This is a genomic window from Streptomyces massasporeus, assembly GCF_014648995.1.
GTDB lineage: Bacteria > Actinomycetota > Actinomycetes > Streptomycetales > Streptomycetaceae > Streptomyces > Streptomyces massasporeus.
In genome coordinates, this window is the sequence record NZ_BMSE01000002.1 from 402,214 (window position 1) to 459,884 (window position 57,671).

The following is a 57,671-nucleotide window of genomic DNA, read 5'->3' on the forward strand; positions in this document are numbered from 1 at the left end:
CCGATGTGTGCTGGTGCTGTTCCTCCACTCGCGTGGAAAGCCCGAGGGCGGACAGCCGGGCGGCGATGGCCGCCGCTCTAACTCCCGAAGCGGGCACAGGGCAGCCTCCGTCATCCAGTGATCACTTTGAGTGAAGCTAGTTAACTAGGTTAGAGCTAGTGGACTAGATTTTCCATATGCCTGAGCAGCCGCCCTATCTCCGCGTCGCCGAGGAACTCCGGCGGCGGATCGCGGAGCACCTGTGGGAGCCGGGAGACCGTCTGCCCTCTCGCGCGCAGATCGGCCAGGAGTGCGGCGTCGGCGAGAACGTGGTCCGTCGGGCGCAAGAGCTGCTGATTTCCCAAGGCGTGCTGGAAGGCCGCGCTGGGTCGGGTACCTACGTCGCCGAGCCCAGACAGCGGGTGCGGGTGGTGCGTTCGTCGGCGCGCGAGCAGCCGAGCGGGTCACCCTTCCGGGCCGACATGAAGGCTGTGGGCAGGCAAGGGGACTGGGAGAGTCGGACGGATGCCAAGGTGCCGGCCCCCGCAGACATCGCGGTGCGGCTCGGGATCGACGAGGGGGAACTGTGCGTGCGGACCGCGTACGAGTTCCTGGCGGACGGCAGGCCGGTCCAGCTGTCGACGAGTTGGGAGCCGTACGAACTCACCGCCGGCACTCTCGTCGTTCTCCCCGAGGGCGGGCCGCATGCTGGAGCGGGCGTCGTGAACCGTATGGCCGCGATCGGCATCACGGTCAGCCATGCCGTGGAGCAGCCAGAGCCGAGGCAGGCGACCGCCGAGGAGGCATCGCTACTCGGCATCCAGAAAGCTGCCCTTGTCACGCATATTCGGCGGACGTACTACAGCGACGACGGTAGGCCCGTGGAGACAGCGGACATCGTGGTTCCTTCGGCTCACTGCGAGATCGTCTATGAGATCCCGATCAACCGATAGCCGTGCCTAGGGTTCGCCATGTGGCCGACGATGCTCCGTCCTGTCCCGAGTGCAGGCAGCCCCTGAAGTCGGGCGGTCTTGTGCTGGTCAAGAGAGACGACGACGGCCGGAGGACTTGCCGATCTCTATGGCGGTGCGCTGATCGGCACACCTGGTGGCGGTGGGCGGACCGGCCGGAGGGGCCACTGGAAGCCTGCCCACTTCCGCATGTGTTCCGTTGACATCCTGCCCTCGCGTCAGCGGGGCCGGACCTCGGAGCCCTGAGGTGTGCTCAACTCGGCGTGACGGCATCGAGCCATCCGGCGAGCGCGTAGAAGTCGGTGCCACTGAGGCCCTTGGCTGGCTCGACCTGGTGCAGCAGTGAAGGCCCAGGGTGGCTGGCGTCAACCCAGAGGCGGTCTGTGGCGCTGATCTCGTCATCGACCCAGATGAACGGTCGGCCGGCAGCCCACTCGACCATGGGACGAGTCTTCCAGTGGAGACCCCGCGGGGCCCCTTCTGCGTCGGCGTCCGGCCACTCCAGGACCGCCAGCCTCGGCAGGCCGATGCGCGGGGTGATTACTTCGTTCGCCTCTTCCATCCAGGTCGTCGCCCAGACGAGCTGGCAGCCCAGAGCAATGAGGCGCTCCCCGATCCCGGGGTCGAGTCGGGCCAGCAACGGGTTCCCCTGATCGACGGTCGTCGAGGAGGTGGCAGCGACCTCTTTCTGACCGGCCGACGACCCGAACGGGATCAGTGGGCCGTCCACGTCGAGGAAGAGGAGAGGGCGCTCCGATGAGCTGGTCACGGCAGTACCGTAGCCCCGCGCAGCGGGGGAGCGGCACCTTCGGGCTGGGCCGTCCCTGGGCCGTGCGAGGGTGTCCGAGGCCGACCGACGGCGACCGACAGTGACAGGTGGGGTTCGGGGGCCTTCCAGGAAAGGCCAGGTCAGGAGCCCCGCCCGGAACGCGTTTCCACCCAGGCCTAGCGGTACGGCAAGATGGGGTGTATCTGCCCACTGCCAGTTTCAAGCTGCCGGACGGTTTCTCTTGGCTGAGTTCATTTACACCATGCGCAAGGCGCGCAAAGCGCACGGCGACAAGGTGATCCTCGACGACGTGACGACCAGCTTCCTGCCGGGGGCGAAGATCGGCGTCGTCGGCCCGAACGGCGCCGGCAAGTCGACGATCCTGAAAATCATGGCCGGCATCGAGCAGCCGTCCAACGGTGACGCCTTCCTCACGCCCGGTTACACGGTCGGCATCCTGCAGCAGGAGCCCCCGCTGACCGAGGACAAGACCGTCCTGGAGAACGTCCAGGAGGGTGTCTCCGGGATCAAGGGCAAGCTCGACCGGTTCAACGAGATCGCCGAGCAGATGGCGACCGACTACACCGACGAGCTCATGGAGGAGATGGGCAAGCTCCAGGAGGACCTCGACCACGCCAACGCATGGGACCTGGACGCCCAGCTGGAGCAGGCCATGGACGCCCTGGGCTGCCCGCCCGGCGACTGGCCCGTCACCAACCTGTCCGGTGGTGAGCGCCGCCGCGTCGCGCTGTGCAAGCTGCTGCTGGAGCAGCCCGACCTGCTGCTGCTCGACGAGCCCACCAACCACCTCGACGCCGAGTCGGTGAACTGGCTGGAGCAGCACCTCGCCAAGTACCCCGGCACCGTCGTCGCGGTCACCCACGACCGGTACTTCCTCGACAACGTCGCCCAGTGGATCTGCGAGGTCGACCGCGGTCGCCTCTACCCCTACGAGGGCAACTACTCCAAGTACCTGGAGACCAAGGCCGCCCGCCTCAAGGTCGAGGGCCAGAAGGACGCCAAGCGGCAGAAGCGGCTCAAGGAAGAGCTGGAGTGGGTGCGGTCCAACGCCAAGGGGCGGCAGGCCAAGTCCAAGGCGCGTCTGGCCCGCTACGAGGAGATGGCAGCCGAGGCCGACAAGATGCGGAAGCTGGACTTCGAGGAGATCCAGATCCCGCCGGGCCCGCGCCTGGGCAACGTCGTCGTCGAGGTCAACAACCTCAGCAAGGGCTTCGGCGACAAGCTGCTCATCGACGACCTCAGCTTCACGCTGCCGCGCAACGGCATCGTCGGCATCATCGGCCCGAACGGCGCCGGCAAGACCACCCTGTTCAAGATGATCCAGGGCATCGAGGAGCCGGACTCCGGCGCCATCAAGGTCGGCGACACCGTCAAGATCTCCTACGTCGACCAGAGCCGCGAGAACATCGACCCCAAGAAGACCCTGTGGGCCGTTGTCAGCGATGAGCTCGACTACATCAACGTCGGACAGGTCGAGATGCCGTCCCGGGCCTACGTGTCGGCCTTCGGGTTCAAGGGTCCGGACCAGCAGAAGCCGGCGGGCGTGCTCTCCGGTGGTGAGCGCAACCGCCTGAACCTCGCGCTCACCCTCAAGCAGGGCGGCAACCTGCTGCTCCTCGACGAGCCGACCAACGACCTCGACGTCGAGACCCTCTCCAGCCTGGAGAACGCGCTGCTGGAGTTCCCGGGTGCGGCCGTGGTCGTCTCCCACGACCGGTGGTTCCTGGACCGAGTGGCCACGCACATCCTCGCCTACGAGGGCGAGTCCAAGTGGTTCTGGTTCGAGGGCAACTTCGAGTCGTACGAGAAGAACAAGATCGAGCGGCTCGGTCCGGACGCCGCCCGTCCGCACCGCGCCACCTACAAGAAGCTGACCCGGGGCTGATCGATCTTGCGGCACATCTACCGCTGCCCGCTGCGTTGGTCGGACATGGACGCGTACGGCCATGTGAACAACGCGGTCTTCGTGCGCTACCTGGAGGAAGCCCGTATCGACTTCCTCTTCCGGCCGGAGAAGGATTTCCAGCAGGGGTCCGTGGTGGCACGCCATGAGATCGACTACAAGCGGCAGCTCGTCCACCGGCACCGCCCGGTGGACATCGAGCTGTGGATCACCGAGATCAGGGCCGCGTCCTTCACCATCACCTACGAGGTGAAGGACGACGACGTGGTCTATGTACGGGCCTCGACGGTGGTCGTGCCGTTCGACTTCGAGGCACAGCGCCCGCGCCGGATCACCTCGGAGGAACGGGAGTTCCTCCAGGAGTACACGGATGACGACGAGGAGGGGGCCGTCGCCGCATGACGGGCCTGCACCTCGCCGACGAGGGGGAGGCGGCGGATCTCGCGGCCTTCCTCTCCCGGCTGCTCCACTACGACCGTGGGGCTGCCGTGCGTCTTCAGGCCGCCGGCACCGCACTCGCCGTCTTCGGGCGGCCGCCCTCCTTCGAGGTGCTCGCCGTGCGGGCGGTGCGGCTGGCGAAGCCGTACGAGAAGGGGCTGGAGGTCACGCTGGACGTGACCGTGTCCGCCGGTGAGTTCCTGGAGGCGGTGGACGAGAAGGCCGGCACGGCGCTCGTGCCGAGCGCGGTGACCGGGCCGCCGTGGGCGGGGGTGCTGCCGCCCCGCGGGGACTGGCGGTCCGAGCCGGGGCTTCCCGCGCCGGACGCCCTGCGGTCCCTGGTCGCGGCCGTCGTCGCCGAGTTCCGGTCCCGTACACAGGAGTTGCCCGCCGAGCTGCGGACCCGCGCCGAGCTGGACCGGATCGGCGCGGACATCTGGTCCCGCACGGTCGGGGACACCCGGCTGCCCGTCCGGGCCGTGCACGCGGCGCAGTCCCTGGGTTTCCTGCGGCCCGGGGTGCCGCTGGGGCTGCTCTCGTCGGGCGCGTGGCTGAGGCTGCGCACGCCGTACGGGTCCATCGCCGTACGACGTGCCGGGCTCGGGGCGCTGGACGTCAGCGTCCGCTGACCTGGCCCTCGACGGCCGTCAGCCCTCGGTGTTGACCATCGAGGCCGCCGCGTACGTCAGGTACTTCCACAGCGTGTGCTCGTGCTCCTCGGACAGGCCGAGTTCGTCGACGGCGACCCGCATGTGCTTCAGCCACGCGTCGTGCGCCGCACGGTCGACCGCGAAGGGCGCGTGCCGCATCCGCAGCCGCGGGTGGCCGCGGTTGTCGCTGTACGTCGTGGGGCCGCCCCAGTACTGGATGAGGAACAGCACGAGGCGCTCCTCGGCCGGGCCCAGGTCCTCCTCGGGGTACATGGGCCGCAGCAGCGGGTCCTCGGCGACTCCCTCGTAGAAACGGTGGACGAGCCGACGGAAGGTCTCCTCCCCGCCGACCTGCTCGTAGAAGGTCTGCTCCTGAAGCGTGCCGCGCCGAATCTCATTCACGCGATCCATGGTCTCAGACGCCCCGGCATAGGACTCAAGGCCTAGGACCCCGCCCCTCCTGTGAGGACCCTGCCCCTACTGTGGAGACATGGGCGGTTACGCACCCGGCAGGGAGCTCGACGGTCTCGCCGCCGCCGCGCGGGCGGCGCTGGTGCGGCGGATCGAGGCGAGCGGAGCCCTGGACGCCGATCCAGGCTGGCGGGAGGCCTTCGCTACGGTCCCGCGGCACCTCTTCGTTCCGTACTACTACGTCGGTGTCGCCGGCGGCTACGAACGCCGCTGGGGCGAGAGCGCCGCCCCCGAGGCGCGGGAGCGGTGGATGCGGGGCGCCTACGAGGACACCCCGCTGGCCACCCGGCTGCGCGACGGCGAGCTGCTGTCCTCCAGCAGCCAGCCGTCCCTGATGGCGGACATGCTGACCGCGCTGGGCGTCGCGGACGGCCACACGGTCCTGGAGATCGGCGCCGGCACCGGCTACAACGCGGCGCTGCTGGCCCACCGGCTGGGCGACGACAGGGTCACCACCGTCGATCTCGACCCGGAGATCACCGAGGCGGCCCGGCGGCACCTGGCCGCGGCCGGGTACCACCCGGTGGTCGTGACGGGCGACGGTGCCCGGGGCGTGCCGGGGCGCGCGCCGTTCGACCGGATCATCGCCACCTGCGCGCTGGGCGGCGTCCCGCGCGCCTGGGTCGCCCAGACCCGCCCGGGCGGCCGGATCCTCATGCCGCTCGCCACCGGCCTGATCGTGCTCACGGTGACCGGCGCCGGACAGGCCGAGGGGCGGTTCCTGCACACGCCCGCCTACTTCGTGCCGCTGCGCGGCGCGGGCCGGCCCGGCGGCGAGCCGGTCCAGCTGGGCGGGGTGCCGCACCGGGCCCGTGAGGACGACCTGTTCCGGTTCCTGCTGGCCCTGACCCGCGGCAGCATCGACCCGCAGGAGGCGCACGCGCTCTGGGAGCAGGAGGGCAGGCCGCAGCGCGAGCGCTACGGCATCACCGTCAGCGAGGAAAGGGAATGGGCCTGGCTGGACGACCCGGAGGGGCCGTACGCCTGGCCCCTCCCGTCGTGAACGGCCTTCCGTCGCGGCGGCTCAGCCGCGGCGGATCGTGATCGTCGTCCAGGCGCCGACGTGCACCCGGTCGCCGTCCTGCAGCGGTACGGGGACGAATGGCTGGATCGGTTCCTCCGAGCCGTTGACCGTCGTGCCGTTGGTCGAGTTCTGGTCGACGACCGCCCAGCTGCCGTCCGGCTGCTGGACCAGCACCGCGTGCTGGTGCGAGACGCCCGGGTCCTCCGGCGGCGTCGACAGATCGATGTCGGGGGTGTCGCCGGTGGAGTGCCGGCGGCGGCCGATGGTGAGCTGGTTGCCGGTGAGCGTGCGCTGCTGCTCGGGCGAGTACGCGGGCAGGTTCAGACCCGCGGCCTCGGGGCCGGAGCGGTGCATCATCGCCATGAAGTAGTCGCGGTCCGGGCCGATGGTCGCGGTCCACGTGGCGGGTCCCTGCGGCGCCTGCGGCTGCTGGGGGAAGCCACCGGGGCCGGGAGGGGCCTGGGTCGCGCCGGGCTGCGGGTAGCCGTAGCCGCCCTGACCGGGACCGGGACCGGGACCGGGGCCGCCGGGGCCACCGTGGCCGCCCGGGCCCGACGTCGGCGGGGAGATCACCCAGTCGTCGTCACCGCCGCCGAAGGACGGACCGCCCTGCTGCGGAGGCCGCTGGGTCTCCTGCGGGAACCCGGGCGGGGCCGGCGGGCCGGACTGGTGGAAGGCCTGCGGAGCACCGGGACCACCGGGCCCGCCGGGACCACCGGGTCCGGGCGGGGGCGGGACCGGCCGGGAAGGGTCGGCACCGAAGTTGCCAGGGCCGCCGGGACCACCGGGGCCGGGAGGGCCGCCGAAGCCACCAGGGCCACCAGGACCGCCGGGGCCGGGCGAGGTCGGGGCAGGGCCGGGCTGCGGGTAGCCGTAGCCGCCGCCCTGCGGGCCACCGGGGCCGGGGCCACCGGGACCACCCGGGCCGGGGCGGCCCGACGGGTCGCCGCCGAACGGCGGGATCGGCTCGGCCGGGCGGTTCATCTGTGACGGACGGGACCCCTGGTACTCGTAGGAGTCACCGCCGCCGTACGACGGGCCGGGGGGCGGACCGCCCTGCTGGCCCGGTGGCTGGAAACGCACGCCGGGGCCGGGCGGCGGGGCCGCGGGGGTGTACGACGTCGCCGTGTTCGTCAGGAAGTTCCACCGGCACTCCTCGCAGAACGGGGCGCCGCCCTCACGCGGCGTACGGCACTGCGGGCAGAGCTCCGGCTCGGCGTTCGGCACGGCGGACAGGTGCGGCGGGCGTCCGCCGGGCTGGCCCCCGGGGCCCTGGGGGCCGCCTTGGCCGGCGGGGGGCGGGAAGCCGTAGCCGCCGGGCGGCGGCGGGGGAGGAGGCGGAGGCACGGCACCCGCCATGCGGTGACCGCAGACCTCGCACCAGTCGTCGGAACCCGACTGGTGTCCGTTCGGGCAGGTCGGCATGTCGGCGCGTCCCTCCTTCGATCTCTTCCAGGTCACTTCTTGACGCGAACGGTCTTGGTGGAGCGGGTTTCGAGCGTCATCTCGTCAGCCTCCGCGACCTTCGCCTTCAGTCGCACAGTACCGGTCGCGGCGTCGACCACGTCCACCACCTTCGCAAGCAGTTTCGCAGTATCGGCGTTCCCGGAGGCACTCGCGAGCTGAACAGCCCGGCCCAGTTTGGCCGTTGCTCCATCCATATCGCCCGACTTACGAAGATCCAGCCCCTGTTGGATGACTTGTGCCAGTTCGGCCTGCCCGGTGTAGTGGGCGACCTGTGGGTTGATCGACGTCGAGGCGACCATGTCGTCCGTCCACACGGCCCGCACCAGGCCCTGTGCGCCGAGGTTCTGGGCGCTGCCGTCGGGCTGCGGAATGACCAGGGAGATCCGGGCCGCCAGCATCTCCTGCCCGATGTGCGCCACCGGGACCTCGACGCAGACGTGGTAGTCACGGGACTCGTCTCCCCAGGAACCAAGGGGATAGTCGCCGGCGCGCGGGCCCGCCTCGGTGCGCCGGCCGGTCAGCTCCTCGACCGTCGGCGCGACCTGCTTGACGAACTTCACGGTCGTGTCCACCGGGGTCCACAGGCGCAGGGAGACGTCCGCGACCTCCTTGCCCATCGCCGTCTCCATCATCTGCGTGAAGTCGGCGGCGAGCGCGGCCGGATCGGCGACGATGTCGGCGGTGCCGAGCAGGGCCGAGGCGATCCCTGTGACTTCTTTCACTTCCCAGTCAGTGCCCACGCCGCGTGCGTCACACGTGAAACGCCCGGCGCACGCGTCGAGCGCGGCCTTCAGGTCCTGGGGCGACTCGTGCTCGTTGCGGCCGTCGGTGAGCAGGATGCCGTGCCGGATCGCGACATCCGCGGAGGAGAGCAGGCGGTCGGCGAGTTTCAGCCAGGTGCCGATGGCCGTGCCGCCGCCGGCGCTCAGGGAGCGCAGCGCCTGCTTGGCCTGCTCGCGGGTGGTGGCGTCGGCGACCGCGACGCGCCCGCCGCCCGGGTAGACCTCCTTCGCTACGTGCGTCCCGCCGATCACCGCGAAGTGCACGCCGTCGCGCAGGGTGTCGATCGCCGCGGCCGTCGCGTCGCGGGCGTTGCGCATCTTGGTCGGCGGGTAGTCCATCGACCCCGAGCAGTCGACCATGATCGCCACGGCCGCGGACGGGCCCTGGCCGGGCGAGTAGAGGTGGGGCGCGGCGACCGCGCTGCCGACCGTGCCGCCGCCGGTCGCCGTCACCGTGACGATGGCGTTGACCTCGCCGGCGCCCTCCGGCAGGTACTCGTTCTGGTAGACGTCCACCGAGAACTGGGGCACGTTCGACTTCGAGAAATTGGCCATGCCTGCTTCGATCCCCCTCCAAAGCCCCCGCCGCGGCGGGGTGATGACGGTAGGCGGACCGGTCCCCTCCGGTCCGCCGAGGCGTCCCCGTACGTGGCCTCAGGCCGATCCTGCCCCCTGGGGCACGGCCGGGAACGGCACGAGCGCCACTGTTACGTTGTCGTGGCCCCCGCCGTCCAGCGCGTGGCCGAGGAGCACCCGGGCGCTGTGCAGGGGGTGCACGGCGGCGTCGAGGGGGACGACCCGGGCCATTTCCTCGGCCGCCTCCGCGTAGTTCCACAGGCCGTCGGTGCAGACGACCACCACGCCGGGCCGGTCCGGCTTGAACGCGGCGGTGTGCGGTTCCAGTTCGTAGGCGTCCGCGCCGAGCCAGCCGGTGATCGCGTGGGCGCGCTCGTCGGCGTAGGCCTCGGCCTCGTTCATCAGGCCCGCGGCGACCATCTGCGCGGCCCACGAGTCATCCTCGGTGAGCCGGGCGGGGGGAGCGCTGCGGTCGACCGGGACCCAGTAGGCGCGGCTGTCGCCGACCCAGCCGACGATCAGCAGGCCCGACGTCACCACGGCGCCGACGATGGTGCACGCGGGGGCGTTCTGGTGGGGGGCCTGCTCGCGGGCCGTGGCGGGTTCCGCGGCGAGCGAGTTGACGGCGCGCGAGGCGGCGAGGATCGCGTCGTGCATCGCCTGCTGCGGGTGCGTGCCGCGCGGCAGGGCCGCCAGCAGCGTCTCGCCGGCCGCCCTGGACGCCGCGGCGGAGGCGTCGTCGGGGCGGGTCGCGGAGGAGACGCCGTCGCAGACGATCGCGACGGAGGCGGGGGAGCCGTCGGGCAGCGCGGTGGTGCCGATGGCGAACGCGTCCTCGTTGCGGTGGTGGCGCAGGCCGCGGTCGCTGACCGCGGCCACCGGGCCGGACTCCTGCTCCATGTGGTCCCGTTCGCGCGGCTGGGCGTGGCCGCAGTTCTCGCAGTAGCCGTCGTCGTCCACGCGGCCGGCCCGGCAGGCGACGCAGACCTTGCCGCCGGCGCCCGCGGCCTGCGCCGCCGACTCGGCGGACACCCGTGGGTCCGGCGCCTGGAGGAGGTACTCGTCGGGCTGTGTCTGGTAGATCTCCGGCGACGCGGCGGGCCCGTCGGGCTGCGGTGGCCGGTCGAACCGCACGCCCGCGGCCGGCGGGGCGCTCGGCGGCGGGGGTGTCTCCGGCGGCAGCGCTGAGCCGCCCGAGTCGGTGCCCGGCAGGTCCGTCGGCAGGTGCGCCGCCTCCGGGGCGCCCGAGCCGTCGGGCCCGGGGGCGGGCCAGGCCGCGCCGGCGGGTGGCGCCGGCGGGGGCTCGGGGTACGCACCGGCCGGAGCGCCCTGGGCGGGCACCGAGCCGTTCATGGTGATGGTCGGGTTGTCCTCCGGCCGTGCCGGCACGGCGGACAGGTCGTATCCGCACGCGCCGCAGAAACGGTCACCCGACTCGAGGGGTTCCTCGCAGCTCGGACAGGCGGACAACTGGGGCATCTGCGACATCAACTACACCCACGTCCGGGGGCGGTAACGATTGGCACGTTCCACCAGGTCGATCCTCTCCTCGCCGCCCCGCGCCAGCCGGGCCAGCATGCGGTACGAGCGTTCCAGACCGAAACGCAGGCCCCGCTCGTCCAGGCCACTGCCGAGCAGTGTCCGTCCCCCGGCGGCGGGAGGGGCGGAACCCTGGCCCCCGGAGAGTACCCAGTCGAGCGCGCAACCGAGGACTTCGGCCGACAACTGCTCCCGCCGCGCCGGATCCAGACCGTACGCCTCCAGCGCCTCGACCTGCGCCGCGGCGGCTGTCAGATCCTCCAGGAACGGCGCGTCGGAGGCGCTCGCCGTGCGCTGCCGCAGCCGCGCCCGGACCGCCGCCACCCGCGCGGCCGTGTAGTGGATCGAGGACTCCGGGACCGACTCCAGCGTCCGTACGGCACCGCGCCGGTCCCCGGTCGCCAGCTGGACGCGGGCCAGGCCGAACGCGGCGCTCACATAGCTCGGGTCGGTCGACCACACCAGCCGGTAGTACTCGGCGGCGTTGTCCAGCTGCCCCAGCACCTCCGCGCACAGGCCGAGCGCCAGCTTGGGCGCGATCTCGCCCGGGAAGGCGTCGTAGATCGCGTCGAAGGCGAGCGCGGCGCCCTCGTCGTCGCCGGTCACCAGCGCGGCCACGCCCCGGTACCAGACCACCCGCCAGTCGTCGGGCCGCTCACCCTCCAGCGCGACCAGCGCCTGCAGCGCGGCGGCCGGTTCACCGGTCTCCAGCCAGGCCCGGATCTGCCGCAGCCGCGTCTCGATCGACGGGGCGGGGGCGGCTGCCAGGGCCCCGAGCAGTTCCGCGGGGGCGGAGGTCATCAGGCCCGCCAGGAAACCGGCGTTGGGGTCGGTCGGGTCGACGCGCGGGACGGGCAGGGCGAAGGCGGCGGCGAGGGTGTCGACGGGCTTGACGAGGCTCTGCGGGGTCTCGGGCCGCTGCTGCGGCAGGGCGGCAGGAGCACCCGCGCCGGCCCGGGCACGCACCGGCCGCGCTCCCAGGCGGGACACCTCGCCGTCCAGTCGGGGGAACAACTTGGTGTCCGTGACGCGCAGTTCCGGTCCGAACAGTGTGGACAGGGCGGGGCGGGCGCGGCCCGTCTGGAGGGAGACGACCTCCCGCAGGACGCCCGTCAGCTGCTCCGTCATCTCCTGTGCGGAGGCGAACCGGCGCGCCGGGTCGGGATCCGTGGCCCGGACCAGGAGCCGGTAGAACGACTCGTACTGCCGGAACACCTCGATGTGGTCCGGGTCGGGCAGGGAGTCCACGTAGACGTTCGTGTAGCCCTGGAAGTCGAAGGTCATGACGGCGAGGGTGCGGGCGACGGTGTAGAGGTCGCTCGCCACCGACGGGCCCACCTCGGCCACCTCGGGGGCCTGGTAGCCGACCGTGCCGTAGATGGCCGACTCCTCGTCGTCCATCCTGCGCACCGCGCCCATGTCGATCAGCTTGAGCTGGTCCTCGGTCTGGATCGCGTTGTCGACCTTGAAGTCGCAGTACAGCAGGTTCCGGCTGTGCAGGTGCCCGAGCGCCTCCAGCGCCTCGATGCCGTACGCGCAGGCCTGCTCCACCGGCAGCGGGTCGCGCCTGCCCTGGGCGGTGCGGCGGGCGTTGGCGATCTCCTTGAGGGACTTGCCGCCGACGTACTCCATGACGATGTAGCCGTCGAGCGAACCCGTGCGCTGGTCCAGGTGCTCCACGAAGTTGTAGATCCGCACGATGTTGGCGTGCTCGATCTCCGCGAGGAAGCGCCGCTCGGAGATCGCCGCCGCCATCGCGTCCTGGTCGCCCGTGTCCAGCAGGCCCTTGAGGACCACCCAGCGGTCCGAGACCGCCCGGTCGACGGCGAGGTAGATCCAGCCCAGCCCGCCGTGCGCCAGACAGCCGACCACCTCGTACTGGCCGTGCACCACGTCCCCGGCCTTCAGCTTCGGCACGAAGGAGTACGGATGGCCGCACTTGGTGCAGAATCCCTCCGTACGGCCCGGCCGGTCACCGCGCGCCCGGCCCACCTGGGCGCCGCAGTCGGAGCGCGAGCAGAACCGCTTCCGCTCGGGCACCTCGGGGTTGTCCAGGACCATCTCGCGCGGGTCGGGCCGCGGGATCGGCGGCACCTGCACCAGACCGGCGCCCAGCCGGCCCCGGGACCCGGAACCGGCGGTCGAGCCGGAGCTGCGCACCGACACCGAGCGGCCCGTCGACTTGCCCGACAGCGACCGCGACAGGCGCCCCGACACCGACCGCCGGGACTTCGACGACTGGGACGACGTCCGTGAACTGCGGCCGCTGGAGCGGGAACTGCCGCTGCCGGCGGACCCGCGGGAGCCGCCCCTGCCCCCGGCGGTGATGCCGGTGGGAGGCGAACCGACTTCGCCGTCCGCGGCGACGACCGGGGCCAGACCGCAGGTGTCGCAGTACAGTTCGCCGCCGCCCACGTCCTCGTACGTGCCCTCGCACGTCGGGCGCTGGCAGCTGCGCGCAGGCCCGCCCGCCGGCTCGTGCGGTGCCTGACTCATGGACTCCCCCTCGTCGCTCACGCGCCCGGCCCCCTCCGGTCGTCCTCGGGCACACCCTGCCCCGGCACCCGGGGGCCGCCGAACAGCTCCGCCGCCGCGTGCTGGTAGCGCAGCACCGCCTGCTCCGCGGCGCGCAGGTCGCAGGGCGCGCTCCACAGCATGCGGCGCGCCTTCTCGTACCGCTCCACCAGCAGCGCGTCCTCGGCGAAGCCGTGCCGGGCGACCTTCGCCTTGTACGCGTCGAGACGGCCGCGCAGCTCGGCGCGGACCGCCAGCGGGGCGGTGACCGCCGTCAACGACTCACGGGCGCGCAGCAGTTCGTCCTCGGCCTTCTGCTCCAGCGACTCCAGCAGCGGGGACAGCCGGTGCCACTGCGCCTGCCTGCGGTACTCGGCCGCCGCCGCCAGCTGCTCCTGGAGCACGGTCGGCGGCCCGCCGACGACCGGCACCTCCGTCGCCGCGATCTTCGCGAGGACCTCGCCGCGTGCCGTGCGCGCCTCGGCGAGGGTGCGGTCCGCGCGGCTGAGGATGTCCCGCAGCTTCACGATCCGCTTCTCGGCGTCCTGCCGCACGGTCAGGACGGCGTCGATCTCCCGGCGGACCTCCTCCAGGGCGCGCGCCTCGCGGTCGTACACCGTCGTGTCCGGCCGGCCGCCGCCCGGCGCCGAACTGCCCTCCGCTGCCCGCCAGAACGCCAGAGGGTCCGAGACCACCTGCTCGCGCAGCTTCGTCAGTATCCGCGTGATGCGCTCCAGGTCGTCGCCCGCCGGGTGCTCGCCCGGGCGCACGCCCACCGAGTGCGCGAGCCGCCGGGTGCGCTGGAGTTCCGCCGCGAGCAGGTCGATCCGGGCCGGCAGGGCCGACCAGACCGCGTCCGCGGCGACCACCATGTCCAGGCTCTTCGCGTACAGCTCGTTCATACGGTCGACGAGCGTATCGAGCGAGTAGCGCTCGCTGAGCTTCGTCGGACTGCCGTGCAGGGTGGGGGCGTTGGCCGTCGCCGAGGCGCTGCCCGCGACGGTCACCGAGTCGCCGTTCAGCAGCTCCGTCAGCTCCACCAGGTCCTCGCGGCTGGACCAGCGGCGGCGCGAGCGGATGTTGCGGGCGGAGCGCAGCGCGTCGGTGTACGCGTCGAAGTACGTCCACAGCAGCGTGATGGACGCCTCCGTGGACGTCCAGCGCTCCCGGGTGACGCCGGTGAGCTCGGCGCCCTCCAGGAGTCTGCGGCCCGCGTGGTCCTGCAGGGCGAGGAGCGAGGTCTCGATCGCCTCGTGCTCCGCGCCGAGCCGCGCCAGCGCACGGTCCACCTCGTCCCGGTCCATCACCGGCCCGGTGGATCCCGTGACGCCCATCGATCACCTCTCGCTGCGGTCGTGTGTCGCGTGTCGTCTGTCGTCTTCTGATGCGGGTGTTCGCGGGTTCGGCAGGGTGTCAGGTGGTGCGGAGGTACTGCGGTGCCGGTGGTTCCGACTTCTTCGCATCCTTGCCCAGGGTTGCCGACAGCCATTTCTCGTACGACGCCTGCCAGCCGTTCGCGGTGTCCTTGCGGTAGTCCACCAGGATCTGGTTGACCCGGCGTACCAGATCGTCCGCGTCCTTCTTCATCGCCACGCCGTAGTACTCGGCAGTGAAGGCGTCGCCCTTGAGCTGGACCGTCGGGTCCTGTGCCGCCTGGCTCGCCGCGAGGGCGCCGTCGGTGACCACGGCGTCGACCTCGCCGAGCTGGAGCCTCACCAGGCAGTCGAGTTGGTTCGGGACGGTGGTGGAGATGTCCGTGCTCGCGGGGAGCGTGCCGTCGTTCTGGTCCGCCTCCAGCGCGGCGAACGCCGTGGAACCGGCCGCCGTGCAGATCCTGCGGTCCGCGAGCGTGTCGTCGTAGCCCGTGACGGGGGAGGACTTCGGGGCCAGGACCTGCTGGCCCGTCTTGAAGTAGGGCGCGGAGAAGGCGACGTCGGCGATGCGGGCGCAGTTGATCGTCATCGTGCGGACGACCATGTCCACGCGGCCGTCCTGGATCGCCGGGATGCGCTGGTCGGTGGGGATCGCCTTGAACTGGACCGCGTCGGGGTCGCCGAGTATGTCCTTCGCGATGTGGTGCACCAGGTCGATGTCGAAGCCCTCGAGCTCCGCGGTCTTGCCGCTGTTGGGGTTGCGGTAGCCCCAGCGGTAGCTGTTCTGGTCGACGCCGACGACCAGCTTGCGCTTCTCGCCCGTACGGTTCTTGATCGCGCGGATGGTGTCGCCGTCGGCCGAGGAGGGCGACAGCGTCTGCTTCTCGGGGGCCTCGCAGTCCTCTTCCGCTTTGGTCCCGGTGGTGTGGGTGGTCGCGGTGGTGTTCTGGGCGGTCGTGGTGAGCGGCGGCAGGCAGAGGGCCACCAGCGCCACCAGGGCGCAGACGACTGCCATCGCGGTCACTCCGCCCCAGCCCCTGAGTGCGTCTCGCACGGTCGTTCCTCCCTTCGCCCCTGCCCCGTTCATCGGTACTCCGACAGCCTGCGGCCGATGCCCACGACCGCGCCCGCGGCGCCCAGCACCGCGAGTACGGCGACGCCCGCCGGCATGCCCGTCAGCGCGTCGCGGCCGTCGCCCGCCGCGCGCTTGAACTCCGTCTCCTCGTGCGCGAGCGCCGTGCGCAGGTTCTCGTCGACGCTGTCGAAGCACTCGCCGGTCGCGCCCTTCGCGCCGATGACCCTGTCGAGCGCCTGCTGGTAGTTGCCGTTCTCGTCCTGCTCGCGGGCCGCGGTGTGGCGCTTCTTCCACTCCGTCATATTGCCCACGGCGGCGGTGACGGGGCGTTCGCCGGAGGTGTCGTCGGCGAGCTTCTCCGCCGCCGCCAGCTTCACGGCGAGGGCCTTGATGTCCCTGCCGAAGTCGTAGTCGTAGGCGTCGTAGGTCTCTTCGCCGACCTTCTTCGTCTCGGCGCCGCGCGCCACCAGGGTGAGGTTCTCGTTGCCCCTGGCCTTGAGGGAGGCGATGCGTGCGTCGTGCAGGACGTTCAGGGAGCGGACGCCGTGGTCGTAGGAGTCGTTCAGGCCCGCGCGGGCGAGGGTGTGGCCGACGACCAGCCAGAGGAGGACGACCGTCGCCGTGGCGGTGGCGGCCACCAGGCCGTGGTTCAGGACTCTGTTCGTCCGCCGGTAGTTGCGGTGCTGGGCCCAGGCGAGGGCCGCCAGGGCGGCGACGCCGAGGGCGATGGCCGCCCAGGGGTAGGGCGTGGCGTCCGCGTAGTCCGCGCTGAGGCGCTGGTTCTCCTTCGTGTAGAGGTCCTCCGCCGCCGGGAGCATCTGGTGCTGCATCTTCTCGTTGGCGTAGCGGAGGTACGCCCCGCCGACGGGGAAACCCTGGCGGTTGTACGTACGGGCGCGCTCCACCAGGCCCTTGTACTCCGGCAGGAGCTTGTTGAGCTTGGCGATCGTCGCCGTGGACGGGGAGTCCGGTTCGGCGTTGGCGGCGGCGTTGACGAGTTTGTCGGCGGCCGTGCGGATGTCCCGCTCGTAGCGGTCGCGGGTGGTGGCCGACTCCTGGCCGCCGGCCAGGAAGCCGCTGGAGGCGGCGGTGTTGGCGTCCGCGAGGGAGCGGTAGATGTCGGCGGCGTCCGAGCTGAGGGGCTGGCTGCGGGTGAGGACGTCGTCGGCGGCGGCCGCGCGGTCGGTCATCTGCCAGGCGGTGACGGCGCCGAAGGCGACGACGAGGAGGGCCAGCAGGGCGCCGATGATGCGGAGGCGGCCGGGTTCCGTCGTGGCCGCGGAACGGAGCTGGTCGAGGCCCTCGGCGAACGCGGTGCGGCGGGGCGTCGTCGCGGGGGGTGCGGAGGGGGTCGGGGGGCTGCCGGGGGGAGCGGCCGGGGGTGCCGGCTGTGCCGGTACGGCCGGCAGGATGGGCAGCGCGGAGCCCGGTGGTGGTGGGCTGCTCTTCGGCGTGTACGTCACTGTGACCTCCCCCGTGGTCATCCGTCGCCGCAAGTATCGCTGCCGGGACCGACATCCGCACCGGCCTTGCCCCGATCTTGATCGGATCGCAGCGTGGGACACCCCCTGGTCCTTGTTCAGGAACACGTCCGGGGAGGGGGTTCGGTTCCCGTGGGGCCTCGCCTCGGTCCGGCCCGGTCAGTCCTGGCCGGGAGCGCCGACGGCGGCGGGAGGGCAGTCGGTGAGGCGCTCGCGGACCAGGCGGTGCTGGGCGAGACACGTCAGGGCGACGGCGGTCCCGAGAGCCGTCCAGCCGAGGGGCCCGGTGGCGATGGCGGCGGTGACCGCGAGGGGTCCGACGCTGCGCTGGGCGGACTGCGCCATGCCGTGGACCCCCAAGTAGGTGCCCTGTGCCGCGTCGGGGGCGAGGGCCACGGAGAGTTCCCAGGAGATGGTGGCGTGGAGCATCTCCGCGAGGGTGAACAGGACGGCCGCCGCGATCAGGAGGAGCACGGCGCCGAGGGGGCCACCGGTCGCTGAGAGGGCCATGGCCGCTCCCCCGAGTACGAAGGCGGCGGAGAGCGGAAGCAGAAGGGAGCGGGCGGCCGCCGTTGTGGCGCCGAACCGGGCGAGCGGGACCTGCAGGGCCACCACCATCACGTTGTTGAGGACCATCAGCAGGGGTGCGAGGCCGTGTGGAGCATCGCTCGTGTGGGCGATCCACAGGGGCAGGCCGACCTTGAAGACGGCGTCGTCGATGAAGAGGACGGTCTCGGTGACGACATAGGCGAGGTAGGTGCGGTCGCGCCAGGGGCCGGCCGGTCGGGCCGCCGGTACGGCGTCGCCGGAGGTGGCGACCGTCCTGGACGGGGACGGCGGTTCGCCGCAGCGCAGGATGATGAGGGCGCAGGCCAGGAAGGAGAGCGCGTCGCCCACCAGGAGCCACCGGTAGGCGCCGGCGGAGCCTACGGCGAGGGCGCCGGCGGCGGCGAGACCGCCCAGGGCCCACCCGGCGTTGGCGACGGTGCGGTGCAGGGCCTGGTAGCGGACGCGTTCCGTTCCGGCGACGCGGATGGCGTAGATCTTGGTGAGGGTGCTGGAAGCCCGGTCTCCCAGGCTGCCGAGGGCGGAGTAGGCGAGGAGCGGGGCGAAGTGGTCGGTGGTGAGCAGGGCGAGGGACGCCGCGCACCGCATGAGCTGCGTGGCGATCAGGACGCGGGTCAGGGGCATCCGGTCGGCCATACGGCCGGCCAGCGGAGCTCCGGCGATTCCGACGACTCCGGCTGCGGCGGCCAGGGTGCCGATCTCGCCGACGGTGAGGGCGGAGACGTAGGTGAAGTAGAGGACGGAGACGGATGCCCACAGGCCGCTGCCGATGCGGTCGACGAGGGCGGCGGCGATGATTCGGCGTCCGTCCGGGCCGCCGGGTATGCGCTTCGCCCAGGCAGTCGCGCGACGCGTCGAAAGCACTGCTCCCCCTTGCGGTGACGTTATGTACTGATACATAATGTGCAATGTGGCAACACAGTATGGGATCAGTGGGACGACAGCCAAGGGAATTGCCGCGTCCGTCGAACAGGGCGTCGTCGAGGGCGCGTTGGGGCCGGGGGCCGCTCTGCCTCCGGTGCGGCGGCTGGCGGACGAGCTCGGAGTGAGTCCGGGGACGGTCGGCGCGGCCTACAAGGAGCTGCGGCAGCGCGGGATCGTGGTGACGCGCGGCCGGGGCGGCACGGTCGTCGCCTCCGCGCCCGCCGTCGCGTCCCGCAGGCCGCCGAAAGTCCCCGCCGGTCTGCGGGACCTGGCGGGCGGCCACCCGGATCACCGGCTGCTTCCCGGTCACCTGCCGTCGGCGCGGGTCACCCCGGCGGCCCGGTCGCACCGCGCGACGCCCCGGTTGGCGCGGCTGGAGGAGACCGTGCGCGAGTGGCTTCGTCCGGACGGCGTGCCGGTGGACCATGTGACCTTCGCCCACGGGGCGCTGGACCTGATCGCGCGGCTGCTGTCCGTGGAGCTGCGGCCCGGTGACGCCGTCGCCATGGAGGATCCCGGCTACCACCATCTCCTCGACCTGGTCACGGCACTCGGGCTGCGGGCGGTGCCCGTGGCCGTGGACGACGAGGGTGTGCGCCCTGATGCCCTGCGTGCGGCGCTGCGGGTCGGCGTGCGGGCCCTGGTGTGCAGTCCCAGGGCGCAGAATCCGTACGGCGGCTGCTTCTCCGCCGAGCGCAGAACGGCGCTCGTCGACCTGCTCCGGAAGGAGCCGGACGTGCTGGTCGTGGAGAACGACCACGCCTCCGCGGTCGCCGACGCACCCCTGCACACCCTGACGGGCGGGGGGCTGACGCGCTGGGTGCACGTGCGGACGGTGAGCAAGTTCCTGGGGCCCGACCTGCGATGGGCCGCGGCGGCCTGCGACCCGGTCACCCTGGCGCGCCACGACGGGCGGCTGCTGCTGACGTCGGGCTGGGTCAGTCACCTCCTCCAGGAAGCCGTGCACAAGCTCCTGACCGACGACGGCACGAGCGCGCTGGTGAACCGCGCACGGCAGGCGTACACACAACGCCGCGAAGCGCTGATCGAGGAGTTGCGCACACGCGGTATCGCGGGACACGGGGACAGCGGCATGAACGTGTGGGTGCCGGTTCGCGACGAGTCGGCGGTGGTCAACGGACTGCGCACACAGGGCTGGTGGGTCGCGGCGGGGGCCAGGTTCAGGCTGTCGTCCCCTCCGGGGCTGCGGATCTCCACCGCCGGCCTGGAACCGGGCGAGGCCGCGCGGCTGGCCTCGGACTTCACCACGGTGCTCGGTGAGTCCGAGGCCACGTACGGGGGCTGACCGCCCTGCCCGGAGGGGGCGGGCACGGCGCGTGAGCAGCGGACGAAGTCCCGAAAGCCCGCCCGGCTCACACCCCGTAGTGCGCCCGCACTCTCTCCTGCGCGGCCTCCCTCGCCCCGACGTGGTCCAGTCCCAGCAGCGCCGCGCCCAGCACCGGGCGGGACGTCACCACCTGCGGTACCGCCTTCGGCGCGCGATCGGTGAGCAACCGGGCGATGTGGTCGTTCAGTTGGGGGTGCTGTGCGGCCAGGACGCCGCCGCCCAGGAGGACGGGGGTCTCCTCGGAGAGGAGGTCCAGGCGGGTCAGGGCGACGACCGCCATGGCGACCACCTCCTCGGCCTGACGCTGCACGATCGCGAGGGCGGTGGCGTCCCCGCCGGCGGCCGTGGCGAAGAGGACCGGGGTCAGTTCGTGGCGCCGGAGCGGCGGGATGTGCTCCAGGTGCAGTGCCTCGACGAGGGCGTAGACGGAGGGCAGGCCGAAGTGGGCGGGGAGGGCGCGGGACAGGGCGGTGGAGGCGCCTCGGCCGTCCTCCGCCCGGGACGCGTGCCACAGGGCCTCCTCGGACAGGCCCCAGCCGCCTCCCCAGTCGCCCGAGACCCGGCCGAGGGCAGGGAAGCGGGCCGTGCGGCCGTCGGGGCGCATGCCCACGCAGTTGATGCCCGCGCCGCACACGACCGCCACACCCCGGGGCTCGGTGACACCGGCCCGCAGGATCGCGAAGGTGTCGTTGCGGACCGTCACCGTCGCGCCCCGGGCGCGTGCCCGCAGCGCCGCCGCCAACTGTTCCTCCTCGACGGGGAAGTCGGCGTTCGCCAGGCACGCCGAGACGTGGGTGACCGAGGTGAGCCCGGCGGCGGTGAGGGCCCGCGCCAGCGTTGCCGCCAGGTCGTCCATCGCGGTGTCCAGGCCCACGGCCGGGGGACGGAAGCCGCCCCCGCGTGCCGTGGCGAGGACGTCCCCGTCCGCCGTCACGACCGCGACGTCCGTCTTGCTGTTGCCCGCGTCGATGGCGAGGACATGTGCGGTCACGCCCACGTGAGGTGCTCCCGGTTGTGTGCGATCAGCCGGTCGGTGAGCGTCTCGGCGTACGCGTACTGGCCGACGAGGGGATGGGAGAGGAGGGCGCGGAAGACGCGGTCCCTGCCGCCGTGCAGGGCGGCCTGGAGGGCCAGGTCCTCGTAGGCCGTGACGCCGGCCATCAGGCCCGCGTGGAGCGGGTCCACGGGCGGGACGGGGAGCGGGGACGCGCCCTTGGCCCCCACGGCCGCCTGGACCTCGATCACCGCGTCGTCGGGGAGGAACGGCAGCGTGCCCCGGTTGTACGTGTTCACCACCTGGTACGGCGAACCGCCGCCGCCCAGCAGGGCCGCCGCCAGGTCCACCGCCGCCTCCGAATAGAAGGCACCGCCCCGCTTGGCGAGCAGCTCCGGCTTCTCGTCCAGGGCCGGGTCGGCGTACATCGCGAGCAACCGGCGTTCCATCTCCGCGACTTCGGCCGCCCGGGACGGCTTCGTCCCCAGTTCCCGTACGACCTCGTCGTGCGCGTAGTAGTAGCGCAGGTAGTAGGAGGGGATCACGCCCAGCGTGTCGAGCAGGGGGCGGGGCAGGCGGAGGTCGGCCGCGATCGTGTCGCCGTGTTCGCCCAGCAGTTGCGGCAGGACGTCCTCGCCCTCCGGGCCGCCGAGGCGTACGGCCGTCTCCCAGGTGAGGTGGTTGAGGCCGACGTGGTCCAGGTGGATCGCGGAGGCCTCCACGGCCAGCAGGGCGGCGAACTTGCGTTGCAGGCCGATCGCCACGTTGCACAGGCCCACCGCCTTGTGGCCCGCCTGGAGCAGGGCGCGGGTCACGATGCCGACCGGGTTGGTGAAGTCGATGATCCAGGCCCGGGGGTTGGTGCGGCGGACGCGGTCCGCGATGTCCAGGACGACCGGGACCGTGCGCAGGGCCTTCGCCAGGCCGCCGGCGCCGGTGGTCTCCTGGCCCACGCAGCCGCATTCCAGGGGCCAGGTCTCGTCCTGCTGACGGGCCGCCTGTCCGCCGACGCGGAGTTGGAGGAGGACCGCGTCCGCGCCGTCCACCGCCTCGTCGAGGTCGGTCGTCGTGGTGATGCGGCCCGCGTGGTCCTGGCGGGTGAAGATGCGGCGGGCCAGGCCGCCGACGAGGTCGAGACGGTCCTGGTCGGGGTCCATGAGGACCAGTTCCTCGATGGGCAGGGTGTCCCTCAGGCGGGCGAAGCCGTCCACGAGTTCGGGGGTGTAGGTCGAGCCTCCGCCGACCACGGTGAGTTTCATATCGGTCTAACCCTTTACTCCGGTGAGCGTGACACCCTCCACGAACGCCTTCTGCGCGAAGAAGAACACGAGGATCACGGGGGCCATGACCAGCACGGTGGCGGCCATGGTGAGGTTCCAGTCGGTGTGGTGGGCGCCCTTGAACGACTCCAGGCCGTAGGAGAGCGTCCAGGCGCCCGGGTTCTCCGAGGCGTAGATCTGGGGGCCGAAGTAGTCGTTCCACGCGTAGAAGAACTGGAAGAGGGCCACTGCGGCTATGCCCGGCTTGGCCATCGGCAGAACGACCTTCAGCAGTGTGCGCAGGTCGCCGCAGCCGTCCACCTTGGCCGCGTCCACGTACTCGTCGGGGATCGTCGTCAGGAACTGGCGCAGCAGGAAGATCGAGAACGCGTCGCCGAACGCCATGGGGATGATCAGCGGCCAGAGCGAGCCGGACAGGTCGAGCTGCTTCGCCCAGAACAGGTACATCGGGATGATGATCACCTGCGGCGGCAGCATCATCATCGAGATGACCAGCATGAGGGCCAGATTGCGGCCGCGGAAGCGGAACTTGGCCAGGGCGTAGGCCACGGGGATCGAGGAGACGACCGTGAGGACCGTGCCCAGGCCCGCGTAGATCAGGGTGTTCTTCCACCAGGTGAGGAAGCCGGGGGTGTCGAACACCTTGGCGTAGTTGCCCCACTCCCAGGTGTGCGGGATCAGGTCGCGGCTGAGCGCCTGGCTGTCGCTCATGAGGGAGGTGAGGAAGACGAAGACGAACGGGAGTGTGAAGAAGAGGGCCGCCGCGATGCCGAGGGAGTGGATCGCGATCCATTCCAGCAGGGCCCTGCGGTGGGCCGTGCGTTCCGCCGGCGACGGGGGCGTCTTCAGCTCCAGGGGCTGGTCGAGCACCTGCGTCATCGTTCACCTGCCTGGATCAGGCCGCCCCGGCGGCGCATCAGGAGGGCCGTGAAGGCCATGGAGAGGGCGAAGAGGACCAGGGCGACCACACAGGCCGAGCCGTAGTCGAAGCGCTGGAAGCCCAGGTTGTAGACGAGTTGGGGGAGGGTGAGGGTCGACTTGTCGGGGTAGCCGGGCTCGAACTGCGTTCCCGCGCCCTGGATCACGCCCGACGCGACCTTCCCGGCGATCAGCGGCTGTGTGTAGTACTGCATCGTCTGGATCACGCCGGTGACGACCGCGAACATGACGATCGGCGAGATGTTCGGCAGCGTCACGTAGCGGAAGCGCTGCCACGGGGTCGCACCGTCCAGTTCGGCTGCCTCGTACTGCTCCTTCGGCACGTCGAGCAGGGCGGCCATGAAGATGACCATCAGGTCGCCGATGCCCCACAGGGCCAGCAGGGTGAGGGCCGGCTTGGACCAGGCGGGGTCGTTGAACCAGCCGGGGGCGGGGAGCCCGATCGTCTCCAGCAGGGAGTTGACCGGGCCGGTGCCGGGGTTGAGGAGGAACGCGAAGGCCATCGTGGCCGCCACGGGCGGGGCCAGGTAGGGCAGGTAGAAGAGGGTGCGGAAGACACCCGTGGCCGTCTTGACCTTGGTGATCAGCAGGCCCACGCCCAGGCCGAAGGCGACCCGGAGCGTGACCATGATGACGACGAGCCACAGGGTGTTGCGCAGGGCGGGCCAGAAGAGGGGGTAGTGCTCGAAGACGTACACCCAGTTCTTGGTGCCGCTCCACGTGGGCGGCTTGAAGCCGTCGTAGCGCATGAAGGAGAAGTAGACGGTGGAGATCAGGGGGTAGGCGAAGAAGACCGTGAAGCCGATCAGCCAGGGGGAGAGGAAGGCGAGGGTGCGCAGGGTCGAGCGGCGGTGTTTCGCCCGCAGCGTGTAGGTGCTCATGGGCTACTTCGCCTGCGCGATGTCCGTGTCGATCTGCGCGGCCGTCTTCTTCAGGCCGGCCTCGAGGTCGGTCGCCTTGCCGCTTTCGTAGGCGTAGCCGAACTCCTGGACGGTGGTGAGGTAGACGCCGCCGTTGATCGAGGCGGGGGCGGTGGTGGAGTCCGGGTTCGCGGCGATCTCCAGGAACGTCTTGAAGCGCGGGTCGTACGTCAGCTTCGGGGACTTCAGGGCCGCGAGCGTCGAGGGCACGTTGTGGATGGCGTTGGAGAAGTTCACCACCGCGTCCGTGTCCGTGGTCATGTACTTCACCAGCTCCCAGGCCGCGTTCTGCTTCCTGCTCGTCGCGGCGATGCCGGCGATGGTGCCGGTGATGTAGCCCTTGCCGTACTGGTCGGCCTGGTCGTCGGGGACGGGCAGCGGGGCGACGCCGATGTCGAACTTCGGCTTGGTGTCCAGGGCCATGCCCAGGCGCCACTCGCCGTCGAGCTGCATGGCGACCTGGCCGGTGTGGAAGGGGTGCTTGGGGCCCCATTCGTCGCCGAGCTTGGAGCGGTAGGTCTCCAGCTTGCGGTAGCCGCCGAGCGAGTCGACGAGCTTCTTCTGCACCGTGAAGGCCTGGACGAACGCCGGGTCCTTGCCGACGTTCGACTTGCCGTCCTTGTCGAAGTACGTGGGGGAGAACTGGCCGAGGTAGTGCTCGGTGGTGGTCTCCCAGCCGTGGTAGTTCGGCATGAAGCCGAGCTGCTTGTACGAGTCGCCCTGGGGGATCGTCAGCTTCTTCGCGACGCGCTCGAACTCCGACCAGGTCTTCGGCGGGGCGGTGATGCCGGCCTTCTTGAACGCCGTCTTGTTGTAGTAGAGGCCGTACGCGTCACCCAGCAGCGGGACCGCGCAACGGTTTCCGTCGAACCGGGTGTACTCGTTCATCGCCTTCGGGAAGGTCTTCTCCGGGTCGACGCCGGACTTCTCGAAGAACGGGTTGAGGTCCACCAGGGCGCCCGAGGAACAGAACTTGCCGACGCTGTTCGTGGTGAAGGACGAGATCACGTCCGGGGCCTTGGCGCCGCCGGTGCGCAGGGCCTGGTTCATCTTGTCGTCCGTCATGTTGCCGACGACGTTGACGTGGATGTTGGGGTGCGCCTTCTCGAATCCGGCGACCAGATTCTTGACGGCCTTCACCTCCGACGGCGCGCTCCAGGCGTGCCAGAAGTTGAGGGTCGTCTCCTTGGACGCGTCGTCGCTCGCGCCCGCGTCCGACTGGCCGGTGCAGGCCGTGGCGAGGAGGGCGAGGGTGGCGGAGGCGGCGAGCGCGAACGTCGCTTTTCTGGATGTTCCGGGCATGGCAGAGCTCCCTGAGGCACGGGGGAAGAAGGGAATTACCGGGGAGGGGGGTGGGGTCGGCGTGAGTGGTCCGGCCTGAGTCGGTTCAGGCCGAGTCGGTTCAGCGGGAGGTGTCGAAGACCTCGTCGCGTGTGGTCGCCAGCGCGCTCTCCAGCGCGCCGCGCAGCACGGGGTGTTCACGGACGTCGCCCACGACCAGGCGCGGGCGGGACGCGGCCAGCTCTTCCAGTTCGGCCTGGACGAGGGCGCGCAGCGGCTCGCCGCCCGAGGTGAGGGCCGCGCCGCTCAGCACGACGAGCTCGGGGTCGAGGACCGACACCAGGGAAGCCAGACCGGTGGCCAGCCGGGTCGCGTAGGTCCGCAGGAGCTGCCGGTGGGCGTCGTCGTCCGCCTGCGCCGCCCTGGCCACCAGCTCGGCGGCGGACTCGGCGTACGGGCCCGGCGGGACGTCCTCGATGCCGAGCTCGCGGGCCAGGCGCGGGACGGCCTGGGAGCCGGCCAGCTCCTGGTAGCCGCCGCTGTTGGCCTTGGTGACCTGGCGGACCAGGGGCGTGCCCGGCACCGGCAGGAAGCCGACCTCGCCGGCGCCGCCGGTCCAGCCGCGGTGCAGCCGGCCGCCGAGCACCAGGGCGGCGCCCAGGCCCTCCTGGTTCCACAGCAGCACGAAGTCCGCGTGGCCCCGGGCCGCGCCGAGACGCTGCTCGGCGAGCGCGACCAGGTTGACGTCGTTCTCGTACTCGAACGGCATCGGCAGGGCGGCGGCGAGCTCGTCCAGCAGGGTGGGGGAGTGCCAGCCCGGGAGGTGGGAGGCGTAGCGCAACCGGCCCGTGGTGGGGTCGAAGGCGCCCGGGGTGCCGATGACGAGGCGGTGGATGTCGTCCCGGGCGAGACCGGCCGCCTTCACCGCGCCGTCCAGGGCGTCGGTGACCTGCTGGACGACCGGGGTGCCGGTGCGCCTGCCGGGGGTGGGCAGCTCGTGGCGGCCGACCGTGCGGCCGGTGATGTCGGCGACCGCGGCGAGGATCCGCTGGGGGGTGACGTCGAGTCCGGCGGCGTGACCGGCCGCCGGGTTGACCTCGTAGAGCTGGGCGCTGGGGCCGGGGCGGCCTTCGGTGGTGCCGGTGGCCAGGACGAGTCCCGCCGCCTCCAGACGGGCCAGGAGCTGCGAGGCGGTCGGCTTGGACAGGCCGGTGAGCTTGCCGATCCGGGTGCGGGACAGCGGTCCGTGCTCCAGCAGCAGGTCCAGGGCGGCCCGGTCGTTCATGGCGCGCAGGACGCGCGGGGTGCCCGGCGTGCCGGCGGTTCCTGCCATGCGTGTCCACACCTGCCCTTCGGCTGCTCAGCTTCTCAGTGATCAGGCGGGGAAGTCCATCGGACGACCGTTCACGGGGTGCTTCCGATCACTGTTAGGAAAGTTTCCTATCGGTGGGAGGAAGGTAGGCCGGGCGTGGGGTGGGCGTCAATAGGGGACGGCTTGCCGTTATCCGGACATGCGGCCGGGCGGGCAGCGGACCAGGGGGCGGCGGGTGCGCGGCTGGGTTGGGGCCGGGCGGCCAGTCGGACATGCGGTCGGCGTGCAGGTGAGCTTGCGGCCGGGCGGGCAGCGGACCGTGCGGCCGGGCGCGCGGCCGGAGGCGCGGCCGACGTGCGGGTGGGCGTGCGGCCGGGCGGGCAGTTGGGCATGCGGTCGGTGTGCGGATGGGCTTGCGGCTGGCTGGGGAGCGGCAATGCGGCCGGGCGCGCGTCCGGAGGTGCGGTCGGTGTGCGGGTGGGCTTGCGGCTGGGCCGCCAGTCGGACACGTGGCCGGCGCGCAGTCGGGCGGGTAGTCGCACCGCGCAGCCGGACACGCGTTTGGCGCGCAGCCGGACCGCGCAGCCGGACACGCGGCCCGGCGGCAGCCGAACCGCGTAGCCGAACCGCGTAGCTGGGCCCGCGGCCGGGCCGCCAGTCAGGCACGCAGCCGGGCGGCAGCCGAACCGCGTAGCCGGACACGCGAAGAGGGCGGCGCCCGGCAGGACCGGACGCCGCCCTCTCCCCGAGGTGCTGGGCTACTTCGTGGTGCTCGTCGGCGCGTGCGGCGCGAGCGGGGACGCCGCCGCCGACTGCGGGGACGCGGAGTTCGCGTACACCGACGGTGCCGCCATCCCCGCCGTCGGGTCCGCGGGCTGCTCCTCCAGCGGGGCCGTGGCGCCGCCGACGATCCGGATGTCCGCCGCGTCGAAGGCCCGCTTCACGCGCCAGCGCAGTTCGCGCTCCACGGTGAGGGACTTGCCCGGCATCGTCTTGGCGGTGACGCGCACGACCATGGAGTCCAGCAGCACGCTGTCCAGGCCGAGGACCTCGATCGGGCCCCACAGCAGCTCGTTCCAGGGTTCCTCGGCGCTCATCTTCTCGGCGACCTCGTCCAGGGTGGCCTTCACCTTGTCCAGGTCCTCGCCGGCGTGGACGGTGACGTCGACGTTGGCGGTGGCCCAGCCCTGCGAGAGGTTGCCGATGCGCTTGACCTCGCCGTTGCGGACGTACCAGATCTCGCCGCCGTCGCCGCGCAGCTTGGTCACGCGCAGGCCCACCTCGATCACCTCGCCGGAGGCGACACCCGCGTCGATCGTGTCGCCGACGCCGTACTGGTCCTCGAGGATCATGAAGACGCCGGACAGGAAGTCCGTGACGAGGTTGCGGGCGCCGAAGCCGATCGCCACACCGGCGACACCGGCCGAGGCCAGCAGCGGGGCCAGGTTGATCTGGAAGGTGCCCAGGATCATCAGCGCGGCGGTGCCGATGATCAGGAACGACGCCACCGAGCGCAGCACCGAGCCGATGGCCTGGGAGCGCTGCCGACGGCGTTCGACGTTGACGAGGAGTCCGCCGAGCGCGCTGCCGTCCACGGACTGGACGGTCCGGTTCATGCGGTCTATCAGCTTGGTGATCGCCCGTCGGACGAAGACTCGCAGCACGGCCGCTATCACCACGATGAGCAGCACCCTGAGCCCGATCGCGAGCCACGTCGACCAGTTCTGCTCGACCCAGCCGGCGGCGTTCGTCGCGCTCTCCTGAGCGTCCTGGAGCGAAGGCACTCTCGGGGACTGGGTCTCCGAGGGGGTCGGCGACGGTGACGGGTCGGCGGCCAACAGGACGGAGTCCGCGAGGGACAGGAACACGGCAGGTACCTCCAGGTGCAGCGGTCTGCCCCGGCGCGGTGGTTCTGGGGGGTCAAGGTCACGGCTGGGTCACCGAAGGGGCAGAACCACCACACTAACGGGGCATTGTGTGTGCGCTTGCCGGATGTGTGAAGGAGAGACCGTGCTCACCTGGGCTTGAACAGGCCATGACCCGGGGGATGTATGGGATGTGGTCGAAAACACTCCCAGCCCGTTACGGGGACATGGTGGCGCTTCCACCAGGCATGAGGGGAGACTGGCTACGAATCGTCCCGGCGCGAGCCACGCGCCGCCGGCGTCCAAGGAGGCATCCGTGCCGCATGTCCTGGTCCTCAACGCGTCGTACGAGCCGCTAGGTGTCGTACCGCTCCGCCGCGCGCTCGTCCTCGTCCTCGAGAACAAGGCAGTCTGCCTCGAGGAGTCCGGCGCCTATCTGCACAGCGCGACCGTCACAGTCCCCGCACCCAGCGTGGTCCGGCTCAAGCGATTCGTCCGGGTTCCCTATCGGGGGCCCGTTCCACTGACCCGCCGGGCGCTGTTCGCCCGTGACGGGGGCCGGTGCATGTACTGCGGTGGCGTCGCAACCAGCGTCGACCACGTCATCCCGCGCAGCCGCGGGGGCAAGCACGTCTGGGACAACGTGGTGGCGTCCTGCCGCCGCTGCAACCACGTGAAGGCGGATCGGCACCTGTTCGAGATCGGCTGGCGGCTGCGACACAAACCCGCCCCGCCGTCCGGCCTGGCCTGGCGCATCATCGGGACCGGCCATAGGGATCCGCGCTGGCTGCCGTACTTGCAGCCGTTCGGCGCGGAGGACGCCATGGCCCGGATCGACGGCATTTCCGCCTGACGACGATCCGGGCCTTCGTATTGCCGCGATACCGCCGCCCGGCGGCGGTATCGCCCTGCGCCCGCGCCGGTTACCGGCCCGGGAAACCCCTGCGCCTGCCCGCACGGGCCACCGACTCCCCTGCGCCCGCCCCTGACCGGCCGGCCCCGGGAAACCCCCGTTCCCCCGGGGCCGGCCGGTGATGGGCGGCCCCCACCGGGCCCGCGTCACGCGTAGCGCAGCTCTCCGGGGCGCACCGAGCGGCCCAGCAGCGGCAGTGACGTCGCCACGGCGAGCAGGCAGGCGGCGTAGATCGCGAGGGGCACCAGGGCCGTCACCCAGGGGACCGGGCGATGGGCGAGCAGCGCGTACCAGGTGCCGATGGCCGTCCCGCCCAGGCCCGCGAGCAGCACCGCCGGTGCCAGTGGCAGCGCGGTCTCCAGCAGCAGGGACCGGCCGAGCACCGCGCGCGGCACCCCGGCGGCGGCCTGCGCGGCCAGGCCCCGGCGGCGGGTGGCCAGGGACTCTGCGGTGCCGACGGCGAGGCCGGACAGCGTGATCGCGAGGGCGATCGCGACGGCGGCGCCGGTGAGGTCGACGCCCAGGGTGTAGTAGCCCAGTCTCTCGGTGAGGTTCTCCCTGGAGCGCACCACATCCAGGAAGACCTCCCGGATACCCATGAACCCGGTCCCGACGACCGTCACCAGCAGCACCGCCGCGTGCGTACGGGCCGCCGCCCACGGGTCGTCCCGCAGCCGCTCCGCCGCGATCAGGACCGCCGCCGACCGGGCCCGGCCCGCCAGGAGCCGCCCCATGCCCCTGGCCGCGGCCCCGGAGAGCCATACCGAGCCCGCGCCGACCGCGAGGACCACACCCACCATCGTCAGCGGCAGCCCGATGCTCGGCCGGTTGGAAGCGGCCGAGGACGTGCCGAGCAGGGCGAACAGCGCCGCCGCCCCGACCAGCAGCAGCCCCGCCAGGAACAGCAGCCCCGGCCCCCGTCCGGTGCGCGGCGCGACCCTGCGCACCCAGCCGAGGGGCGAGGCCACCACCCGGCGCAGCGCCAGCGCGCCCGCCGCCGCGCCCAGCAGCGGTACGGCGACGGCGACCAGGGCGATCCCCGCCCAGGTGAGGGCCGTGGGCCGGTCCCACAGGCGCAGCAGGAGCAGCGCGGAGAAGACGGTGGCGACCGCCGAGCCCAGCAGACAGGCGAGCCCGGTCTCCAGCGCGGCGATCCGCCGCACCTGCCAGGGGGTCGCCCCGGCCAGCCGCAGCCCGGCCAGCCGCCGGTCGCGGTGCACCGCCCCGATCCGGGCGCACTGGCCGAGGAATCCGAGCACCGGCACGAGCAGGAGCAGCAGGCCGGCGATCACACCGGACCGCGTGCCGGGCTCGTTCAACAGGCCCGAGGCGACGGGCACGTGGTACCAGCCGCGCAGGGACGCCAGGGCGACGGCCGCCAGGGCGAAGCCGGTCGCGAGCGCGGCGCCCACCGCCGTGAGGGTCACCCGCCACCACTCGCCGCGGTCGGACCCCCGGGTGAGTTCCCAGGCGAGGCGCAGATCGGCCCGGAGTGACGTCACGCCTTCACCCCCAGGGCCGCCACGGCCCCGTCCCGCAGCCGGACTTCGCGGTCCGCGTACGCCGCCACTTGGGCGTCGTGCGTGATCAGCAGGACGGCGGTGCCCGACTCGCGGGCCGTGTGGATCAGGGCCGTCATGACCTGCTCACCCGCCAGCGAGTCCAGGGCGCCCGTCGGCTCGTCGGCGAAGACCACCCTCGGTCCGGTGACCAGCGCCCGGGCCAGTGCGGCCCGTTGTGCCTGGCCGCCGCTCAGCTCGCCCGGCCGCAGGTCCTCCTGGCCTCGCACCCCGAACCGCTCCAGCCACTGACCGGCCCGGGCCCGGGCACCCGCCCGGTCGGTGCCGGCCAGCAGCAGGGGCAGGGCGACGTTGTCCAGGACGGTCAGCTCGGGGATCAGCTGCCCGAACTGGAACACCACGCCGAACTCGGTGCGCCGCAGCTCGCTCAGCCGCTTCTCGGGCAGGCCCTCCAGCCGCCGGCCGTCGTACGTCACCGAGCCCGCGTCCGGGCGGACGATGCCGGCCAGGCAGTGCAGCAGCGTCGACTTCCCGCTGCCGCTCGCGCCGGTCACGGCGAGGATCTCGCCGGTGTGCAGCTCGACCGACGCGCCGCGCAGGGCCGTGGTCCGGCCGTGCGCCTTGGTGAGGCCGCCGGCCGTGAGAAGGGGCACGGGTCTGCTCATGTCGCGTCGACCTCCGCGGTCAGGGTGGTGAGCCGGGCCGCCGTGGTGTTCATCCAGCGGAGATCGGCGTCGAGGTGGTTGAGGGCGTAGTCCGCCGAGAGCACGGTCGCGAGGTCGGCTCCCTTGGCGGCCTTGACCGCCGTGAGCTCCCGCATCCGCCCCATGTGCGCCGCGCGCTGGGCGCTCAGGTAGCCGTCGGGGTCGCCGCCCGAGAGGATCGCGACCACGACCTTGGCGAAGATCTCGTTCGCGACGAACGGCGCGGGCGGGGCGATCTCCCCGGCCCAGCGGGCCAGTTCGCGCGTCCCCTCGTCCGTCGCCCGGTACGTCGTGCGCTCCGGGCCGCCGTCCGAGTCGGTGCCGTCGACCTCGGCGAGGCCGTCCCGCACGAGACGCTGGAGGGTCGTGTAGACCTGCCCGTAGGCCAGCGGGCGGGCCTGCGGGAAGCGTTCGTCATGGCGTCGCTTGAGGTCGTAGCCATGGCTCGGACCCGTCGCGAGCAGGCCCAGCAGGATGTGGCGGGTGCTCATGCGGATCATTATGTACTGAGTACATGTACTGAGTGAATAGTCGACGGTGAAGAAGTTTTCCACCGTGCCTGGGAGTGGTTCAGTCCGAGACGGCGTACGCCTGCGTCGACCACAGCGAATACCCGTACGGGGTGGCCCGCTTGTCGCCCTGGACGCGCACGAACCGCACGTCCTGTTCGTCCATGGGGACGTTCTCCCGTCCGCCCCGGCTGTCCCGGACCACGGCGGCGGTGCGCCAGCGGCGGCCGTCCGGGGAGACCTGGACGCGGTAGGAGGAGGGGTGGGCGTCCTGCCAGTGCAGCGCGACCCGGCCGAGCCGCGCCGGGCGGGCCAGCTCCACCTGCCACCAGGCGCCGTCGTCGACCGGGGACGACCAGCGGGTCTCCGGGTCCCCGTCGTTCGCCGCCGACGCGGGGAAGTCGGGTGTCTCGTCACCCGAGGAACGGGCGGTGCCGGTGCGGGCCAGGTCGGGGCCGCCGGTGGGCGGGACGGCCCGGACGGTGAGCGTGCGGTCCGCTCCCGCGAACCCCAGCCGGACGTCGTACGACCGCATCGGGGCGCCGCGCTCCACGGTCACCTCGACCGGGACCTCCACCGTCGTGCCGCGCCGCACGGTCAGCTCGCCCCTCGGCACCCGGACGCGGACGCCCTCGGGCGCCTCGACGGTCAGCCTGCCGCGGGCGTCGGAGGGGCGCAGCGATCCGAGCCGGGCGGTCAGCCGCTCGGTGCGGCCGGTCTCGACGTCCGCCCGGTCGCGGGGCAGGCCGAGGGAGACGGCGGGCGAGTCGGTGAACCAGGGGATGAGGTGGTGCACGCGGGAGGGCTCGGGACCGGTGACCCGCAGGGCGTCGGCGCGGGTCCCGAGCCGCACCTCGGTCGCCCCGGACCGGTCCAGCCGGCCCGCCTCACGCCAGCCCTGCCCCGGCACGTGCACCTCGACGCCGCCCTCGGTGCCCGGCTCGGTCAGGGCCGTCACGGCGGTGAGCGCCCGGGGCTGCGGGAGGCGCAGGGTGCGGCCGTCGCCGGGGCTGCGGAGCGGCTCGTGGTGGATGCCCGACCACGCGGCGTACGACTTCTGCGCCCGCTGCAGGAAGGGGTCCAGCACGTCCGTGCCGACCTCCACGGGGGCCGACTCCAGCCGGGCCCGCAGCGCGCCGAGCCTGCGGTACGCCGTCCAGGCCGCCGCCGTGTCCCCGGCGCGCTGCGCGTCCAGCATGCCGAGCGCGGCCGTGCCCGCCTCGCCGTAGGCCGCCAGCTGTTCCGACCAGGGGGCGACCTCGGAGCCGAGGCCCGTTCCGGACAGGCGCCGGGGCAGCTCGCGCAGCACGGTGAAGGCCTCGCGCAGCCGCCGCTCGGCGTCCCCGTCGGTGCCCGCGCCGCCCGCCGTGCGGGATGCCCAGTACGCCTCGGTCAGCGGGCGCAGATACGCCGACTCCTCGTCGTCCAGGACCGACGAGGCGTCGTTGCCGGCCAGCGCGGCCAGGGCCTGCTCACGGCGCCGGTCCCCGCCCGCGAGGTCGGCGATCGCGGCCCGCCAGGACTCCCCGGGCCGGTAGGCGCGCGGGTTCCAGGCGTAGTCGGCGGCGGTGAACAGGGGGATGCGGGACGCCTCCGGCTGCTGCATCGCGTTGGCCAGCAGGGCGGCCGAGCCGGTCGCGACGGCCGGATCACGGCCCTGGTAGGGGCCGAGGAAGATGCGGCCGGGGTCGTAGTCGTTGACCGGGTAGTTGTCCATCGTGACCAGCGGATGCCCGAACGCCTCGCGCGCGTCGGCCAGTTCGCCGCCCGTGATGGTGCGCGGCACCACCCCGACGCCCGTCCAGGCCACCTCGACACCCTTGGCCAGCTCGCTCGCCAGCGCCCGGCGGTAGTCGGTCGTGCCGTCCTCGTAGTACTCGGTCGGCATCAGGGACAGACCGGCCGCGCCGGGGTACCGCGCCGCCAGGTGCCGGGCCACACCGTTCGCGACCCGGGCCTGGGCCCGCGCCGCCGCCTCGGGGCCGGAGCCGAACCGGTCGGCGTCCGCCCCGCAGTGCCACTCGCTGTAGCTGACGTCCTGGAACTGGAGCTGGAACGCCCGGAAGCCCAGCGCCCACATCGCGTCCAGCTTGCGCGTCAGCGCCCGCACGTCGTCGTCCGACGCGAAGCACATCGCCTGGCCCGGGGCCACCGCCCAGCCGAGCGAGACGTGGTTGCTCCGCGCCCGCTCGGCCAGCTCCCGGAACCGGGCCCGGGCCTGCGCCGGGTAGGGCTCACGCCAGCGGGCCTGCCGGTAGAGGTCGTCGCCGGGGGCGTACAGGTAGCGGTTCTGCTTGGTGCGCCCCATGAAGTCCAGCTGCGCCAGCCGCTGCCGGTGCGTCCAGGCGGTGCCGTAGAAGCCCTCGGTGATGCCGCGTACGGCGGTGCCGGGCCAGTCGCGGACGACGGCCGACGCGATCGTGCGGTCGGGGCGCAGGAGCTGCCGCAGCGTCTGCACGGCGTGGAAGAGGCCGTCCTCGCCGGTGCCGGTGAGAAAGACGCCGCCCGCGCCCACCGACAGCTCGTATCCCCCGGCGGGCAGGGCGCGGCGGTCGTCCCGGCGGACGGGCTCCGTCCGCGCGTGCACCACCAGGGCGCCCGGCCCGGCCGCGTCCGTGATCCGGCGGGCCCCGGCCTGCCGCAGCAGCTCACGCAGGGCGTCGACCGCGGCGGGGTCCGCCTGCGGGTCGGTGACCAGGGCGACCTCGTCCGGCACGGCGACGGGGGCGCCGTTCGCGCGCAGCGACTGGGGGCGCGGCCAGACGGAGAGGTCCGCTCCGGCGCTGTCGGGGGTCGGTGTCGTCGCGGTCGTGTCGGGTGGAGACGGAGCCGCCATCGCGGCGGGCGGGGCCGCGAGGCTTCCGGCGACGACGGCGACCGCGAGGGCCGCGGCCCGCTTCCCACGCCGCAGTCCCACAGGCCCCCTCCAGATGCGTCCGACCGGCACGACGAGCCCACCACCCGCCCGGTGAGCGTGTCAACGAGAGTGGCCGTTGTGGGTGAAATGCCGGAATCTGGAGTATGTGGAGGGGAGTGGAATGTGAGCAGAAGCACGATGTTGGGCCCGGGGTGTCTGCCTTCGCGTCGACTGGGTAGGGCTGCGATGACCCGTTGAAAGCCGTACCCGACAAGGAGGCCCCCGTGGCTGCGATGACTTTCCTTCCGCTCCCGGCCCAGTCCAAACCCGTGGCGGACCAGTCCGCCGACCTCGACGACCCGCACCATGCCGACCCCCGCTACTGCGTCTTCAGCTCCGAGAGCACCCACACCGAACTGCCGCTGACCAGCGAGCCCCCGCTGCCCGACGCCGAGCCCCTCACCAGTGAGCCGCCGCTCGCCGAAGCCGCCCCCCTGACCAGCGAGCCCCCGGCCTTCGTCCCGGACTACTCGAGGATGTAGATGACCGCACCCCGGCCGGCCGACCCGCCCTCCGAGGACCTGTCACGCCTCGCCGTCCTGCACGGCGTCGCCACTTCCTACAGCCCGTCCCCGGACCGCTCGGTCGCGGCCTCGGCCACCGCGGTCACCCTGACCCTGGCCGCCCTCGGCGTGGACGCGAGCACGCCCGGCGCGATCCGCGCCGCGCTCGCGGCCCGCGAGCGGGAACTGGGCGAACGGCTGCTGCCCCCGACCGTCGTCGGCTGGAGCGGCAGCCCCCCGGCCGCCCTGGCCGCGCTCCCCGAGGGCACCCGGCTGCGGATCGACACCGAGCAGGGCGAGAGTCGCGCCGAGGCCGACGGCCTCCCGCTCGGCGTGCACCGGCTGACCGCCACCACCCCCGACGGCCGCACCGCCACCGCCCACCTGATCGTCGCCCCGCCCCGCCTGCCCACCCCCGCGGGACGCTCCCACGGACTCCTCGTCCAGCTCTACTCCCTGCTGTCCCGCCGCTCCTGGGGCATGGGCGACCTCGGTGACCTCGCCGAGCTGGCCGGCTGGGCAGGGCGGTCGCTCGGCGCCGGATTCGTCCAGGTCAACCCGCTGCACGCCGCCGTGCCCGGAGCCCCCACCGACCCCTCCCCGTACCGTCCCTCCTCGCGCCGCTTCCCCGACCCCGTGCACCTGCGCGTCGAGGACATCCCCGAGGCCGCGTACGTCGACGACCCCGAACGCCTGCGCGCCCTGCTGGAGAGAGCGGGCCGACTGCGCGAAGCGGTGCTGCACAAGGGCGCGTTGATCGACCGGGACGCCGTGTGGGAGCTCAAGCGGGAGGCGCTGGAGCTGCTCGGCGAGGTCCCCCTCGGCCCCGGCCGGCGCGCCGCCTACTGCGACTTCCTCGCCGAGCAGGGCCAGGCCCTGGAGGACCACGCCACCTGGTGCGCCCTCGCCGAGGTGCACGGCTCGGACTGGCACCGCTGGCCGACCGGCCTGCGCGATCCCCGGTCGGCCGAGACGACCCAGGCCCGCAACGGCCTCATGGACCGGGTCGACTTCTGGTCCCGGCTCGCCTGGCTCACCGACACCCAGCTGACCGCCGCGCAGCGCGCCGGGCTCGAGGCCGGGATGCCCGTCGGGATCGTGCACGACCTCGCGGTCGGCGTGCACCCCGGCGGCGCCGACGCCTGGGCGCAGCAGGAGCACTTCGCCTCCGGCATGTCGGTGGGCGCCCCGCCGGACGCCTTCAACGCCCGCGGCCAGGACTGGGGCTTGCCGCCCTGGCGCCCCGACCGCCTCGCCGAGTCCGGTTACGCCCCGTTCCGCGACCTGCTGCGCGCCCTGTTCCGCTCCGCGGGAGCCCTGCGCATCGACCACGTCATGGGCCTGTTCCGCCTCTGGTGGGTCCCGCAGGGCCACCCGCCCACCGAGGGCACCTACGTCCGCTACGACGCCGAGGCCATGCTCGCCGTCCTCGTCCTGGAGGCCTCCCGGGCCGGGGCGCTGGTCATCGGCGAGGACCTCGGCACCGTGGAGCCCGGCGTGCGCGAGGCGCTGCGCGAGCGCGGGGTGCTCGGCACGTCCGTGCTGTGGTTCGAACGCGACTGGGACGGCGACGGCCGCCCCCTGCCCCCCGACGGCTGGCGCGCCGACTGCCTGGCCACCGCCACCACCCACGACCTGCCCTCCACCGCCGCCCGCCTCACCGGCGAGCACGTCGAGCTCCGCGACAGCCTGGGCCTGCTGACCCGGCCCCTGGAGGAGGAGCGCGCCGAGGCCGCTGCCGACGCGGGGGAGTGGCTGTCCCTGCTCTCCCGGCTGGGCCTGCTGCACGGCACGGGCGGCGGCGGTGACACGGCGTCGGAGGAGGCCCAGATCCAGGCCGTCCACCGCTTCCTGCTGCGCACCCCGGCCCGCATGGTCGGTGTCTGGCTGCCGGACGGCGTCGGCGACCGCCGCCCGCAGAACCTCCCGGGGACGTGGGACCAGTACCCGAACTGGCGCCTGCCGATCGCGGACGCGCAGGGACGGCCGGTGACCCTGGAGGACCTGGCGGCCTCACCGCGACTGCACGCCCTGATGGAGGTGCTCAGGGAGGACGGCGCGTGAGGCGGGCGTCCCTTACGGCACCCCGGGCGCGCGTACCCGGTCGGCGTTGGATATTTTGACACCGTGGACAAGAAGAACGCCCTGCGCGCCGGCGCCCTGGCAGCCGGTACGACGCTGATGATGCTGCTCATGTCGTCCCCCGCGAGCGCGCTCAGCCGCGACGACGGTGACGACCCCGGTCAGGGCCTGAGCGTCATCGAGACGCTGGGCCTCTTCGTCGCGGCCCCCATCGTGCTCTACCTGGTCATCCACGGTCTGGTGACGATCGCGGACAAGACGCACAAGAAGAAGGACCCGACCAGCTCCAACATCACCACCAAGGCCGAGGCGAAGAGCGACGTCAAGGCCTGATCAGCGTTCCTCGTCGAGGGCGCCGTCGCGATGACCGCGGCGGCGCCCTCGACGTGTCAGGGCCTGTCCGTCCCCGCCAGCAGGTCCCGTAGCAGCTCGGCGAGCTGCCCGGCCCGCTGCGCGCCCAGGGCGGAGAGCGCCTCCGTCTGCACCGCCAGCCCCGCGCCGACGGCCTCGTCGACCAGGGCGCGGCCCTCGTCGGTGAGCGTGACGTGCAGCCCGCGCCGATCGTGCGGATCGGGGGAGCGGCGCAGCAGGCCCGCCCGCTCCAGCTTGTCCAGGCGCCCCGTCATGCCGCCGGTGGTGAGCATCAGCGTCGCGGAGAGCTGCCGGGGCGAGAGCGTGTAGGGCTCGCCGGAGCGGCGCAGGGTCGCCAGGACGTCGAACTCGCCGCGGGAGATCCCGAACGTCGCGTACGCCTGCCCCACCCGCTCCCCGATCGCGTGGGAGAGCCGGTTGATCCGGCCGAAGACCTCCATGGCGGCGGTGTCGAGGTCGGGCCGGACCGTCGCCCACTGGTCGATGATCGCGTCGACGGGGTCCTTGCGCTGCTGCGGGCGTTCGCTCATGGCACGAGTATCGGCCGAGGCTCGGTCACCCGCAAGAAAGTAGCTTGACTGAAAGTTGCTTAGCGGTAAGCTACTTTCTGCTGACCTACTCCGAAGGGTGTCTCCCATGGCCCTCTCCCGCCCGGCCCTCATCACCCTCACCGCCCTCGCGCCCGTCTCCTGGGGCACGACCTACGCGGTCACCACCGAGTTCCTCCCGCCCGACCGCCCCCTGTTCACCGCCCTCGTGCGCGCCCTGCCCGCCGGTCTGCTGCTGCTCGCCCTCGCCCGGGTGCTGCCGCGCGGTGCCTGGTGGTGGAAGGCGGCGGTGCTCGGCGCGCTGAACATCGGCGCCTTCTTCCCGCTGCTGTTCCTCTCCGCTTACCGGCTGCCCGGCGGTCTGGCGGCGGTCGTCGGCTCCGCCGGTCCGCTGTTCGTGGCCGGCCTCTCGGCGCTGCTGCTCGGGCAGCGGCCGTCGGCGCGCACGCTGGTGACCGGGGCCGTGGCCGCGTTCGGCGTCAGCCTCGTCGTCCTGCGGGCGGCCGGGGCGCTGGACACGCTCGGCCTGCTGGCGGCCGTGGCCTCCACGGCCTCCATGTCGACCGGCACCGTGCTCACCCAGCGCTGGGGCCGCCCCGAGGGGGTCGGGCCGCTGGCGCTGACCGGCTGGCAGCTCACCGCGGGCGGCCTGCTCATCGCGCCGCTCGCCTTCCTGATCGAGGGCGCCCCGCCTGCGCTGGACGGCCGGGCGGTCGGCGGTTACCTCTACCTCGCCGTCGCGAACACGGCGGTCGCGTACTGGCTGTGGTTCCGCGGCATCGGCCGTATGACCGCCACCCAGGTCACCTTCCTCGGACCGCTCTCCCCGCTGACCGCCGCCGTCGTCGGCTGGGCGGCGCTCGGGCAGGCGCTGACGCCGGTGCAACTGGTCGGCATGGGGCTGGCGTTCGGGGCGACGGTGGCGGGGCAGTTCGTCACCCGGCCGTCGCGAACCGTCGGCGTCACCGGGAGGAACGTCCACACCGGGGCGACGGACGTGCGGGAGGCGGCGCTACGGCGATAGGTGCGGTCACGCCCGCGGCGGGCGGGGGATAGACAAAGGGGCGTCCGGCACAGACCGGACGCCCCTTCGGGGTGTTGCAGAGCGTCGGGATTACTCCCCGGCGGCCGCCGCGTCCGCCCGCTGGGCCCGCAGGGCGCGCTCCACACCCGCGCGGGACTCCGAGACCAGGCGCCGCAGGGCCGCGGTCGGCTCGGCGGAGGTCAGCCAGGCGTCCGTCCGGTCCAGGGTCTCCTGGGAGACCTGCACGGTCGGGTAGAGACCGACGGCGATCTGCTGGGCCATCTCGTGGGAGCGGGACTCCCAGATGTCCTTGACCACCTCGAAGTACCGCTCCGCGTACGGGGCGAGCACCTCGCGCTGGTCGGTCTGGACGAAGCCGGCGATGACCGCCTCCTGCACGGCGTTCGGCAGCTTGTCGGAGTCGACGACCGACTCCCACGCCTCCGCCTTGGCCTCCGCCGTCGGACGGGCCGCGCGGGCCGTGGTCGCGTGACGCTCGCCCGCGGCCGTACGGTCACGCTCGTACTCGCCCGCGATCTCCGCCTCGTCGAACCGGCCGACCGCGGCGAGCCGCTGCACGAACGCCCACCGCAGCTCCGTGTCGACGGCCAGGCCCTCGATCGTCTGCGAGCCGTCCAGCAGCGCCTCCAGCAGATCGAGCTGCTCCGGCGTGCGGGCCGTCGCCGCGAAGGCGCGCGCCCACGCCAGCTGGTGGTCGCTGCCCGGGGCCGCCGCCCGCAGGTGCGCCAGGGTCGCGTCGGTCCAGCGGGCCAGCAGCGCCTCGCGGGCGGCCGGGTCGGCGTACAGGTCGATCGCCAGCTTCACCTGCCGCTGGAGCGACTGCACCACACCGATGTCCGACTCCTTGCCGATGCCGGACAGCACCAGCGACAGGTAGTCGCGGGCCGCCAGCTCGGCGTCGCGCGTCATGTCCCAGGCCGACGCCCAGCACAGGGCGCGCGGCAGGGAGGACTCGAAGTCGCCGAGGTGCTCCGTGACGAAGGCCAGCGACTGCTCGTCCAGGCGGACCTTCGCGTACGACAGGTCGTCGTCGTTGAGCAGGATCACGGCCGGGCGGTGCTGCCCCACGAGCTGCGGCACGGCGGTCAGCCCGCCGTCCACGTCCAGCTCGACGCGCTCCCGGCGGACCAGCTTGCCGCTCGCCTCGTCGAGGTCGTACAGGCCGACGGCGATCCGGTGCGGGCGCAGCGTCGGCTCGCCCTTGGCGCCGGCGGGCAGAGCCGGGGCCTCCTGGCGGATGGCGAAGGACGTGACGACGCCGTCGGAGTCCGTCTCGATCTCCGGGCGCAGCACGTTGATGCCGGCCGTCTCCAGCCAGGCCTTCGACCACGACTTCAGATCACGCCCCGAGGTCTCCTCCAGGGCGCCCAGCAGGTCCGACAGGCGCGTGTTGCCGAACGCGTGCGCCTTGAAGTACGCCTGCACGCCCCGGAAGAACTCGTCCTCGCCGACGTACGCGACGAGCTGCTTGAGCACGCTCGCGCCCTTGGCGTACGTGATGCCGTCGAAGTTGACGAGCACGTCGTCGAGGTCGTTGATCTCGGCCATGATCGGGTGCGTCGACGGCAGCTGGTCCTGGCGGTATGCCCACGTCTTCATGGAGTTGGCGAACGTGGTCCAGGAGTGCGGCCAGCGCGACTCGGGGTGGGCCGCCTGGCAGGCGATGGACGTGTACGTGGCGAACGACTCGTTCAGCCACAGGTCGTTCCACCACTCCATGGTCACGAGGTCGCCGAACCACATGTGGGCCAGCTCGTGCAGGATGGTCTCCGCGCGCACCTCGTACGCCGCGTCCGTCACCTTCGAGCGGAACACGTACTGGTCACGGATGGTCACCGCGCCCGCGTTCTCCATCGCGCCCGCGTTGAACTCCGGCACGAACAGCTGGTCGTACTTCTCGAACGGGTACGCGTAGTCGAACTTCTCCTGGAACCAGTCGAAGCCCTGCCGGGTCACCTCGAAGATGGCGTCCGAGTCGAGGTACTCGGCGAGGGAGGGCCGGCAGTAGATGCCGAGCGGGACGGACTGGCCGTCCTTCTCGTACACGCTGTGCACCGAGTGGTACGGGCCGACGATCAGCGCCGTGATGTACGTCGAGATGCGCGGCGTCGGCTCGAAGACCCAGACGTTGTCCTGGGGTTCGGGCGTCGGGGAGTTGGAGATGACCGTCCAGCCCTCGGGCGCCGTCACGGTGAACTGGAAGGTCGCCTTGAGGTCCGGCTGCTCGAAGCTCGCGAACACCCGGCGGGCGTCCGGGACCTCGAACTGGGTGTAGAGGTAGGCCTGGTCGTCGACCGGGTCGACGAAGCGGTGCAGGCCCTCGCCGGTGTTGGTGTACGCGCAGTCGGCGACGACCCGGAGGATGTTGCGGCCCCGGAGCAGGCCGGGCAGGGCGATCCGGGAGTCCGCGAAGACCTCGGCCGGGTCGAGGGAGTCCCCGTTCAGGGTCACCTCGTGCACGGCCGGCGCCACCAGGTCGATGAACGACTCCGCGCCGTTCTCGGCCGTCACGTCGAAGCGCACCGTGGTCACGGACCGGTAGGTGCCGCCCTCCTGCGCGCCCGAGAGATCGAGTTCGATCTCGTACGACTCGACGGCGAGCAGCTGCGCCCGCCGCTGCGCCTCTTCGCGGGTCAGGTTTGTGCCAGGCACGCGGTCATCTCCTCGTTATGGGTGGGTTGCGCCATCTTTCCACGGCGGCTCGGCGTCATGCGACGACCCGGGCGACTCCTAGGGATACCCCTCGGCAGGTGAGGGCCCGGGCGAACGCGCGCACCGCCGCCGACTCCCCCTCCCGGTGCCGGACCAGGCCGAGCGCCGAGTCGGGCACGCCCTCCACCGGCACGAACGCCACGTCCTCGCGCCGGTGGTACGCGGCCGTGGGACGGCACAGCAGCACCCCCGCGCGCCCGGCGGCGACCTGGGGCAGCCCCTCCTGGAGGGTGCTCACCGCCGGGCCGGGCACGGCGGACGGGGCGTGGGCCGCCCGCCAGTACGCGGGAGCCGGGGGCGCGGCCGTCACGAGTGGGGCCCCGGCCACCTCCGCGGCCGTCACGGCCGTACGGGAGGCGAAGGGATGGTCCAAGGCGACCGCGACCGTCTGGGGGCGCCGTGAGAACACCGGGCCGAGCACCAGGTCTCGCGCTGGGCGTTCACGGGCGGCCGCACGGCGGACGGGCTGGGCCCCGCGGCGGTACTGGGCATGGGCGGCGCGCTGGCCCTGCCGGCGGTGCCGGCCGCGCTGAGCGGGAACGCGACGTCCGGATCCCGCCGGTGAGCGGGTCTCGCACGAGCGAGGCTGATGAGTATGACGACGACCACGTACACCGCACGCCCCATCGCCCCGCGGGCCCTGAAGGAACTGCGCGCGACGGACGACGCGGGCCGCCGGACCGACGGCTTCACCGACACCGAGGGCGGCAGCCCACTGCGCTGCTGCCTGCGCCACAGCGAGCCGGGCGAACGCCTCGCCCTGGTCTCGTACGCTCCGCTCCGCCGCTGGGCCGCCGAAACGGGCGCCACTCCCGGCCCCTACGACGAACAGGGCCCGGTCTTCATCCACGCCGACGCGTGCGCGGGCCCGGCCGGCGACACCCTCCCCTTCACCGGCTCCCACCGCACGGTCCGCCGCTACTCGGCCGAGGGACGGATCCTGGGCGGCCGGCTGGTCGGGGAACCGGGTGGGTTCCGGCAGGCCCTCCGGGAAGCGTTCGACGACCCGGCCGTGGCACTGGTCCACGTCCGGGCCGTCGAGTACGGCTGCTTCCTCTACGAGGTGCGCAGGGGCTGAGGGGGGACTAGCCCTTCAGCTCCGCCGCCACCAGCTCCGCGATCTGGATCGCGTTCAGGGCCGCGCCCTTGCGGAGGTTGTCGTTGGAGACGAAGAGGGCCAGGCCGTTGTCCACCGTCTCGTCGCGGCGGATGCGGCCGACGTAGGACGGGTCCTTGCCGGCGGCCTGGAGGGGGGTGGGGATGTCGGTGACGACGACGCCCGGGGCGTCCGCCAGCAGCTCCGTCGCGCGCGCGGGGCTGATCGGCCGGGCGAAGCGGGCGTTGACCTGGAGGGAGTGGCCGGAGAAGACCGGGACGCGCACGCAGGTGCCGGAGACCTTCAGCTCGGGGATCTCCAGGATCTTGCGGGACTCGTTGCGGAGCTTCTGCTCCTCGTCGGTCTCGTTCAGGCCGTCGTCGACGATGTTGCCCGCGAGCGGCAGCACGTTGAAGGCGATGGGGCGCTTGTAGACGCCCGGCTCGGGGAAGTCGACCGCCTCACCGTCGTGGGTGAGCTTCTCGGCGTCGGCGACGACCTTCTGCGTCTGGCCGTGCAGCTCGGCGACGCCCGCGAGACCGGAGCCGGAGACCGCCTGGTACGTGGCGACGACCAGGGCTTCCAGGCCCGCCTCGTCGTGCAGCGGACGCAGGACCGGCATCGCGGCCATGGTCGTGCAGTTCGGGTTCGCGATGATGCCCTTGGGGCGGTCCTTGATCGCGTGCGGGTTGACCTCGGAGACGACCAGGGGCACCTCGGGGTGCTTGCGCCACGCGGAGGAGTTGTCGATCACGACGGCGCCCTGGGAGGCGACCTTCTCGGCCAGCGCCTTGGACGTGGCACCGCCCGCGGAGAACAGGACGATGTCCAGGCCGGTGTAGTCGGCGGTCGCCGCGTCCTCCACCGTCACGCCGTCCAGCTGCGACCCGGCGGAGCGGGCCGAGGCGAACAGGCGCAGCTCGGTGACCGGGAAGTTCCGCTCCTTGAGGATCCTGCGCATGACCGTGCCCACCTGTCCGGTGGCTCCGACGATTCCGACCCTCACGGTGACTCCCTCTCCTGCGTCTCTTCACGTACTCGTTGCTTGGCCGAGGCTTTTCCATCATGCGGCCGACCACGGCCCGCCTGTCCACTTCTTTCCCCGGTCTGCCCGGAGAGTGGGACGGACTGTCCCGCTCCATGGTTGCGGACCTGCGGTGTCGACCCCGCTGAGCTGGAGGAATTCGTCCGGCAGGGGTCGTGCGCCGCAAGCTCGCCTGCCCATACCGATCCCGGCCACACGGAAGTGTGATGTACGCCTCTGCCGTCCCGGCGGAACTCGCCGCGCGGTGAGCGAACGTTCCGGGACGTGCCGGCGTCGTAGGAGAAACGACGTGAGGGGGGTGGCTTGTGCTGTTGCGCGGAAGGCCACGGCGCGGCCGGGAGGCGCACGCGGCGACCGGCGACGACCCGGGGGGCGGGGCCGATCCGCTGGACGCGGCACAGGAGCGCCGGGTGCGGGCGGTGCTCGCGCTCGGCGGGGTGCCGCAGGCGGACCTGCCGGACGGGGTGCAGCAGGTCCGCCTGCGGCTGCTGGAGCGGGCCGCCAGCGGCCGGGAGGCGCCGCGGGACGTCTCGGCGTGGGCGGCGGTCGTCGCCTCCAACCTCGCCATGGACTGGCACCGGGCCAAGCGCCGCCAGGAGCGGCTCGGGGAGCGGCTGGCCGCCCTGCGCCAGCCGGCGGAGCATCCCTCCGGCGAGGACAGCAGCGTGCTGTCCGTCGCCGTCGCCCAGGGCCTGGACGAGCTGCCCGACGCCCAGCGGCAGGTCGTCGTCCTGCGCTTCTACGCCGATCTGCCGGTCCGGTCCATCGCCGAGCAGCTCGGCGTCCCGGAGGGCACGGTCAAGAGCCGGCTGCACACGGCCGTACGGGCCCTGCGTGCCCGCCTGCACGAGGACGAGGTGGTGTGACGTGACCGCCGGGCACGACAAGGACGGGCACGACGAGGCGGCGCTGATGGCGGTGATCACCGGCGAGGCGCCCGGGGACGACGCCCTCGCGGACGACGCCTTCATGACGGCGTACCGGTCGGCGACCGACGACGTGGCACTGCTGCGCGAGCACCTGGGCCTCATCGGCCGGGCGCTCACCGATCCCGGGCGAGCCGCCGGTCCGGAGCGGGCCGCCGATCCCGAGCGGGCCGCCGCCCCCGAGCCGGGGGGAGGAGGCGCCGGCGCCTCCGTGACCCCGCTGACCACGCACCGCACCCGCACCCGCACCCGCTCCCGCCGGCCCCTGGCCGTGGCCATGAAGGGGCTCGTCGCGGCCGTCGGGGCCAGTCTCGTGATCGGCATGGGCTGGCTCGTCGTCCAGAGCGACGGCATGAGCGCCGGAGACGATCAGGGCGGGTCGGCCGCCGCCGACAGTTCCGCCGGCCGGCCGCAGGCCGGTGAGGACGCCAAGCTCGGTCCCGCCGGGTACCTCGCCTGCGCCCGGATCGTCGTCGAGGGCACGGTCGCCGGGATCGAGCCCCTCCCCGGCACCGGTCAGGACCGGATCACCCTCGACGTCGCGCGCTACTACAAGCCCGACAAGGGCGGCAAGCGGATCACCTTCCCCATGGAGACCGGCGTCGAGCCCCGGCTCCGGGCCGGTGACCACGTCCTCGTCGGGATCCCGGGCGGGCAGGCCGAGCCGGACATGTGGACCACGGGGGAGAAGGAGATCGCCCGCGACCGGGCGTGGATCATCGAGGAACTGCCCGCCTCGCGCACCATCCCGTGCCCGTAGCGGAGCGCACCTTCCCGTGCCCGGGCAGCGGAAAGGGCGGGCGCCCTCACGGACGCCCGCCCCACCGTTGCCGCGGTACCGCTACCGACGTCATTCGCAGTGCTCCGGCCTTCAGGGCGGAGGTGAAGCGAATCTCGTGGCCGCGACGCGCAGCATCGCGGTGTCTTTCCGGCGGAGCCGAACCCTGCTTGTGACGGTGACGGATCGTTCGCATGTTCCCGGTGACGGCGTGGGTTCGACTTGCCTAGTGTGATCGTCATGCAGCTCCGGTACGCCTTCAGGCTGTACCCCGACGCCGCTCAGCAGGCCGCGCTGGCCAGGGCGTTCGGGTGCGCCCGCGTCGTGTTCAACGACGCCGTGCATGCCCGCGAGGACGCCCGTAAGGCCGGACAGCCGTTCCCGACAGCCGGTCAGCTGTCCCGGAAGCTGATCACTGAGGCGAAACGGACAGCCGAGCGGTCCTGGCTCGGCGAGGTTTGCGCGGTGGTGCTTCAGCAGTCTCTGCGGGACGCCGACAAGGCGTACCGCAACTTCTTCGCTTCGCTCAAGGGCACGCGTAAGGGACCGAAGGTGGGAGCACCACGGTTGAAGTCCCGTAAGGACACGCGGCAGTCGATCCGGTTCACCGCCAACGCCCGCTGGAGCATCTCCGACAGTGGCCGCCTGAGCCTGCCGAAGATCGGCGCGGTGAAGGCGAAGTGGTCCCGCACGCTGCCCGCCACCCCCACCTCCGTTACCGTCATCAAGGACGCGGCCGGCAGATTCTTCGCCTCCTTCGTCATCGAGACCGACCCCGCCGCCGACCAGGCCCGGATGCCCGAGACCGACCGCATCATCGGCATCGATCTTGGCCTTACCCACTTCGCGGTCCTGTCCGATGGCACGAAGATCGACTCCCCGCGCTTCCTGCGGCGCGCGGAGAAGAAGCTGAAGAAGACCCAGCGCGAGCTGTCCCGCAAGCAGAAGGGATCAAGGAACCGGGCCAAGGCCCGTCTGAAGGTCGCCCGCGCCCACGCCGAAGTCGGCGACGCACGCCGTGAGTTCCACCACCAGCTCTCCACAAAGCTGATCACCGAGAACCAAGGGATCGCCGTGGAGGATTTGTCGGTGGCGGGACTGGCCCGCACGAGGCTGGCCAAGTCCGTTCATGACGCGGGCTGGTCGTCGTTCGTGAATATGCTGGAGTACAAGGCCGCCCGGTACGGCCGCACCCTGGTGAAGATCGGCCGGTTCACACCGACCTCCCAGACTTGCTCCACCTGCGGCGCCGTGGACGGACCCAAACCCCTGGGAGTGCGGGAGTGGACCTGTACCGCCTGCGGCACCGTCCACGACCGGGACACCAACGCCGCGATCAACATCAAGACGGCCGCCGGACTGGCGGTATCGGCCTGCGGAGCGCCGGTAAGACCGGGAGCGATCCCGGCACAGCGCGAAGAAACAGGAAGCCATGGACTCCCCGCCGGCAACCGTGCCGCTTAGCGACACAGCAACCGGCGGAGAGGGCCAGAATCCTCAGGCTTCAGCCCGAGGTGCAAGTCAAGGCAGAACCTTCTCGATCTTCACGCTGCCCACGCCCGCGACCGTGCCGCGCGCGTTGACCAGCTGGACCTGGCCGAAGAACTCACGCCCCTCGGGAGCGGCCGCCGCGGCGGTGACGCTGCCCGAGACCGTGGCGGAGTCGCCCGTGCCGAGCTTCACCGGAGCCGACCCGTCGACGCTGACGCTGCCGAGGGAGGGGGAGAAGAACACGTCCTGGTAGTCGTACTCCGTGGTGCCGGCAGGCACCGAGTAGCCGACGACCTCGATCGAGTACTTCCCGGCGGCCGGGGCGGGAATGGAGACCGACTCCTCCGAGTCGCCGTCGGCGGAGCTGCCGACCTGTGTGCCCGACGCGTCGTACACGGCGAGGTCCAGGTCCGCGGCGTTGTCCGAGACACCGCCGATGGCGACGTCCAGCGACTTGGCGCCCGCGGGCACCTCGACCGTCGTGGTCTGCGTCTCGCCCTGCTTGATCGAGGGGCGGGCCACCTTGGCCGAGCCGAGCGGGCCGCCGACCAGCTTGCCGTCGAGCGCGGCGAAGCCGTTCTTCACCTTCCAGGAGGCGGCGGCGGGGGTGCCGACCTTCGCCTCGGGCACGGTCACGGTCTCCGGGTCGAAGGCCGCGCCGAGCACGGCGACGTCCAGCTTGTACGGGTTGTCCAGCAGCGGCGACGTGCGGCGCGACTCGACCTCGATCTCCCAGACGCCGGCCTGCGGGTCGGCGTAGGAACGCAGGTCCGGACGGCAGGTGTTGGCCGGGTTGCTGTAGTTCGGGTAGCAGTTGATCGTCGACGTCGGGTCCGACGGCACACCGTACGGGTGGATCGAGATGAACCGGGTCTGGCTCTTGTCCTTCAGCCCGCTCATCGCGACCTCGAGGGTCTTCGCGCCCTCGGGGACGGTGACGAAGTAGTGCTGGGTGCTGTTGCGCTGCACCGAGCTCTTCGCGGAGAACGTGTACTTCAGCGGCGCGGCGACCACGACCGTGCTGAGGACCTGGCGGTCGATGCCCTCGGTCTTCGGGTCGTCGACCTCCAGGATCGCGCTCTTGAGGCCCGCGGACTTCGGCGCGGCCTGGACCTTGACGGTCACCGGCTGGTTCAGCGGCAGCTTCACCTCGTCGGAGCCGACGATGCGGAACGTGCCGCCCGCGTTGTTCTCGAAGTGCAGCTCGTGCCGGATCGCCTTGTCGGCGCCGGACGTACGGGTCAGGGTGATCTCGTACGTCTTCTTCTGGCCGGCCTTCAGGCCGCCCTCACGGTCGTAGAGGCCCGTGCCGAAGCCCGGGGTCTTCAGGAACTGGTCGATCGCGGTGTCGACCGGCGCCTTGACCGTGTAGGTGTGGGCGGTGGCGTCGTCGCGGATGGCGTCCCAGGCGTCGGGGATGTTCATCAGGCCCGCGCCCTCCTCGTACGCCTGCACACCCTTGATGTGGTCGGCGGTGGAGGTGAGAGCCGTGCGCAGGGTCGCCGGCGTGAGGTCGATCTTCTTCTGCTTGGCGGCCGAGATGAGCAGCGCCGAGGCGCCGGTGGCCTGCGGGGAGGCCATCGAGGTGCCCTGGAGCATCGAGTAGCCGGCCGGCAGGGTGTAGCCCGCCTCCGCGACCGGGCCGCCCGGCAGCCAGGTCTGCGTGGTGTTGATCGCCGCGCCCGGGGCGACCAGGGTCGGCGTGAAGCCGCCGTCCTCACGCGGGCCGCGCGAGGAGAACGGCATCATCGCGTACTTCTTCTCCACGACCGAGCCGTAGTTGGCGGCCCAGGTCTCCTTGGAGACCGACGCGCCGACCGAGATGACCTTGTCGGCCAGGGCCGGGTCGCCGATGGTGTTGGCGCCGGGGCCGGAGTTGCCCGCGGAGATCACCAGCTGGACGCCGTAGGTGTCGATGAGGCGCGTGTACAGCTCGCTGCGGGCGTTGTTGCCGTCGTTCAGCGCCGGCAGGCCGCCGATGGACATGTTGACGATGTCGACGCCGCGCTTGGTGACGAGGTCGATCATGCCCTCGGTCAGCGCGACGTTGGTGCAGCCGCCGGACCAGGTGCAGGCGCGCGAGGAGACCAGCTTGGCACCGGGGGCGGCGCCGTTCATCTTGCCGCCGAACAGGCCGTTGGCGGCGGTGATGCCGGCGACGTGCGTGCCGTGCTCGGACTCGATGACGCCGATGTTCACGAAGTCCGACTTCTTGCCGACCCAGGTGCCGCCCAGCGGGTCCATCGGGACGTCCTTGCGGATCTCCACGACGAACGGCTGCCGCTCGGCGATGTCGGTGGCCGGGTCGTCGGTGCCGAAGTACCCGACCTGGTGGCCGTCCTTGTACGGCTTCATCGGGGCGTCGTCGCCGAAGTCGTTGTTGTTGTTCAGGTCGACCCGGACCGTGCCGGTCTTGGCGTCGTACAGCACGCCCCAGACGTCGGTGGTGTCGCCGTCGCGGTTGGCGTCGCCCTTGGCGTCGCCGGCGGCGGTGTACGACTCCTTGAAGAGGCTGACGGCGTACGAGCCCGCCGGCGCCTTGAACGACTGGCCCTGGTAGGTGAAGGCCGGGCCGGACACGGCCGTGACCATCGGGCGCCAGGTGTTGTCGTTGTCGATGATCGGGTCGGTCGCCGTCACCCAGTCGACGATCTTCCGCTCACCGGTCGTCGTCTTCTGCAGCGCCGGGTGACCGAGGTCCACGCCGGAGTCGAGGATGCCGATGGTGACGCCGCGGCCGTCCGCCTTCGGGTGGTCCTCGACGAAGTCGACCGCGCCCGTCTCGAAGGACGGGTTGTACGGGTTCTCCGCCGGGGTCTTCTTCCCCGGCGCGGGGTACGCCCCCTTCGCGGCCTTGGCGCCCTTGGCGGTGTCCGCGCTCGGCGTCGGGTCGTCGAGGGGGATCTCCTCGCGCAGGTCGATGCCGTGCACGGAGGACAGCTTGGCGGCGGCGGCGATCGCCGAGTCCGCCTTGGCCGTCGGGACGGTGGCGCGGACGTAGCCCAGCTTGTCGTCGGCCCGGCCCACCGAGCCGCCCTTGACCGCGTCCAGCTGCCCGGCGACCTGCTCGGTCTTCCCGGGCGCGGTGGCGATCATCATCGTGACGGTCTTGTCGCCGTCGGCCTTGGCCTCCGCGAGCAGGTCCGCGTCGTCCGAACCGAGCTTGGCGTGCGCGGACTTGACGCTCGGGTCGGCCGGGGCGTCCGTGCCAGGCCCGTCGGCGGAGAAGGCCATCGGGATCGGCCCGGCCGCGGAGAGCGCGGCCACGAGACCGGCGGCCACGGCGATGCGGGCCACACGTCTCGGGCCCGATATCTGATCGCGCGGGGTGGGAGGGGTCATCGGCATCCCTTGTAGGTAAAGGAACGAGCGGGACGCGACCGGGGCCCGATCGGCCCTGGTCGCACACGGTCCGAACGGCAAGCCCGGACGATCGCACAGCCTTACGCAAGGGGAACTTCTTTGGGGAGGGTTGACCGAAACGAGATGGATGTATGGGGAAAACCCGCGATGCGATTTGTGAGCATCAGTCCCGAAGGTGGCGAAGAAATCGGTTAACGTCCCGGAGTGAGACAGAAGTTGAGGGTGGCGGCCTACGCCATATGCGTCCGGGACGGACAGATCCTCCTCGCCCGCTCACCCGCCCAGGACGGCACGCCCGAGTGGGTCCTGCCGGGCGGCGGCATGGAGCACGGCGAGGATCCCTACGACACGGTCCGGCGGGAGGTGGAGGAGGAGACCGGGTACCGCATCGAGGTGACCGGGCTGCTCGGCGTGAACTCCGCCCACCGCGTCTTCCGCAACGGCTTCGGGCCTCCCGTCGACCATCACGGCGTCCGGTTCGTCTACGAGGCCCGGATCATCGGCGGCGAACTGCGCAACGAGGTCAACGGCTCCACGGACCTCGCCGCCTGGCAGGACCTGGACGCCGTGTCCGGGCTGGTGCGGATCTCGATGGTCGACATCGCGCTGCGGATGTGGCGCGAACGCCCGGCCACCGGACGGCTGGCCGACGTCCTGGAGTAGGGCCGACCGTACGCCGGATCCCGGTGCGGTACCCCGGAAGATGAACGCCGCGTGACCGGTTCCCGGCCGGATCCGGAGCGGGCGACGACGCGCAGGGTAGTCCAAGATCCACGTTCGGTGATCTGCGCTGCGCGTTGCCGCCTCGTTCACGCGCAGGTCATCCCCGGTGCCAACGATCCAGTACGAGCGGGGTGTTCACGACGTGAACGCCCCGCGACCACTGCCGACGCGTTCGCACTCGGGGAGAGAAGCGCATGTCGCGCACACGCTCAGTCGCCGGCTCCGGCCAGGGCATCCACCGTCGTTCCGTCCTCGCCGCCACCGGCGCGGTCGCCCTCTCCGCGGGCGTCGGCTACGCCCTGCGGCCCAGCGACAGCCAGGCCGCCACGGCCCAGGAGAGCACCACCGCCGTGGCCGCGTCCTCGCGCCGGGCGCCGGCCGCGCCGCTGGCCCCGTACACCAAGGGCACCACCCTCGCCTCCGTCGCCACCCCGCGCGGGGGCTCCGGCTACCGGCGCCTGGGCGACGGAGCCGGCTGGCAGCGGGTCGTCCGCTCCGACCTGGCCGCGCCCAAGTCCGGCCGCGCCGGGCGCCGTACCGCGCTCGCCGCGTTCGTACAGCTCACCGACCTGCACATCATCGACGCCCAGCACCCGCTGCGCCTGGAGTACCTGCGCTCGGCCGACATCCACGCCTGGCGGCCGCACGAGGCGCTGACCGTACAGGGCGCGATCGCGCTCGTGGAGCGGATCAACGCGCTGCGCGGCGCCCCCGTCACCGGCGCCCCGCTGCACTTCGCCATGACCACCGGCGACAACACGGACAACAACGCCAAGTCCGAGCTGGACTGGTTCCTGAAGATCATGAGCGGCGGGCGCATCACGCCCAACTCCGGTGACCCGCGCCAGTACGAGGGCGTCCAGAACAGCGGCCTCAAGCAGTACTGGCAGCCCGACGCCGCCGTCCGCGACAGCGACAAGCAGGCCGGGTTCCCGCACCTGGACGGCTTCCTGAAGGCCGCCATCCGGGAGGTCCGCAGCCCCGGCCTCAACCTGCCCTGGTACTCGACGGTCGGCAACCACGACACCCTGCCGATGGGCTGCTACGCCTCGCACGGCGACTCCTACCTCACCGAACTGGCCGTCGGCGGCAAGAAGCTGATGAACGTGACCGCGGCCGAGGCGCAGCAGCTCCAGGCGCAGATCAAGAAGGCGCGTGACCCCCAGGGTGTCCGCTACCACGACTTCCTCAAGTCCCACGCCCGCTCCATGCGTTCGGTCACCCCCGACGAGAGCCGAGCCCCCTTCACGCTGGCCGAGTACCTCCGGGCGCACCTGGACCCGGCCCACCGCGGCGTCGGCCCGGCCGGCCACGGCTACTCCTCCGCCAACCTGGACACGGGCACCCAGTACTACGCCTTCCGCATCTCCGACGACGTCATCGGCATCAGCCTGGACACCACCGACTCCGGCGGCCACTACGAGGGGTCGATCGGCACGGCCCAGCTGAAGTGGCTCGACAAGACACTGCGGGACAACAAGGACTCCTACGCGGTGATCTTCAGCCATCACACCAGCAAGACGATGACGAACCTGCGCGGCGACCCGGCGAGGCCGAACGAGCGCCGCCACAACGGCCAGGAGGTCCTCGCCCTGCTCGGCAGTCACCCCAGGGTGCTCGCCTGGGTGAACGGCCACATCCACAAGAACGTCGTCACACCGCATGCCATGGCGAGCGGCGGCTCCTTCTGGGAGATCTCCACCGCCTCCCACGTCGACTTCCCGCAACTCGCCCGGGTCATCGAGCTGGCCGACAACAAGGACGGCACGATCTCCCTGTTCACGACGCTCGTGGAGTCCTCGGCCCCGCACCGCACGGACTTCTCCGACCTCTCCCAGACCGGCCTCGCGGCGCTCTACCGCGAGCTGTCCCTCAACGCCCCCGGCGCGAGCACGACCCTCGGCGGCGCCCCGGAGGACCGCAACACCGAACTGGTGCTCAAGAAGGGCTGAAACCCGCTCAACCGCCCGGCGCCGGTCAACCCCCGGCAGGACGACCGGTGTCCCCTCTCCCGACGCAACTCGATATGACGTGACAGGGGGAAACGGGGACATGAGCAGACGAGCGCGTACGGCGGCCCTGACGGCGGCGACGGCGGCGACGGCGGTGGCACTGTCGGCGGCCCTCACGGCTCCGGCGGTGGCGGCGGGCCCGGTCGCCGCAGCCGCCGGCCATGACGCGACCGAGCAGGCCGTCCGGGCCGCGGTCGCCGACGGCGTCCCGGGGGTGACGGTGACGGTACGGCGGGGCCACGGCACCTGGGCGGCCACGGCCGGCGTCGGCAACCCGAAGACGGGCACGCCGCGTTCGGTCCGGGACCACTACCGCATCGCCAGCATCACCAAAACGTTCGTCGCCACGGTCGTCCTCCAACTGGAGGCGGAGGGACGGCTGTCGCTCGACGACACGGTGGAGAAGTGGCTCCCGGGCGCGGTCCGGGGCAACGGCCACGACGGCGCCCGCATCACGATCCGGCAGCTCCTGAACCACACCAGCGGCATCTTCGACTACCTCGAGGACCCGGGCTTCCAGCAGACCTACATGACCCCGGACGGCTTCATGAAGCACCGCTTCGACGAGGCGGCCCCCGAGGACATGCTCGCCATCGCGATGAAGAACCGGCCGTACTTCGAGCCCGGCGCGTCGTTCGCGTACTCCAACACCAACTACCTCCTGGCCGCGCGGGTGATCGAGAAGGCCACCGGCAACGACTACGGCGACGAGATCGACCGCCGGATCATCGTCCCCCTGCACCTGACGTCCACGTCCGTCCCCACCACCCGCGTCACCCTGCCCCGGCCCAGCAGCCGCGCCTACTCCAAGCTGGCCAAGACGGACACGGGCCCGACATACGACGTCACGGAACTGAACCCGCGCCTGGCCTACGGCTCCGGCCAGATGGTCTCCAGCTCCGCCGACCTGACCCGCTTCTACTCGGCCCTGCTCGGCGGCAGGCTGCTCCCGCGCGAGCAGTTGAAGGAGATGAAGACCACGGTCGAGTCCAGCCGGGAGACCAGCTGCTACGGCCTGGGGCTCGTGGACCGCAAGCTCAGCTGCGGCGTCCACGTCTGGGGCCACGACGGCGGGATCTACGGCTCGAACTCGGACGCGGTGACCACGGGGAACGGCCGTAACTCCCTCGCCGTCAACTTCAACGGCGACTGGTCGGGGAGCACCGACGCGATCATCGAGGCGGAGTTCTGCGGCCGGTAGCGACTCCCGGCATGAGGAGGGACCGCCGGTGCGTCCCGGCGGCCCCTCCTCTCCCCTCCTGGTCCTGCCCCCGCGTCCGTCACTAACGGGGCAGCACCGCCACGTACGCCGCCGGTTCGCGGTCGGCCGAGGCCATCAGGGCCGTGCGGATCACCGTCGCCTGCTGTTCCGGGGAGTCGCGGAGCTTCCTCGGCGTGATGTGGACGACCGTGATGCCGAGCCGCTCCAGGTGCTCGCGCTTGCGGGCGTACTCGGACCACAGGGCGTCGTCGTCCTGCCGGGGGGCCCGGGTGTCGATTTCCACCGCCACCGCCTGGTCGGGCCAGTACGCGTCGAGGCCGCCGAGGTAGGGGCCGCCGGGCAGGCGCAGGTCGACGTTCCAGACCGGGTCGGGCAGGCCGTACTCGTGGACCATCCGGTACAGGCGGTCCTCCGCTCGCGCCCGGCCCTCGGCGAGCAGGGACTCCACCGCGTCCACCACGTGGGGGCGGCTCAGCAGCCGGGCCTGGTTCAGCTCGCGGACCACCGCCGCCGGGTCGCAGTGGGCGCCGCGGACCGCCTCCGTGAGCAGCCGGCGGACGATGCCGGCGTCCGCGAGTTCGGCCACCGCGTCGGCCAGCGCCCGCGCGACCGGCGCCACCGGCACCCCCGTGACCTGCTCGGGGGCGGGCATGACGGGCGTGCGGACGATGCGCACGCAGCCCGTGGAGCGCAGCCGCCGCAGCCGCGGGACCAGGACGTCGATGGCCTCCAGGGACGGCAGCGGGGGCGTGGAGGAGAAGCCGTGCAGCGTCAGCGCGGCCAGGCCCGTGATCATCACCTCGGGATAAGCGGGGGTGTGCGGCCGGCCCGCGCCGGGCTGGGCGGGCACCCCGGTGCCACGCTCCCGCGCCGCGTACATCAGCACCGCGTGCAGCCGCTCCTCGCTGGTCGGCGGGCCCGGGTGGAGCAGGACGACGCCGGGGAGGAGCTGCTGCCAGGGGCCGCCGGAGCGGCACTGCTCGTTCGTCTCGGCCGTGGAGACGCCGTGCGAGCGGAGCTGGGCGGCCGTCATCACACGGGGGCGGCCACCGCCGGACAGGTCGTGCAGGGGGCGGGGGGAGAGCGGGGTGTTGTGGGTCATGACCCGCAATTTCCCGCGCTCCGGCCCCCTTTGAACCGCTGTTACAGGTCCGTCGACACATACGGACAACCCGGCACTAAAGGACGAGTGTTCGGATGCCGAAAGCCCCTGGTCCGTTCGGGTGCGGACCAGGGGTTACGGCTCACGGGGCACTCATTTCGTAACGAAGGCGGAACGCCCGGATCTCAGGCCAAAGCTACTGGTCAGAGGCCTCATCGCACGCCTGTCCACGCAACGCCCGTGCCAGGTCGTCACGGGACTCCAGCACCAGCCGGCGCAGCGCCGGGGCCGCCTCCTTGTGGGCGTCCAGCCAGGCGTCCGTGGCGTCCAGCGTCTCCCGCGACTGCTGGAGCGACGGGAACAGGCCCTGCACCACGTGCATGCCGATCTGGATCGACCGCTCGGCCCACACCCGCTCGATCGCCGCGAAGTACTTCCCGGCGTACGGCGCGATCAGCTCCCGCTGCGAGCCCTGGGAGAAGCCCGCGATGGTCGCCTCCACCATGGCGTTGGACAGCGCGTCCGACTCCACGACCTGCGCCCACGCCTGCGCCTTGACCGCCTCGGACGGGCGGGCGGCCAGACAGCGCACCTGGTGGCGCTTGCCGGACGCCGTGTCGTCCCGGGTCAGTTCCTCGGCCAGCGCCTTCTCGTCGACGACCCCGTGCGCGGCCAGCGGCTCCAGGAACACCCAGCGCAGCTCCTGGTCGAGGTCGAGGCCCTCGACGGCGGCCGTGCCCGCGAGCAGGTCCCGCAGCAGCTCGAAGTCGGCCTCGGCGGCGGCCGTCCGGGCGAAGAAGCGCGCCCAGGCGAGCTGGTGCTCGCTGCCCGGCCCGGCCGCGTACAGCTCGCGCCGGGCGCCCTCGGCGAGCAGCCGCGCGGCCGTCTCCCGCCGGGCGGGCGCCGTGTAGTGGGTGACCGCCGACTCCGCCCAGGCGTGCAGCATCTGCACGACGCCGATCTCGGACTCGCGCCCGCCGAAGCGCAGCACCAGGTCCACGAAGTCCCGGGCCGGGAGCAGCGCGTCGCGCGTCATGTTCCACAGCGCCGACCAGCACAGGGCGCGCGCCAGCGGGTCGGTGATCGCATCCAGGTGCTCGCGCAGGGTCGCCAGCGACGTCGCGTCGAAGCGGATCTTGCAGTAGGTCAGGTCGTCGTCGTTGACCAGGACCAGGTCGGGAGCCTCGGCGCCGGCCAGTTCCGCGACGACCGTGCGGGCGCCGTCGACGTCGGTCTCCACGCGCGCGTACCGCTCCAGCGAACCGCCGTCCGTCACCCGGTACAGGCCCACCGCCACCCGGTGCGGACGCAGTTCGGGGTAGGACTCGGCGGCCTCCTGCACCACCGCCAGCTCCTCGATGCGGCCGTCCGCGCTCAGCAGCACCTGCGGCGTCAGCGAGTTCACCCCGGCCGTCTGGAGCCAGGACCGCGACCAGGCGCTCATGTCCCGGCCGCTGGTCTCCTCCAGCACCGACAGCAGGTCACCGAGGCGCGTGTTGCCGTAGGCGTGCCGCTTGAAGTAGCGCCGGGCGCCCTCCAGGAACGCCTCCTCGCCCACGTACGCCACGAGCTGCTTCAGCACCGACGCGCCCTTGGCGTACGTGATGCCGTCGAAGTTGAGCTTG

The 57,671-nt window shown here is 72.2% G+C and carries 47 protein-coding genes (2 of these 47 only partly in view); 18 read left to right on the top strand and 29 right to left on the bottom strand.

The genetic code is table 11. From position 1 onward, the window contains the following. On the bottom strand, nt 1-97 hold the beginning of the coding sequence (locus IE153_RS41510) for a hypothetical protein (RefSeq protein WP_229828874.1). Its footprint begins 182 nt before the window's first position; only the first 97 of its 279 coding nucleotides appear in the window; the start codon lies at nt 95-97; its stop codon lies off the left edge, out of view. Between the two features lie 79 nt (nt 98-176). Between IE153_RS41510 and IE153_RS06660 the strand changes: the two genes are divergently transcribed. Continuing rightward, nucleotides 177-932, top strand: a complete 756-nt coding sequence (locus tag IE153_RS06660; protein ID WP_189588830.1) for a GntR family transcriptional regulator — start codon at nt 177-179, stop codon at nt 930-932. Nucleotides 933-1,203: 271 nt separating this feature from the next. Here IE153_RS06660 and IE153_RS06665 read toward each other — a convergent pair whose 3' ends face one another. Then, entirely contained in the window at nt 1,204-1,719 is a 516-nt protein-coding gene (locus IE153_RS06665; RefSeq protein ID WP_189588831.1) for an HAD domain-containing protein, read from the bottom strand. A 241-nt stretch (nt 1,720-1,960) separates the two neighbouring features. Here IE153_RS06665 and ettA point away from each other — a divergent pair, with 241 nt between their 5' ends. Genes ettA through IE153_RS06680 form a run of 3 tightly spaced genes read left to right on the top strand, consistent with a single transcriptional unit; the run spans nt 1,961 to nt 4,710 of the window. Then, the gene (ettA, locus tag IE153_RS06670) at nt 1,961-3,625 is read left to right on the top strand and encodes an energy-dependent translational throttle protein EttA (RefSeq protein WP_189588832.1); all 1,665 of its coding nucleotides are present in this window, start codon (nt 1,961-1,963) and stop codon (nt 3,623-3,625) included. Between the two features lie 6 nt (nt 3,626-3,631). Further along, nucleotides 3,632-4,045: an acyl-CoA thioesterase gene (locus tag IE153_RS06675; RefSeq protein ID WP_189588833.1), complete on the top strand. Its 414-nt coding sequence runs from the start codon at nt 3,632-3,634 to the stop codon at nt 4,043-4,045. Then, nucleotides 4,042-4,710: a DUF8010 domain-containing protein gene (locus IE153_RS06680; protein ID WP_189588834.1), complete on the top strand. Its 669-nt coding sequence runs from the start codon at nt 4,042-4,044 to the stop codon at nt 4,708-4,710. The genes IE153_RS06675 and IE153_RS06680 overlap by 4 nt, the downstream gene beginning before the upstream one ends. Nucleotides 4,711-4,728: 18 nt before the next feature. Here IE153_RS06680 and IE153_RS06685 read toward each other — a convergent pair whose 3' ends face one another. Further along, the gene (locus IE153_RS06685) at nt 4,729-5,142 is read right to left on the bottom strand and encodes a globin (RefSeq protein ID WP_189588835.1); all 414 of its coding nucleotides are present in this window, start codon (nt 5,140-5,142) and stop codon (nt 4,729-4,731) included. 79 nt (nt 5,143-5,221) lie between these two features. Between IE153_RS06685 and IE153_RS06690 the strand changes: the two genes are divergently transcribed. Next, nucleotides 5,222-6,205 carry a methyltransferase domain-containing protein gene (locus IE153_RS06690; RefSeq protein WP_189588836.1) on the top strand — a complete coding sequence of 328 codons (984 nt, stop codon included), beginning with the start codon at nt 5,222-5,224 and terminating at the stop codon, nt 6,203-6,205. Nucleotides 6,206-6,226: 21 nt separating this feature from the next. Here IE153_RS06690 and IE153_RS06695 read toward each other — a convergent pair whose 3' ends face one another. From IE153_RS06695 to IE153_RS06730, 8 genes are all read right to left on the bottom strand, one after another. Continuing rightward, nucleotides 6,227-7,651 (bottom strand): FHA domain-containing protein, encoded by a 1,425-nt coding sequence (locus IE153_RS06695; RefSeq protein WP_189588837.1) that lies wholly within the window; start codon nt 7,649-7,651, stop codon nt 6,227-6,229. A gap of 32 nt (nt 7,652-7,683) precedes the next feature. After that, nucleotides 7,684-9,030: a vWA domain-containing protein gene (locus IE153_RS06700; RefSeq protein WP_031111580.1), complete on the bottom strand. Its 1,347-nt coding sequence runs from the start codon at nt 9,028-9,030 to the stop codon at nt 7,684-7,686. Nucleotides 9,031-9,129: 99 nt separating this feature from the next. Continuing rightward, on the bottom strand, nt 9,130-10,539 hold the full coding sequence (locus tag IE153_RS06705) for a PP2C family protein-serine/threonine phosphatase (RefSeq protein WP_189588838.1): 1,410 nt from the start codon (nt 10,537-10,539) through the stop codon (nt 9,130-9,132). Nucleotides 10,540-10,542: 3 nt separating this feature from the next. Continuing rightward, the gene (locus IE153_RS06710; protein ID WP_189588839.1) at nt 10,543-13,086 is read right to left on the bottom strand and encodes a serine/threonine-protein kinase; all 2,544 of its coding nucleotides are present in this window, start codon (nt 13,084-13,086) and stop codon (nt 10,543-10,545) included. Between the two features lie 17 nt (nt 13,087-13,103). Then, nucleotides 13,104-14,438: a coiled-coil domain-containing protein gene (locus IE153_RS06715; protein ID WP_189588840.1), complete on the bottom strand. Its 1,335-nt coding sequence runs from the start codon at nt 14,436-14,438 to the stop codon at nt 13,104-13,106. Nucleotides 14,439-14,517: 79 nt separating this feature from the next. Further along, nucleotides 14,518-15,564 (bottom strand): glutamate ABC transporter substrate-binding protein, encoded by a 1,047-nt coding sequence (locus IE153_RS06720; RefSeq protein ID WP_189588841.1) that lies wholly within the window; start codon nt 15,562-15,564, stop codon nt 14,518-14,520. After that, on the bottom strand, nt 15,561-17,015 hold the full coding sequence (locus tag IE153_RS06725; RefSeq protein ID WP_189588842.1) for a GlnX family signal transduction membrane protein: 1,455 nt from the start codon (nt 17,013-17,015) through the stop codon (nt 15,561-15,563). The genes IE153_RS06720 and IE153_RS06725 overlap by 4 nt, the downstream gene beginning before the upstream one ends. A 177-nt stretch (nt 17,016-17,192) precedes the next feature. Continuing rightward, nucleotides 17,193-18,464, bottom strand: a complete 1,272-nt coding sequence (locus IE153_RS06730; protein WP_308432142.1) for an MFS transporter — start codon at nt 18,462-18,464, stop codon at nt 17,193-17,195. 46 nt (nt 18,465-18,510) lie between these two features. Between IE153_RS06730 and IE153_RS06735 the strand changes: the two genes are divergently transcribed. Then, a complete protein-coding gene (locus IE153_RS06735) occupies nt 18,511-19,830 on the top strand; it encodes an aminotransferase class I/II-fold pyridoxal phosphate-dependent enzyme (protein ID WP_356227597.1) in 1,320 nt (439 codons plus the stop codon). Nucleotides 19,831-19,897: 67 nt separating this feature from the next. Here the strand turns inward: IE153_RS06735 and IE153_RS06740 are convergent, their stop codons facing one another. The 7 genes from IE153_RS06740 to IE153_RS06770 form a co-directional block, all read right to left on the bottom strand. Beyond that, a complete protein-coding gene (locus tag IE153_RS06740) occupies nt 19,898-20,869 on the bottom strand; it encodes an N-acetylglucosamine kinase (protein WP_189588844.1) in 972 nt (323 codons plus the stop codon). Further along, entirely contained in the window at nt 20,860-22,125 is a 1,266-nt protein-coding gene (locus IE153_RS06745) for a 6-phospho-beta-glucosidase (protein WP_189588845.1), read from the bottom strand. The genes IE153_RS06740 and IE153_RS06745 overlap by 10 nt, the downstream gene beginning before the upstream one ends. A gap of 6 nt (nt 22,126-22,131) precedes the next feature. Next, nucleotides 22,132-23,025, bottom strand: coding sequence for a carbohydrate ABC transporter permease (locus IE153_RS06750; protein ID WP_189588846.1), 894 nt, complete (start codon nt 23,023-23,025; stop codon nt 22,132-22,134). After that, nucleotides 23,022-23,966, bottom strand: coding sequence for a carbohydrate ABC transporter permease (locus tag IE153_RS06755; RefSeq protein WP_189588847.1), 945 nt, complete (start codon nt 23,964-23,966; stop codon nt 23,022-23,024). The genes IE153_RS06750 and IE153_RS06755 overlap by 4 nt, the downstream gene beginning before the upstream one ends. Nucleotides 23,967-23,969: 3 nt before the next feature. Further along, nucleotides 23,970-25,307: an ABC transporter substrate-binding protein gene (locus IE153_RS06760; protein ID WP_189588848.1), complete on the bottom strand. Its 1,338-nt coding sequence runs from the start codon at nt 25,305-25,307 to the stop codon at nt 23,970-23,972. A gap of 100 nt (nt 25,308-25,407) precedes the next feature. After that, a complete protein-coding gene (locus IE153_RS06765) occupies nt 25,408-26,619 on the bottom strand; it encodes an ROK family transcriptional regulator (protein WP_189588849.1) in 1,212 nt (403 codons plus the stop codon). Nucleotides 26,620-27,356: 737 nt separating this feature from the next. Next, nucleotides 27,357-28,466, bottom strand: coding sequence for a mechanosensitive ion channel family protein (locus tag IE153_RS06770; protein ID WP_435811833.1), 1,110 nt, complete (start codon nt 28,464-28,466; stop codon nt 27,357-27,359). 313 nt (nt 28,467-28,779) lie between these two features. Here IE153_RS06770 and IE153_RS06775 point away from each other — a divergent pair, with 313 nt between their 5' ends. Beyond that, nucleotides 28,780-29,316 carry an HNH endonuclease gene (locus IE153_RS06775; RefSeq protein WP_031110731.1) on the top strand — a complete coding sequence of 179 codons (537 nt, stop codon included), beginning with the start codon at nt 28,780-28,782 and terminating at the stop codon, nt 29,314-29,316. A 206-nt stretch (nt 29,317-29,522) separates the two neighbouring features. Here IE153_RS06775 and IE153_RS06780 read toward each other — a convergent pair whose 3' ends face one another. The 4 genes from IE153_RS06780 to IE153_RS06795 form a co-directional block, all read right to left on the bottom strand. Further along, on the bottom strand, nt 29,523-30,878 hold the full coding sequence (locus IE153_RS06780; protein ID WP_189588850.1) for an FtsX-like permease family protein: 1,356 nt from the start codon (nt 30,876-30,878) through the stop codon (nt 29,523-29,525). After that, on the bottom strand, nt 30,875-31,561 hold the full coding sequence (locus IE153_RS06785) for an ABC transporter ATP-binding protein (protein ID WP_189588851.1): 687 nt from the start codon (nt 31,559-31,561) through the stop codon (nt 30,875-30,877). Before IE153_RS06785 ends, IE153_RS06780 begins: the two co-directional genes overlap by 4 nt. Next, on the bottom strand, nt 31,558-32,091 hold the full coding sequence (locus IE153_RS06790; protein WP_189588852.1) for a PadR family transcriptional regulator: 534 nt from the start codon (nt 32,089-32,091) through the stop codon (nt 31,558-31,560). The genes IE153_RS06785 and IE153_RS06790 overlap by 4 nt, the downstream gene beginning before the upstream one ends. Before the next feature lie 79 nt (nt 32,092-32,170). Continuing rightward, the gene (locus IE153_RS06795; RefSeq protein WP_189588853.1) at nt 32,171-35,026 is read right to left on the bottom strand and encodes a glycoside hydrolase family 84 protein; all 2,856 of its coding nucleotides are present in this window, start codon (nt 35,024-35,026) and stop codon (nt 32,171-32,173) included. A gap of 224 nt (nt 35,027-35,250) precedes the next feature. On the opposite strand from IE153_RS06795, the gene IE153_RS06800 reads away from it, so the two are divergent. The 3 genes from IE153_RS06800 (at nt 35,251) to IE153_RS06810 (ending at nt 37,944) form a co-directional block, all read left to right on the top strand. Continuing rightward, nucleotides 35,251-35,508, top strand: coding sequence for a hypothetical protein (locus IE153_RS06800; RefSeq protein WP_189588854.1), 258 nt, complete (start codon nt 35,251-35,253; stop codon nt 35,506-35,508). After that, a complete protein-coding gene (gene malQ / locus IE153_RS06805) occupies nt 35,509-37,593 on the top strand; it encodes a 4-alpha-glucanotransferase (RefSeq protein ID WP_189588855.1) in 2,085 nt (694 codons plus the stop codon). 63 nt (nt 37,594-37,656) lie between these two features. Then, nucleotides 37,657-37,944: a hypothetical protein gene (locus tag IE153_RS06810; RefSeq protein ID WP_189588856.1), complete on the top strand. Its 288-nt coding sequence runs from the start codon at nt 37,657-37,659 to the stop codon at nt 37,942-37,944. Between the two features lie 56 nt (nt 37,945-38,000). Here IE153_RS06810 and IE153_RS06815 read toward each other — a convergent pair whose 3' ends face one another. After that, a complete protein-coding gene (locus tag IE153_RS06815) occupies nt 38,001-38,513 on the bottom strand; it encodes a MarR family winged helix-turn-helix transcriptional regulator (protein WP_189588857.1) in 513 nt (170 codons plus the stop codon). 106 nt (nt 38,514-38,619) lie between these two features. Between IE153_RS06815 and IE153_RS06820 the strand changes: the two genes are divergently transcribed. Continuing rightward, complete coding sequence (locus IE153_RS06820) at nt 38,620-39,555, top strand: EamA family transporter (RefSeq protein WP_189588858.1); 936 nt, start codon at nt 38,620-38,622, stop codon at nt 39,553-39,555. Between the two features lie 90 nt (nt 39,556-39,645). Here the strand turns inward: IE153_RS06820 and pepN (IE153_RS06825) are convergent, their stop codons facing one another. Together pepN (IE153_RS06825) and IE153_RS06830 are read right to left on the bottom strand one after the other, a co-directional pair. Beyond that, a complete protein-coding gene (pepN, locus tag IE153_RS06825; protein ID WP_189588859.1) occupies nt 39,646-42,228 on the bottom strand; it encodes an aminopeptidase N in 2,583 nt (860 codons plus the stop codon). A gap of 55 nt (nt 42,229-42,283) precedes the next feature. Next, nucleotides 42,284-42,709 carry a LysR substrate-binding domain-containing protein gene (locus IE153_RS06830; RefSeq protein ID WP_438817902.1) on the bottom strand — a complete coding sequence of 142 codons (426 nt, stop codon included), beginning with the start codon at nt 42,707-42,709 and terminating at the stop codon, nt 42,284-42,286. A gap of 174 nt (nt 42,710-42,883) precedes the next feature. Between IE153_RS06830 and IE153_RS06835 the strand changes: the two genes are divergently transcribed. Further along, on the top strand, nt 42,884-43,366 hold the full coding sequence (locus IE153_RS06835; protein WP_189588861.1) for a DUF1203 domain-containing protein: 483 nt from the start codon (nt 42,884-42,886) through the stop codon (nt 43,364-43,366). Nucleotides 43,367-43,373: 7 nt separating this feature from the next. On the opposite strand, the gene IE153_RS06840 is transcribed toward IE153_RS06835, so the two are convergent. Next, nucleotides 43,374-44,390, bottom strand: coding sequence for an aspartate-semialdehyde dehydrogenase (locus IE153_RS06840; protein WP_189588862.1), 1,017 nt, complete (start codon nt 44,388-44,390; stop codon nt 43,374-43,376). Nucleotides 44,391-44,737: 347 nt separating this feature from the next. Between IE153_RS06840 and IE153_RS06845 the strand changes: the two genes are divergently transcribed. From IE153_RS06845 to IE153_RS06855, 3 genes are all read left to right on the top strand, one after another. Next, nucleotides 44,738-45,295, top strand: a complete 558-nt coding sequence (locus tag IE153_RS06845) for a sigma-70 family RNA polymerase sigma factor (RefSeq protein WP_189589253.1) — start codon at nt 44,738-44,740, stop codon at nt 45,293-45,295. A 1-nt stretch (nt 45,296) separates the two neighbouring features. Continuing rightward, entirely contained in the window at nt 45,297-46,115 is an 819-nt protein-coding gene (locus tag IE153_RS06850) for a hypothetical protein (protein ID WP_229828878.1), read from the top strand. A 258-nt stretch (nt 46,116-46,373) separates the two neighbouring features. After that, entirely contained in the window at nt 46,374-47,597 is a 1,224-nt protein-coding gene (locus tag IE153_RS06855; protein WP_189588863.1) for an RNA-guided endonuclease InsQ/TnpB family protein, read from the top strand. Nucleotides 47,598-47,654: 57 nt separating this feature from the next. Here the strand turns inward: IE153_RS06855 and IE153_RS06860 are convergent, their stop codons facing one another. Continuing rightward, a complete protein-coding gene (locus tag IE153_RS06860; protein WP_189588864.1) occupies nt 47,655-50,966 on the bottom strand; it encodes a S8 family serine peptidase in 3,312 nt (1,103 codons plus the stop codon). Between the two features lie 225 nt (nt 50,967-51,191). Here IE153_RS06860 and IE153_RS06865 point away from each other — a divergent pair, with 225 nt between their 5' ends. The 3 genes from IE153_RS06865 (at nt 51,192) to IE153_RS06875 (ending at nt 54,923) form a co-directional block, all read left to right on the top strand. Further along, nucleotides 51,192-51,650 (top strand): NUDIX hydrolase, encoded by a 459-nt coding sequence (locus IE153_RS06865; protein WP_229828881.1) that lies wholly within the window; start codon nt 51,192-51,194, stop codon nt 51,648-51,650. 254 nt (nt 51,651-51,904) lie between these two features. Beyond that, nucleotides 51,905-53,662 carry a TIGR03767 family metallophosphoesterase gene (locus IE153_RS06870; protein WP_189588865.1) on the top strand — a complete coding sequence of 586 codons (1,758 nt, stop codon included), beginning with the start codon at nt 51,905-51,907 and terminating at the stop codon, nt 53,660-53,662. 100 nt (nt 53,663-53,762) lie between these two features. After that, a complete protein-coding gene (locus IE153_RS06875; protein WP_189588866.1) occupies nt 53,763-54,923 on the top strand; it encodes a serine hydrolase domain-containing protein in 1,161 nt (386 codons plus the stop codon). 82 nt (nt 54,924-55,005) lie between these two features. On the opposite strand, the gene IE153_RS06880 is transcribed toward IE153_RS06875, so the two are convergent. Both IE153_RS06880 and pepN (IE153_RS06885) read right to left on the bottom strand, forming a co-directional pair. Continuing rightward, nucleotides 55,006-56,046, bottom strand: coding sequence for a hypothetical protein (locus IE153_RS06880; protein ID WP_189588867.1), 1,041 nt, complete (start codon nt 56,044-56,046; stop codon nt 55,006-55,008). Nucleotides 56,047-56,242: 196 nt separating this feature from the next. Then, nucleotides 56,243-57,671: the 3' portion of an aminopeptidase N gene (pepN, locus tag IE153_RS06885; RefSeq protein WP_189588868.1), read on the bottom strand. It continues 1,151 nt past the right edge of the window; 1,429 of the gene's 2,580 nt are visible here — the last part of the coding sequence; the start codon falls outside the window, past its right edge — the gene reads right to left on this strand; it ends in the stop codon at nt 56,243-56,245.

What these genes read in the sequence shown, in the direction of transcription:
- IE153_RS06715 (WP_189588840.1), bottom strand. Translation starts at nt 14,438, where the DNA reads ATGGGCGTCACGGGATCCACCGGGCCGGTGATGGACCGGGACGAGGTG.
- IE153_RS06815 (WP_189588857.1), bottom strand. Translation starts at nt 38,513, where the DNA reads ATGAGCGAACGCCCGCAGCAGCGCAAGGACCCCGTCGACGCGATCATC.
- IE153_RS06685 (WP_189588835.1), bottom strand. Translation starts at nt 5,142, where the DNA reads ATGGATCGCGTGAATGAGATTCGGCGCGGCACGCTTCAGGAGCAGACC.
- IE153_RS06690 (WP_189588836.1), top strand. Translation starts at nt 5,222, where the DNA reads ATGGGCGGTTACGCACCCGGCAGGGAGCTCGACGGTCTCGCCGCCGCC.
- IE153_RS06755 (WP_189588847.1), bottom strand. Translation starts at nt 23,966, where the DNA reads ATGAGCACCTACACGCTGCGGGCGAAACACCGCCGCTCGACCCTGCGC.
- IE153_RS06820 (WP_189588858.1), top strand. Translation starts at nt 38,620, where the DNA reads ATGGCCCTCTCCCGCCCGGCCCTCATCACCCTCACCGCCCTCGCGCCC.
- IE153_RS06745 (WP_189588845.1), bottom strand. Translation starts at nt 22,125, where the DNA reads ATGAAACTCACCGTGGTCGGCGGAGGCTCGACCTACACCCCCGAACTC.
- IE153_RS06680 (WP_189588834.1), top strand. Translation starts at nt 4,042, where the DNA reads ATGACGGGCCTGCACCTCGCCGACGAGGGGGAGGCGGCGGATCTCGCG.
- IE153_RS06870 (WP_189588865.1), top strand. Translation starts at nt 51,905, where the DNA reads ATGTCGCGCACACGCTCAGTCGCCGGCTCCGGCCAGGGCATCCACCGT.
- IE153_RS06835 (WP_189588861.1), top strand. Translation starts at nt 42,884, where the DNA reads ATGACGACGACCACGTACACCGCACGCCCCATCGCCCCGCGGGCCCTG.
- IE153_RS06750 (WP_189588846.1), bottom strand. Translation starts at nt 23,025, where the DNA reads ATGACGCAGGTGCTCGACCAGCCCCTGGAGCTGAAGACGCCCCCGTCG.
- IE153_RS06700 (WP_031111580.1), bottom strand. Translation starts at nt 9,030, where the DNA reads ATGGCCAATTTCTCGAAGTCGAACGTGCCCCAGTTCTCGGTGGACGTC.
- IE153_RS06720 (WP_189588841.1), bottom strand. Translation starts at nt 15,564, where the DNA reads ATGAACGGGGCAGGGGCGAAGGGAGGAACGACCGTGCGAGACGCACTC.
- IE153_RS06790 (WP_189588852.1), bottom strand. Translation starts at nt 32,091, where the DNA reads ATGAGCACCCGCCACATCCTGCTGGGCCTGCTCGCGACGGGTCCGAGC.
- IE153_RS06785 (WP_189588851.1), bottom strand. Translation starts at nt 31,561, where the DNA reads ATGAGCAGACCCGTGCCCCTTCTCACGGCCGGCGGCCTCACCAAGGCG.
- IE153_RS06880 (WP_189588867.1), bottom strand. Translation starts at nt 56,046, where the DNA reads ATGACCCACAACACCCCGCTCTCCCCCCGCCCCCTGCACGACCTGTCC.
- IE153_RS06695 (WP_189588837.1), bottom strand. Translation starts at nt 7,651, where the DNA reads ATGCCGACCTGCCCGAACGGACACCAGTCGGGTTCCGACGACTGGTGC.
- malQ (WP_189588855.1), top strand. Translation starts at nt 35,509, where the DNA reads ATGACCGCACCCCGGCCGGCCGACCCGCCCTCCGAGGACCTGTCACGC.
- IE153_RS06760 (WP_189588848.1), bottom strand. Translation starts at nt 25,307, where the DNA reads ATGCCCGGAACATCCAGAAAAGCGACGTTCGCGCTCGCCGCCTCCGCC.
- IE153_RS06875 (WP_189588866.1), top strand. Translation starts at nt 53,763, where the DNA reads ATGAGCAGACGAGCGCGTACGGCGGCCCTGACGGCGGCGACGGCGGCG.
- IE153_RS06705 (WP_189588838.1), bottom strand. Translation starts at nt 10,539, where the DNA reads ATGTCGCAGATGCCCCAGTTGTCCGCCTGTCCGAGCTGCGAGGAACCC.
- IE153_RS06860 (WP_189588864.1), bottom strand. Translation starts at nt 50,966, where the DNA reads ATGACCCCTCCCACCCCGCGCGATCAGATATCGGGCCCGAGACGTGTG.
- IE153_RS06710 (WP_189588839.1), bottom strand. Translation starts at nt 13,086, where the DNA reads ATGAGTCAGGCACCGCACGAGCCGGCGGGCGGGCCTGCGCGCAGCTGC.
- IE153_RS06765 (WP_189588849.1), bottom strand. Translation starts at nt 26,619, where the DNA reads ATGGCAGGAACCGCCGGCACGCCGGGCACCCCGCGCGTCCTGCGCGCC.
- IE153_RS06660 (WP_189588830.1), top strand. Translation starts at nt 177, where the DNA reads ATGCCTGAGCAGCCGCCCTATCTCCGCGTCGCCGAGGAACTCCGGCGG.
- IE153_RS06855 (WP_189588863.1), top strand. Translation starts at nt 46,374, where the DNA reads ATGCAGCTCCGGTACGCCTTCAGGCTGTACCCCGACGCCGCTCAGCAG.